Below are 57671 nucleotides of genomic sequence, written 5' to 3'. Positions count from 1 at the left end.
GTCTTTTCCGTTTACTGCGTCGCCATAGTCGTTGGCGAAGTTGGAAAGTACCTGTAATATAATGGTAGTCAATACGCTCAGTGCTGCAACAGCCCAGCTAAAATTACCAGTAGAGGCGGCCAAAAAGCAACCCATTAAAATGCATGACAGTGCGAGGGGCAATGTGCGGGGGCGTGCCGCTTCAATCCAGGGATTCATTACTTACTAAATTCTAGGTAAATATTCAGGCTAGCGATTTTTGCTCAGCCCAATCAATAATTTTCTCTGCCAGTTCCAATCCTCCTTTTGAAACTGCAGCGCTAAGATTTCCATCATAACTCATTGACAGATGTAACGTGTCGTAAGCTGCTAGAAAATAAGACAATATTTTTTTGTCAGTTCCGGAGAGTTCCTTTTGATACCACTCAACACTTTTTCGGGTCTTTTTCTTTTTATCTCCCAAAACGCTGTCCAATGCGACCAGCACTCCGGCATAAGCAGTGTGCCCAGCCATTTTTACGTATTTCCTGTCCTTGTAAACGCCATTCTCTTTGACGGCCTTTTCTCTCAGAATTTCTTTGGCGTTGGAGAGGTACCGTTTGGCTTCCGTAATGTCTTTCATGTAAGTGATGTGTATGTAGTGCTGAAATATTTCAGGCTGCAAATTGTTGCAGCCTGAAAGTAAGAATTTATTTCCTCAGATTCCTACTGATTTTAGGAATTCAGGATCAGTTGGTAATATTTTGGAAGCGAAGAAATTGGTTAGTTCTCCTTTTTCATTCACAACGTATTTGCAGAAATTCCAGGTTGGTACTTTGTCATTCCAGCCGTTCAGATCTTTGCTCGAAAGCCATTTGTAAATTGGCGCCTGATCGTCTCCCAATACAGAAACTTTTTCAAACATCGGGAAAGTCACGCCGTAAGTAGCAGAGCAGAATGTCGCGATTTCTTCGTTGGTACCTGGCTCCTGGCCATTGAAATTGTTAGCAGGAAAGCCCAAAACGACTACTTTGTCTCCATGCTCTTTATTGAATTTCTCCCAGTCGGCATACTGTTTTGTGTATCCGCATTTGGAAGCAACATTGAGGATAACCACTTTTTTGCCTTTGTACATACTCAGGTCAATGGTTTTGTTACCCACCAGTGATTTCACTTTAAAATCATAAAGAGATTGTTTTGCAACAGGAGCGTCGGATGGTCGTTCTGCCATCTCGGTTTTATCGGCGAATAAACCGCCAATCAAGGTTGAAATCATAATAAAGATTGTTTTCAAGAAGCTCATAAAAGTTTTGGTTATTGGTTAAGTACGCATTTATATATAAAACGATTTCAATACGCTATTCATATTCCTACATCCGCTCAGGAACTTCTATGCCTAATAACCCCAAAGCCTTGTGAATTGTTTCCGAAACTACCTTAGATAATGCAACTCTGAATTTGACAGCTTCCGGGTTTGGATCTGAGAAGATCGAAACCTCTGCATAAAACTGGTTATATACCTTCGCCAGTTCAAATGCATACAGTGATATAATACTGGGGGCGAACTCATTAGCCGCTGCAACTACCTTCACCGGGAACTGTGACAATGCAAATACCAGCTCACGTTCTGCCTGATGCATAGCATAGGTTTCTGCCGGAATGGTTGCAATAATTCCTGCCTGTTCAGCCTTGCGCATGATCGAGCGGATACGGGCGTAGGTGTACTGGATAAATGGTCCTGTGTGTCCCTGAAAATCAATGGATTCTTCTGGGTTGAAGAGCATTCTTTTCTTAGGGTCCACTTTGAGCAGGAAGTATTTTAATGCACCCAAAGCCAGCTGGTTATATAATTGTTTGGCTTCGTCACTGTTAAAATCGTCGATTTTGCCTAATTCCTGGGTACGGTCAGACGCTGTCTGGATCATTTGTGCTACCAGATCATCGGCGTCAACGACCGTTCCTTCGCGGGATTTCATTTTACCTGATGGCAAATCCACCATGCCATAGCTGATATGATAGCATCCTTCGGCATAAGGTCTTCCCAAACGTTTCAAAATCGCGAAAAGAACTTTGAAATGGTAATCCTGCTCATTGCCTACCACCCATAAATAGCGATCATTGTTAAAATCACCATTCTTTAATTCTGTCGTTCCAAGATCCTGTGTAATGTATACGGAAGTACCATCGCCACGCAATACAAGTTTTTCATCAAGCCCCTCTTCGGTCAGATCGATCCAGACTGAATTGTCGGCTTTTTTATAAAACACATTGTTTTGAATACCTTCTTCAATGATGTCTTTTCCCAGCAAATAGGTATTGGATTCATAATATGTCTTGTCAAAACTCACACCGATTTTGTTGTATGTCTGGCTGAAACCTTCATAAACCCAGTTGTTCATTTTTTGCCAAAGTGCAACGGTTTCAGCATCGCCATTTTCCCAAAGCAGCAATAATTTCTGTGCTTCCAGAATCCACGGGGCCTTTTTGCCAGCCTCTTCTTCCGACATTCCTTCCTCTACCAGTGTACGGATCTGTTTTTTATATTCTACGTCAAACAGAACATAATATTTACCTGCCAAATGATCACCTTTAATTCCGCTTGATTCTGGCGTTTCATCATTGCCCAGCTCACGGTAGGCAAGCATGGATTTGCAAATGTGGATACCACGGTCATTTACAAGGCAGGTTTTAACCACATCATAGCCACTTGCCTTCAATATCCGGGACAATGCGTCGCCCAGGAAGTTGTTACGCAAGTGTCCCAAATGCAAAGGTTTATTGGTATTAGGAGAAGAAAATTCCACCATGACGGATTGCCCGTTGGAAGGAATAGTCCCGAAAGTTTCGTCTGTGAATACATTGGTAAACAGTTCCAGCCAGGTTTTATCTTTCAGGCTTATGTTCAGAAAGCCTTGCACCACATTGAACCTGTCTACAATAGCAGAGCCATCAATGAGCTCATTACCGATGGTCTGACCGATCTCTGCCGGGGCTTTGCGGGTGGTTTTTGTTAAAGGAAAAGTAACGAATGTGTAAAATCCTTCAAATTCTTTTTTGGTCGGTTGTAAAATGATTTCCCCGGCAGCAATATCGAAATGCTTTTGGATCGCTTTTTGGATATCTTCTTTTAGTATGGCTTCAATCGTCATGAAAATTGGGGTAAACAGGAAGCGTATTCTCAAAAATCAAGATACATCTCCGCAAGTTTTTATTTAAGTGAAATTATTTCTAATATTAATAGTAATGTTATCCTTTTTGATGCAAAATTAGGGTAAATATTGAAGAGAGTTACACCCCTGAAGGAAGAAGTTATGAATATCCGTTTTCTCCATTGTCTCCGGATTTATTTGGCCGTGTCATTAAGCCTGATTCCCCTGTTCAGTGCTGTGGCCCAGTTGCAGCAATCCGACCGGCTGGAAATTCCGACAAGCTCTTCCGCTACCGAGCAATTTGAGGTTTTTAGCCTGGGAGAGCAGGGAATTCTTTCCGTGATCAGAGGTAATGAGTATTCGACTAACCGGAACGAAACGTGGCAGTTTGTGAAGTACGATACAACATTGAAGGCGGTATGGCGGACTGGGTATAAACTGGATTTTCGGTACATACCCGTAATGGCTTATAAGGGGGAGACCAACGGCTACTGGCTTTTTGCGGAGCCCGATACGGATCGTTTTTTGTTTCTTCAGTTAAATTACAGTGATGGTTCTATCGATACATTCAAGGGTAGCTTGTTGTCGGGTGTGGATGTGCAGCAGTTTAAAGTGATTGGCAGTAAAGCGTTGGTTTCGGGTTATTACCGGTCACGCCCCGTCGTGATCGTGCATTCATTTTTTGATCACACAACCCGCGTTTTACCCGGATTATTTGAAAAAAACACAGAGCTGAATAATGTTGACATTAATGAGATTGATGGATACATTAATGTGATCACTTATGCCTATAGGAAGAAAAATTGTGTTTTTGAAATAAAAACTTATAACTACGACGGAAAACTACTGAAAAAGACCTCATTAAGCGATCCAAGAAACAGTTTCATTTCCGGCCAGATCATTCCGCTTAATCCCGATGATTCGTACCTGATCGGTAACTATTCCGTCGGCTGTACGCAATACTCGCAGGGGCTGTATGTAACACATATAGATCATGATACGCCACGGGAACCGCAGTTTATTGAGTTTTCTGAGTTACAGAATTTTTTTAATTATATGAAACCGAAACGTCGTGAGCGAATGCTTGAGAAGATCGGAAAGCGGAAAAGCCTGGGTAAGGAAAATCGCTTTAGATATCGCTTGCTGGTACATGAGCTGATCCAGACCGAAAAAGAGATCGTGCTGGTTGCCGAGGTTTATTATCCTAATCAAAGGTCATCCAGCCCGATCATCGCCGGAGGAATGTCGCGGCCGTATGTGTCCAGGTCGCTGGAAGGTTATCGCTACACGCACGCTATCGTTTGCGGGTTCGATCGTAGCGGCAAATTTATCTGGGACAATTGCATTACCATCAAAGATCTGACCAGCTTCGACTTGCAGGAAATGGTGCAGATAACGCCCGTGGACGATTATTTCGTACTTGCTTACCCACAGGAAGGGGAGATTCACACGGAAGTGATCAGCAGGGACAAAGTAGTAGTAGAAAGCGAAAAGTTTAAGATCAATGCCAAATCCGAAAAGGATAAGGTGCTTAATAATGAAGATGGCTATCTTTCTCCCTGGTACGGCCAGTATTTTCTTGCATATGGCATGCAGCGCATCGGTAGTTCCTCCATTGTCCAGGGACGGGAAGTTTTTTATATCAACAAGCTGACTTACAAAACTGAGGACATTGGCAAGGTCGATACCAAAGAGGAGGCATCACGTCCCCGGTAACATTAGTCGACCATCCAGATATGGTCGGCGTCGAATCCCTGTTCCTTCCATTCTACCTGCACGCGCTGGCTTTCGACAGTGCTTACATTCATTCCCACATAATTGGGATCTATCGGTAGCTCGCGGTTGTACCGGCGGTCGATGAGAACCATTAATTCAACGGCCTTAGGCCTTCCGAATGCAGTCATGGCATCCAGCGCGGCGCGTACCATCCTGCCGCTCGCCAGCACGTCGTCAATAAGTATCACTTTCTTTCCTTCGATCAGAAAAGGAACATTTGTTTTATTGGGCAAAAGAGGGGATTCGCGTCTTCTGAAATCGTCCCTGTAAAAAGTAGCATCCAGGTAACCCAGGGGAATATCCTTGCCGGTGCGTTCGCGAAGCTCGGCGATAATGCGTTCGGCAAAATAAATTCCTCTTGGCTGCAGGCCCATCACCACTGAGTTGGAAAAGTCCTGGTGATTCTCAATGAGTTGCTGGCACAACCGGCTGGTCATGATTTCGAGTAACGGGCTGCTAAGTATTAATCGTTTTTGGGGTATCATGTAATTTCCCTGAATTTTAGCCTAAATTAAGTGCTCAAAGATGAAATCAAAAACTTTTACCAAATGAAATATCTGATTGCCGGATTGGGAAATATTGGTCCGGAATACGCATTTACCAGGCATAACGTCGGATTTATGGTCCTCGACAGGCTAGCGGCAGAGCACGACTTTAAATTTTCCTTTGAAAAGCTCGCATTTGTAGCCGAGTGGAAGTATAAGGGACGACAAATTTATTTTATCAAACCGACGACATTCATGAACCTGAGCGGGAAAGCCATCAAGTATTACATGGATCAATATAAAGTTACGACGGAGAATACATTGGTGGTCGTGGACGAGCTGCAATTACCATATGGAACGCTGAGAATCAAGCCGAAAGGAAGTCACGGCGGACATAACGGTCTCAAAAATATTGAAGAACTTCTGGCTACGTCCGATTATCCCAGATTACGCTTTGGAATAGGGAATAATTTTCCCCGCGGCAGGCAAGTAGATTATGTTCTAAAAGCATTTTCCAATGATGAAATGGCGGAACTGCCGATATTTTTGGACAAGGCCGGGGATATGGTACTTTCGTTTTGTACTTTGGGGATACAATCGACAATGAATAATTATAACCAATGATTGTACTTTTTAAAGAAAATATAAATATTTCAAGATGATGTTTTGTTTGGAGTTTATAGCAGAAGTCGGAATATTAGGGAGGCTATTTTACAAGTATTAATATAAAGTAATAAATAATAGGCTCATTTTGTTATTTTATTCCAAATAAAATTTTGTCTATGGTTTTTTAAACAATTTGTAATTTCAAAACTAATGCGGACATTTGTATCACCGCTAGCGGAAATAAAAATTGAATAAAACCATGAAAACAAACGGAAATAGTTTTATATTTGCATTTATATATGGAATTCTAGTTCTCGCTCTGCCTCAGGCAACTATGGCGAAAGGCTCGGGAGATGAACAGAAAGATAATATTGCAGTAATTTCCAACGAATCCGAAATTGAATTTACTTCGTATATAGGTCAGGTATTTCCTGATTTTGTTAAGCAGGAAAATTGGAGTATTATTAATAATATTGTTACTTTATATAATCAGACACCATCTAAGGTTCGCGTCGCAAGTGCAGAGGATATCAATAAATTCAATGCAGCAGTTACGGAACTAGGAAGTAAACTGGAAACGATTAACAGCCCGGAGGCGCTTGAATGGAAAAGTAACCTCCTTGAAACTGCCCGAGTTGTTCGTTTTGTAAGAAATTTTGATTTAAATACGCTTTCAGTTGATCAAAATGAGATAAATACGGTGAAAGTGCCGAATTCATTTGTTAACTTTTAAGTTATAAAGATATTAAAGAAAAGAAAAGGTTAAGGGTTTAGGAATAGTCAGCATAAAGCCGTCTCCATGAGATGGCTTTATCTTTTTATAGGCTCCGCCCACACATCAACCCTTCTGTTTGATTTTTTGAGGGCCTCTGTCTGGTTCATTCTGCTAGGCTGCGCTGGACCATATCCTGCACCTTCAATCCTGTTTTCAGGAATTCCTTTGCCCGTTAGATAAGTCTTTACAGTTTCCACACGTTTTCTGGATAAATCGAGATTTTTCTCAAAATCACCGGTATTGTCCGTGTGCCCTTTCAAGATGATTTTAAGGTCTTCCCGTTTCTGGAAATAGGCGACAATTGAGTCCAGGCCTGACAATGCAGCATCTTCAAGAACTTCATTGCTTTGTGTGAAATACAACGTCGATAATGGAGTTGTATGGCTTTCGGGAGACAAGCTAATGAGGGATTTTACTTCTTCAAAACGATTGGTTGTTCTTATTGAAACGCTTTTGGACTGAAAGCCGTTGGCCTGTGCAGAAATCCTGTAAGATTCGTATGGTGTCAGTTCGAAATTGTAAATACCGTCAATGGTTTTCGTTTGGGCGACCAGGGAATCGTTATTGGATTTCCGGACCATTACTTCCGCATCATTCACTGGTTTCAGGTTCCGGCCGTCGTAAACCCTGCCGGTTACCGTCGCCATATTGCTCTTTCTTTTTACAGGCTTTTCTGGTTCAGTAACCTCTTTTTCCGGCGCCTTTTCAGCTTTGGCAACCGGTTCTTTGAATGCCTTACTAATGGTTTGGTAACTTCTGCGGATAAATACTGGCGTCATGACGCGATCATACACCCTGATCAGGGCGATGGAGCCAGCACTCGATTCATGATTGGCGATCAGGTCGTCCTGGAAGAAATTCAGTACCTGGTCATTGTCGAGCATGCCTTCGGTCCCCGGATCTTTGAATTCTACCTTGGATAATCCATTGATGTACATTTTAATAACCTTGGTGTCGAAGTCACGGGAGTAGACGTAGTGTACGTACTGGTTGGCTTTTACCGGTGCCTTTTCACCTATGGCGTAGTCGTAAAAATTGAGTTTTCCATCATAAATGTAGCTTCCATAGTCGCTTTTACGATTTTTGAAATCCAAAACCCGTTTCCAGCTGTCCAGCTCATCGAGTTTGAAGTAAATTTCAATGGTAAAAGATTTATTGAGAAAACCCTTGGCCTCTGTGTTATTGAATTGGAGACCGCTGTTCTTTTGGAACACGTAAATGCTTCTGCTAAGATCTTCGCTACCAGGGATTTTTTCTTTAATGTACTGGCCAGGCTCGCCGAGTTGCTTCAGAGACGGGCCGCCGCTCTCTATCGGGGTCAGGCCGTTGTTGAAATCATATGTCCATTGACTGCTTTGGGAAAAGGAAGGAATATGCAAAGCAAATAGAAGAACCGCGAGAAGCCATGTTGTACTTTTTTTACAAATCATGCCCAAAAATATGAAAAGTGGAGGCGGAAGCCGAAATGCATCGCGTATTTTTGAACCATAATTCTTTTGAAATGTGAAAAATATCGGCATTGGTATTCTCTTTTCCATTCTTTGGTCTTCTGCTTCGGTAGCAACCAAGTTTGGTGTTCAATCAGCTGCTCCTTTAATACTGGCAAACGTTCGATTCTTTATTGCGGGTATACTGTTGCTGTCTTTTTCTTACCTGTTTGGCAAGGGGGAGGCTTATCGGTTACCCAATCAAAAAGAATGGAGACAGCTTGCTCTTTTTGGTTTTCTTAATACAACGCTTTATTTGGGCCTCTACGTGTGCGCCATGAAATATACTGCCGCGGGTATTGGAAGCCTGGCGGTTTCCACCAATCCGCTGATCATCGTGCTGCTTTCATCGTGGTGGCTGAAAAGGCGGCCAAAATCGGAGGAATGGCTGGGAATAGTGCTTGGGATGACGGGAGTTGGCCTGGCTACTTATCCGTTGCTTGCAGACAGTGTTACAACATTTGGCGGTATTTCTCTTTTGTTAATCAGCATGGTAGCTGTTTCAGCTGCCAGTGTCTACTATGCCACCGTTTCGTGGCGACTTCCCAACCTGCTAATTAATGGTTGGCAGGTGTTTCTCGGGGGGGTATTTTTACTACCTGTTACGATCATGTTCAGCGATTTTTCGACGACCCGCTGGGATGGCGTGTTCTGGGGATCAGTGCTTTGGCTGATTCTCGCCGTGTCCATCGCAGGGTTGATATGCTGGTTTTATCTACTCAGGATTGACACCGTTCGGGCTTCATTGTGGCTCTTTTTATGCCCGCTTTTCGGGTTTTTCTTTGCGTGGTGGCTCATGTCGGAGCCTGTCACAGTTTATACCGTAGCAGGGACCGTGCTGGTTATAGCAGGTTTGTACGCAGGCCAGCGAACGAGGCTTGCTAGTGTAAAATCATAACAGGTTTCTTAAGGATCAGTCGATCAGTATTTCTCCTTTCAGGTACAATTTGGCCTGGCCACCGATGAAAACACGGTCGCCGCTGAGCTCACATTTAAGGTACCCACCTCTTCTGGAGAGTTGCTTGGCAGTTAATTTTGTTTTGTCGAGCTTCTCAGCCCAGTAAGGGATCAGGGTAGTGTGGGCAGAGCCTGTTACCGGATCTTCGTCAATGCCTGACTGTGGCGCAAAAAAGCGGGATACGAAGTCAACATCGTCTCCTGCTGCCGTAACGATAATTCCGCGGGCGGGAATGGTACTCAATACGATAATGTCAAATTCCAGGTCACGGACCGCAGTTTCTGATTCGAGAACAACCAAATAATCTGTTTTACCTTTATAAACCTCCAAGAGATCGGTGCCTGTGAGGCTTTCCATGAGTGCCGGCGGTGGTACTGCAATGTGGTAAAGGTCAACAGGGAAGTTCAATGTCAGCCAGTCCTCCTTGCAGTCGACAATGAGTTCGCCGCTCCTTGATTCAAAAAGGATCGTCTGCCCTTCATATTTTTCGATATTGAAGATCACATAAGCTGCGGCCAGGGTCGCATGCCCGCAAAGATCTACTTCAACCGTAGGGGTAAACCAGCGTATATGAAAGCCGGATTCTGTTGGAACGTAAAATGCAGTCTCTGCCAGGTTATTCTCAGCAGCAATATTCAGCATCGTTTCATCCGGTAACCATTCGGCCAAAGGAACGATTGCCGCAGGGTTTCCGCCAAACAGTTTATCAGTAAAAGCGTCAATTTGATATATCGATAGTTTCATGTAGGATCTAATGGGGTTGGTTACACCAAGGTATTAAAAATATTCTCTATTAAAAGAAGTTGCCTGTGGAAATTTTTAATATAATTTATTGGAATGATCTAAAAATTATGGCGATTATTTTTCGGGAAATTACCTCTTTTTGTTTTTCATGCGAAGGTACACACCATTTGTCCATCCGAAGCCTTCTTGGATTTCATACTCTCCACCTCCGGCTATCAGATTGGTGTCTGAAACATTATATTTTTCAAGCATTTTGCCGGAATGTTTGAATTCCTTATCTACTAATGCCAGCCATTCAGCGGATAATTGATTAGCGGTAAGGTGGAAATTATAATTTCTCAACCCTTTGTATACGATCCATTGCAAAGGCGCCCAGCCATTGGGCGAGTCCCATTGTTGCCCTGTCCGGACGGTGGTTGTCAGCAATCCTCCTGATTTCATAAAATTTAAACGGAGATACCGCCGGACATAGTGTGAATGTAATTTCGGGGCTAGTTTGAAAAAAAGCGGAAAAGCGCCTGCCAGTGTAACGGCTTTGGTAAAATCCCGCTTTTCAAAGTCATAATCCATATAATAGTTTTTTGACTCGTCCCAAAAATAAGTCTGTATCGCCTCACACCTTGCATTTGCTTTCTCATTGTAGAGGTCCGCACATACTTGATTTTCTTTGAGCAGATAGGCTTCCGCTAATGTTTGTTCAAGATGGTACATCAGACAATTCAGGTCAATGGGGATAATATCAGTCGTATGGATCGACGCAAAATCAGACTCTTCGGCAAACCAGCGGCTGCTAAAATCCCAACCCGACTCTGCGGCAGCCCGGATATGCCGGAATAAGGCGTCCGGCGCAACTTCATATTTTTCGAAAGCTTCGTCGGCAAGTTCAATATCCTCCCGGTATGACTCAGGTCGTGGCGTGCAGCGGTCGTCCCAGTAGCGGTTCAGCCGTACGCCGTCAGGCAAATGTACCAGTCGCCGGTGTGCGCAAAATGGTTCAGCGGCGTGACCGCCATCATCCATCCAATAATCATATTCTTTCTGCATTTGCGGAAGAAACCGGGTCAGCACTTTTTTACCTTCCATTTCACTGTATAGCCTCACCATGAGTGAAAAGAAAGGCGGCTGGGAGCGACTCAGATAGTAAGTACGGTTCGCTGTCGGTACGTAACCAAAACTGTCTATCAGATAAGCGAAGTTATTGATCATGTTTTCGATCAAATCCACCCGGCCTGACTCTTTTAACCCCAGCATCGTGAAATAGCTGTCCCAGTAATAAATCTCCCTGAAACGCCCGCCCGGTACTACATAGGAAAAGGGAAGTGGTATCAGCGAGCCACCACGTTCCTGGTTTTCGGGGTAGCGTGTCAGTAATGACCACAACGTTCCAATGTGTTCGGAAGTAGAAACGTTGGTGTCAGGCCTGAAACCAGATGCTATATGTACTGGCATCCTGAAATATTGCTGAACAAACAATGCGAGATCAAAATCAGGATTATCTTTTTCCTGATGATATCTCTCAATGATCAGAACCGGGTCTTCCAGGGGTATGGCGTCCGCGAATGTTTTGGAATCGACAAATATGTGGCTGTTCTGCACATCCTTAAATAACGTACCGTATAACTCCTCGGGAGAGATATGGGGTGACGCATAAGTGAAAGAGGGGGCAACATATCCGTACAAAACAACGCCTATTTTAAGGTTTACATTAATTTAAATGCTACTTCACTTCGGTGAATTTCAGTTTTGGGAGTTTCATAGCATTCTCTATCAGCATAATTTCAATGCCAAGGATGCCTGCCTCCGCTTTTAGGTCTATTTTATCAATGTCATCTGTGGGTTTGTGGTAATCATCGTGCCCACCTGTGTGAAAGAAAAGGACAGGTATTTGTTTGGCATAGAAAGAACCGTGGTCTGAGCCGCCGCTGCCGGCCTTGTCTGTAAAAAATTTGGTGTCGCTCTTTACATCTTTGAATATGACAGGCCATTCTTGGCTCGTTCCAAAACCGCCGATGCCCACGCCGCGATTGGCGTCATATCGTCCGATCATATCCATATTACCCATAAAATTGATCTTTTCCAAAGGCAATGTCGGATTGTTGACAAAGTACCGTGACCCTACGAGCCCGAGTTCTTCTGCCCCAAATGCAATGAAGAGAAAGTTGTAAGCTTCTTTTACGCTATTAGTTGAAAAATACCTCGCGAGTTCCAGCAGCCCGGCCACGCCCGAAGCATTGTCGTCGGCACCGTTGTGAATCTGCCCTTCTGGCTTTTCAGCTTTGGAACTGCCTTGGCTACCCGTTCCAAGGTGATCAAAGTGCGCGCCGATCACAATGGTATATTCAGCTCCGTTGTCCAGGAAGCCAATCACATTGTTGGCCTTACGAACACTGTCCGGTACAACAATCCGTCTGATTTTAGCAGTAAATGGTTGATAAAACCCTTCCGTACCTTTGGGTTGCAAATGGTACTTTTTAAATTCCCTGGCAACGTATCGGGCCGCTTTCTCATTCTCTTTGCTACCCGTTCCGCGGCCTTTCATTTTGTCGGAAGCCAGCTTGCTGATATGTGCATGAATCCTTTCAGGAGATGGGTTAATACTTTGGGGAAATGAGGTTATGGACAGCGTCAGTAAAAAAACAGAACAAATAAGGCTTTTCATTGAAATAGTAATCGTTAAACGGCAAAGATAAAGCCGCCGGGTGGGCGACGAAATAGAATTTCAGCATTTATTTGCATTTTCAGGCATCCAGGCTTAATATTGCAGCATCAAGTCAATTGCTTCACTTACCTGACAATTGATTTTATAAAGAAGAGGCGAGAGAATGGGCTCAATGAACCTCTGGCAACCTGCTACCGATTTGGAGAAAGGTGCTAATTCCCACCTAAGTTATTAGGAGATATAAACTCAATTCGTGTCAACTTACTGTTAGAAATTTCCGTAAGCCGGATGGCTTTTATCTCGCAATTTTTTTAGCATTAAAAATCTGTGCTCTGGCACTATGCAAGCGGAACAAAAAACATTTAAATACCCGTACGCTTATTCCCTGGAAATGGGTGGCGAACTTTCAGGCTTCGAGCTGTCATACACTACTTATGGAGAAAGAAACGCAGACGATAGCAACATCGTGTGGATCTGTCACGCGCTGACAGGCAGCTCCAATGCCGCCGACTGGTGGGACGGACTGGTAGGGGATGACAAGTATTTCAATCCTGCCAAATACTTCATTATTTGTGTCAATGTACTCGGCTCCGCTTATGGCTCCACCGGGCCGCTTTCTATCAATGCCAAAACGCAAAAACCTTATTACCGCGATTTTCCGGTCGTAACTGTGCGCGATGTGGTCGGTACCATGGAGCTTTTGCGACAGGAGCTGGCCATCAAAAAAATAAAAATATGTATCGGCGGGTCGCTCGGAGGTCAGCAGGCACTCGAATGGGCTGTGGAAGTGCCCGATCTTTGTGAAGAACTGATCGTGATCGCTTCCAACGCATTGCATTCGCCTTGGGGAATTGCTTTTAATGAGTCTCAGCGGATGGCGATCGAAGCTGACCCTACATTTAAGGATGATCATGCGGATGCGGGTAGCATGGGCATGCGTGCCGCGCGGTCCATTGCATTGCTTTCGTACCGCAACTACGACACTTATAATTTTACCCAGGCCCGTGATAATCCTGATCAGATCGATGATTTCAGAGCTTCTTCGTATCAGCAGTATCAGGGAGATAAATTTGTAAAGCGTTTCAATGCGTACTCCTATTGGGTTTTGTCCAAAATCATGGATTCGCACAATGTTGGACGTAACCGCGGCGGAATCGTACATGCCCTCGGCCTGGTGAAAGCCAAAACATTGGTGCTAGGTATCAAATCCGACCTCCTTTTTCCGCTCTCCGAGCAGCAGTTTGTGGCACGCCACATTCCCGACGCAGTTTTTCAGGAAATTGATTCGCTATACGGTCACGATGGCTTTTTGATTGAGTATAAGCAGCTTACACAGGTGATTCGTGCGTGGCAAGAGACCAATGGTCAACTTCAAATGGCCAAAATCGGCTGATGGTTTCAAAATCTTAACCAAAATAAAACCCGGTCTGATCTGTTCAGGCCGGGTTTTATTTTGATTTCAAATATCATTTTACTTACTAATGCTCAGCAGCAGCTCAGGCTCATTGGTGGTAATGTAATCCACATTCCTTTCGAGGAACCATTTCATTGTCGGTTCGTCATTGACCGTCCATACGTTGGTAGTAAGTTTTTTCTCACGCATGGCCGGAATGTACTCTTCCTTGCGTTTGAACACATTGAAATGATAATCGATACCATCCAATCCTGCTGCGCCAATTTCGTCCGGTGTTTTATCTCCGTTCAAATACTCCACATGGGCTTTTGGAGCGAGCTGTTTCACTTTCAGGCATACATCAAAATCAAATGCAATGTAGTCTGTGATTTTCTCCACTTTTAGCTTTTTGACCATTTCTACACATTTCGTAGCCAAAGCCAGGGATCTTTCTTTGCTGACAGAAGAAGTCTTAATTTCCAGTATCAGTCGTGTTTTTTTCTGTTTTGAACCTGCTTTGAGGTAGGCTTCCAATGTTGGCAGCGCCTCGCCGTTATCAAGTTTGATCAGCGAAAGCTCCTGAGCAGTAGACTTTTCAATGTGCGTACCCTTGATGGAATGATCATGCAGTACAAACAAAACCGAATCCGCCGACATATGCACATCAAATTCGCTTCCGTAGCAACCCAGCCTGATCGCATGTTCCAGCGCACCGATTGAATTTTCGGTCGCCCCGGTATTTTTCCATGCGCCTCTGTGTGCAATTACCTTGTTTTTATTTTGTGACATACCTTCAAAAGTGGTCAGGCTAAGGAGTCCCACAGCAATCGATAAAATGATTTTTTTCATTGTATAAAATTTAAACTTCCCCTCAAAAAGATGATTTTCCTTCTGATTTACCCCATTTGGGCTTTTGGATCAAAGGCGAAAATTACGGCGAGTTGGGTTATGCACTGTTAGGTCAATGTTAAGTTTGGTTTCAGGGAGCATGTCTTGTCAATGTCAGAACCACCTGTTTCGAAGTAGGCGTGTTGCTTTTATCGGCAACACTGTTGATGGGCACCAGTACATTCGTTTCGGGGAAATAGGTTGCAGCGCAAGTTTCAGGGATCGGGTATTCCACCACTATAAACTTGCGCGCAACGCGTGCGACCCCGTCAAAATGATTATGCAAATCCACCAGGTCACCGTTTTTCAGGTTCCTTTTTGTAATGTCTTTTTCGTTCATCAATATCACCCGCCGCTCATTGTAAATACCGCGGTACCGGTCGTTGAGGCCATAAATGGTGGTATTGAACTGGTCGTGGCTGCGGATGGTCATCATCATTAATTCATCTTCCGCCAGCTGCGCAATTTGCAAAGGAGCGACATTAAATCTCGCTTTTTGAATGTCATTGTCAAAGGTTCCTTCGCGGTTGCAATTGGGCAGATAAAATCCTCCCTGCTGTCTAACACGCTCATTATATCGATCAAAACCCGGAATAGTACGCTCAATGTCAGCCCTGATCACATCATAATCTTCACTATAAAGCTCCCAGTTAATCTGACTACGACGCCCTAATGTCGCGCTCGCCAGCCGGCACACGATCTCGGGCTCGCTGAGCAAATGTTCCGAAACTGGCGGCAGCACACCTTTGGAAAGTTGCACGACACCCATCGAGTTTTCACAGGAAACAAACCGGTTTTCACCATCCCGCATATCCATATCGCTCCTGCCCAGGCAGGGCAATATCATGGCTTCTTCACCGTGAACGAGATGGCTACGGTTTAGTTTTGTCGAAACGTGCACGGTCAATTTGCATTTGGACAGCGCCTCTGCGGTAAAATGCGTGTCGGGCGTCGCGGAAAGAAAATTTCCACCCATCGCTATGAACACTTTTGCCTTCCCTTCATGCATGGCTTTAATGCACTCCACGACGTCGTACCCATGTTTTTTGGGAGGACTGAAATGGAAGTTTCGCTCGATCGCATGGAGGAATTTTTCAGAAGGCCTTTCAAAAATACCCATCGTACGGTCGCCCTGCACATTACTATGGCCTCTGACAGGGCAGGTACCGGCCCCTGGTTTGCCAATGCTACCCTTCAATAACAGCAGATTGACCACTTCTTTGATGGTATCTACCGCATTTTTATGCTGCGTAAGACCCATTGCCCAGCAGGCAATAATTTTGCTTTTCCGTGCCAGTACCCTCGCAGTTTCCTGTATCAATGGCAGCGGAACACCGCAGGTTTTGGCTAGTTCCTCGTCATTAAAAGTCTTGATATGCTCAATAAAAGCAGTATAACCTTCTGTATTTTTTTGAATAAAATACTGATCGAAAACATTGCCCGGATTATGCTCTTCTTCCCGTACCAAAAGCAATGCAATGGCTTTCAGTAGCGCCATATCACCATTGATTTTGACCTGCAGGAAGATATCGGTGAGTGCAGGATTGATCCCCAAAACGCCGGTAACCAGCTGAGGATTATTAAAACCCATCAGCCCGGTTTCAGGTAGCGGGTTAATGGAGATAATGGTAGCTCCGTTGGCCTTGGCTTTTTGCAGCGCTGTCAGCATTCTCGGGTGATTGGTACCCGGATTTTGCCCCAATATCATAATAACTTCGGCCTCGTAAAAGTCATTCAACGTCACCGAGCCTTTGCCGATCCCCAGCGATTCGCCCAAGGCAACGCCGCTGCTTTCATGGCACATATTACTGCAATCCGGCAGATTATTCGTACCAAATTCTCTTACAAAAAGCTGATAAAGAAAAGCAGCCTCATTACTGGTGCGTCCCGAGGTGTAGAAAACAGCTTCATCGGGTGACGCTAACCGGTTCAGTTCTACGCCAATTTTCGCAAATGCTGCATTCCAGGAAATTGGTTGATAATGGGTGCCGCCAGCCGGTAAAAACATGGGTTGAGCCACACGACCTTTGCCACCTATTTCATAATCAGACAATTTGGCCAATTCGAGCACAGAATGCTGAGAGAAAAATTCTGTCGTCAGTTTTTTGGTAGTAGCTTCCTCCGCGACTGCGCGCGCGCCATTTTCACAATATTCGGCGATGCCTGAACGCTCATCGTCCGGGTCGGGCCAGGCACAGCTGGGGCAGTCGAAACCGCCTTTTTTGTTCAAATGAAAAAGCGCCTTCATGCCACGCTGCAAACCAGCTTCTTCAACGATTTTCTCGAAGCTGGAAACGACTGCCGGAATGCCCGCAGCTACCTTTTTGATCTTGCCTTTTTTGAGACCGGTAAGTTTCTCGGGATTTTCCGAGCCGGGGACCGGAAGAGGATGGTCAGCCATAGCTAGCAGGTTTTGGACGGGTTTTCATAATTGTCGGACTGGTCTTCGGCGACATTATCCAGACACTTAAAATCTTTTTCAACCAACAGATACAACGATTCCTGTTCGTCAAGCGGGACATTGGCGTCAATGCCTACAACATTGTTTGCGGCCCAGTCCTTCGTGAATGTTGCGGGTACAAATACAGTTATCATTCCGTTTGCAAACTCAGCTGACAATGTTTCGCTGGCTGGGTCCTGCTTTACGGCATAATAAAAATGAGAAGTGCCAAATGCCGTTGCTTCTTTCACATAACCGATTGTACCAAGCTGTTCCACGTCGGTCTTGGACAATCTGAACCTGACCGAGTTACGCTGAATTCGTATTTTCATATTACTCAACACGGCCGAAGCCGGTATAAACATTAAACCTGTCATTTTTTAAAAAGCCAATTAGCGTAATGCCGCTTTCTTCTGCAAGCTGCACCGCCAGGCTGGAAGGGGCGCCAATCGCGGCCACCACTCTGATACCTGCCATCGATGCTTTTTGAACGAGTTCAAAACTGGCCCGGCCGCTTAGCAACAGCATATTTTGGGACAATGGCAGCTCATCATTTAGAAATGCCGCTCCGATCAGTTTGTCCAATGCATTATGCCTACCCACATCTTCCCGGAGCATCACAAAGTTGCCGTCTAGCTCAAAAAGCGAGGAAGCGTGAAGACCGCCGGTACTTTCGAAAATATTTTGCTGGCCAGCGATCTTTTCACTCAATGTAAACAGTACCTCTTTTGTCAGTCGGATCTCATCAAATTGGCTCTGATAAACCGACACTGTTTTAATGGCGTCGATACTGGCTTTCCCGCAGACACCGCAGCTGGATGTTGTATAAAAATTCCGTTCAAGCGCATTCAATGTCGGTGTGAATGTGTCGGATAGGGTCACTACCACATTGTTTTCTACGAGAGCGGCGCTTTTCACAGACTCAACCTGTTCGCACCCGGTAATGATGCCCTCCGTAAACAAAAAACCAACAGCCAGCTCGTGATCGTGGCCAGGCGTCCGCATGGTTACGGAAATGCTTTTAATGATCTTTTTGCTTGATTGATAATAAGATAGCTGAATTTCAAGTGGTTCTTCCACAGCCAGATGATCCTCCCAATCCGTCGCCCCGTCTTTTCCTATCCTTCTGATCTTTTGATATGCTATCGCGGTCGTTTCCATTTCACTTGTTGTTTTCATTGGCCAAAATCGCCTTGACCCTTTCGAATTCTTCGGGCGTGTCTACGCTTGTGACAACCCTTTCGGGCTTTGGTAAATATTTTTCCGCACCATATTTTTTCAAAAAATGCTGCAGGGAAAATTCATTCCGGTTAAAATGCTCCTTTAATAGCGGTCCTGCATCTTTGGAATACCACGCTAGCAAAGGCTCATATTTGTTATCCTGATTATAAAAGGCAGCGGCGCGGGAATCTCTTGTAGTTTTTGCCAAAAATAACTTCAGTTCGTCTTTGCTGAGGAACGGATAGTCGCATCCAGCCACCAGAAAATCATGTTCCGGGAATGTGTCAAATGCTGTCAGTATACCCGAAATAGGCCCGTGGCCAGAGTATTGAGCGAGATCAGGCATTTTTTCATTCGAAGTTTCCAATGAAACAAATTGTTCCTGGTTGCACGAAATGATCACTTTTTTACAAAACAATGAAAGCTGATCGTACAGATGATCGTGCTGGGGCTTGTCGTAATAAACAAGCGTGCTTTTATCGGTACCCATGCGGGCACTGTTGCCTCCACAAATCACAAGTCCGTACATGTCCATTGTTTTTAGGTTTATGCCCGCCCGTTTTCTACTATAAACCAAATATGCGTAACTTCCTTTTATGGAACAGGGGGATGTCAAAATTTTAAAAAAGAAACCTATTTATCCGGTCAGCTCGGAGTTGCGGAAATACCTGCGTTTTTACCAGCGGGATGCGCGACTTCCGGTAGGTTATCATGATCTGCTCAATTTCTACGAGTCTTTTCCGGTGATTGACAAAAACGGGAAGGATACGCTTTGGGAAAGCCCGCTATACCCGCCCCATGAAATAGATCGGCTGCATTCCGGCCTGAAAAAAGCCTATGCAATGTTGAAAGCATCAGGTAACCTTCGGATCGTTGAGCACAAATATATTGACCGTATTGACTACTGCAAGTTTGGAAATTCCAATCCATTCCGGATCAAGATAGTGAACCGGCTCAATGATATTTATGATTATTTCTATGTCAAAAAGGCTGATGCTTCACGAATTTATGGCCTGGAACTGGAAGAAATTTTTTCCCCGAACCAGGTCAATTACCTGGTGGATGGAGAAACACTCATTGAGGAACATATAGCAGGGATACCGGGCGACGAATTCGCGAGATCGCGTTTGCGCCACACTGATTACAATCCGATCCGTATTGCAAAAGAGTTTGTTAAATTCAATGAGCGGTGCATGATCACATTACTCGGCGATATGCGGTCGTACAATTTCGTCATGCAGATCACACCTGATTTTGATGATTTTCAATTTCGGCTCAGAGCCATTGATTTTGATCAGCAGTTCTATGAAGGCAACATAAAAGTGTATATGCCACAATTTTTCAAGGAAAATAGGCCGTACGTAGAGCTGGCCATGGAGTACCTGACGGACAAAACGGTGTTGCAATATCAGCAGGAAGAGCAGTCGTCTATTATGTACCAGGCAAGAAGTGAAAGGTACCGTTTAAAAGAGTTGAGAGATGTTTCTATCAAGGATAAAATTTCAACTGTTGACAACATTCACCAGCTGCGCGAAGGGCTTTTCAAACATTACGCCGATCCGCATTACCATAAATGTGAGAGCATGACAGACATTATTGAGCTTAATATCAAGAATGTGATCAGGCAGGTGAATGCTTAGCGTTGTTGTACTTTAAGGTGATAGTGGCGATAATTAACTACCTTTGCGGAACCTGACGGTCAATGTTTGCTGTTCAGGATTTTCAACTTAAATAAAATCGGAAGGCATTCAACCTTCGCTGATTACCGCAATGAGTAAACACGGACGCATTTTAGTCGCCATGAGTGGCGGCATCGACAGCTCGCTCGCAGCTGTTATGTTACACGAACAAGGTTACGAGGTCATCGGAATGACCATGAAAACCTGGGATTACGCCAGCAGCGGCGGTACCAAAAAAGAAACCGGCTGCTGTTCACTCGATTCCATCAATGACGCCCGCAATATTGCCGTCGAACTAGGCTTCCCACATTACATTCTGGATATTCGTGCAGAGTTTGGCGATTACGTAATCGATCACTTTACAGGCGAATACCTCGAAGGCCGCACGCCAAATCCTTGCGTTTTGTGCAATACGCACATTAAATGGGACGCGCTGTTAAAACGTGCTGACCGCCTGGATTGCGAATTCATCGCGACCGGACATTACGCCAATATGCAGTTTAGCAACGGCCGCCATTATGTTTCCAAAGGCATTGACAGCTGGAAAGATCAAAGTTATGTGCTTTGGGGCGTTTCTCAGGAAAGCCTGGCCCGTACCAAGCTGCCTTTGGGTTACCTGCACAAATCCGAAATCCGTGATATGGCGCGTCAAAGAGGCTTTATCGATCTTGTAAACAAATCGGAAAGCTATGAAATATGCTTTGTGCCTGATAATGACTACCGTGGATTCCTTAAAAGACGTATTCCAGGGCTGGAAGCAGAGGTAGCAGGCGGGAATTTCGTTTTTGAAGATGGTACCATTGTTGGCAAACACGAGGGATACCCATTTTATACAGTAGGTCAGCGTAAAGGTTTGGGAATTGCTTTGGGCAAACCCGCTTTTGTAACTGAGATCAGAAAAGAAACGAATGAAGTAGTTCTCGGAGACTTGCCGGACTTGTTCCGCGATGGAATGCACGTCGGCAAATTGAACCTGCAAAAATATGCATCACTGGAAAAACCCCTCGAAACGGTAACGAAAGTACGTTACAAACACGATGGGACGCCAGCATTGATCGAACAAACCGAGCCGGATAGAATAGTAGCCAAATTCCACGACGGCGTCAATGGTATCGCACCGGGACAGGCTGCTGTGTTTTATGAAGGAGATGATGTAGTCGGCGGCGGCTGGATTATGAAAAGCTTCCGCCAGTAGTCATAAGACATTACGCTAAGCTTGTAATTCAACGCTAGGCATTGTTAACCTAACTCAATAGTTCCTCTGTATTGTTTCATTAACAACTGAACTTACAGATGGATTTGAATCTCTTGCGCCGAATAGCCAAGGAACGTTTAAGGGAGGATTTGGTTGCGAAAGGTGTCGGTATATACCGTAAGGAGCTTGGAGCAGAGATTAGGTTTAGCATGGTTGGCGTTAAGGAATGCATTAACCAGCCATTCTGCCTATATGTCGACAAGATCAATTTACTCATTGATGGGCTGGAAGAGGCATTGGCCAATGCCTTGCATCTTGGTTTTACAGATTATCAGACGCATCCAAAATCCCACGTCTTGGGGTATCATTATTTCGAAACGAAAATAGGCGGGGAAACCGCCTATTTTAATATTCAGGTAACTGTCCAAAAACAGTATTTCCTCTATTCGATTACTGAAAAACTGCATTGGGAGACCCCCAAATAAAAAAACACCCGACGTGCTTAGAGGAGTTGCAATCCAATGCCGGTTCAGGTGTTATGCAAATATAAACAATTTCTTTAATAAAAATCCTTAATATCAGATTTTTAATCGCTGCCTAACAGCCTCATAAAGTACGATCGAGCTCGCTACGGACACATTGAGGGATTCAACCTGACCACTCAGCGGAATTTTCGCACCGCTATCAGCCAGGTGAATGAATTCCTGTGAAATCCCATCTTCTTCCGAGCCCATGATGATCACCGTGGGAATTGAAAAGTCTATCTCGTAAAGTGATTTCTCTGTTTTTTCTGTACAAGCGATGATTTGTAGACCGCTGTTTCGTAGATAAAGCAATGTCTCGTACAAGTTTGGCTCACGGCAAACAGGCAGGAAGTTCAATGCACCTGAAGAAGTCTTCATAGCATCCGCATTGATCTGGGCCCCACCTTTGGTAGGAACGATCAATGCTTGAACGCCTGCACATTCTGCCGTCCTGGCGATGGCTCCAAAGTTGCGTACATCGGTAATCCTGTCCAGAAGCAGCAATAATGGCGTTTTTCCTTCTTCAAATACCTGCGTAAGCACGTTGTGCAATGGCATGTATTGAATAGGTGACACAAATGCAATCACTCCCTGGTGGTTCTTGCGAGTTACCCGGTTCAGTTTTTCAACCGGTACCCGCTGGAAAGGAATGTCAAGTTCTTTGGCCAGTTTTTCAATTTCTGAAAGACCAAACTCTCTCTGAATGAATAGTCGTTCTATTTCTTTGCCCGAACGCATTGTTTCGAGTACAGACTGCGTACCAAAAACCATGTCGGCCTGGGACTGTCTTGGGGCGGGTTTTCTTACCGTATACTTCCGTTTCTCCATGCTTCTACTACTGGATACCAAATCGGCTGGTATTCGGCATAGCGAACCAGTTCATAATGATCATCCACAAATTGATTGTTTCTTCGATTAAAAGTAAAATTTACATTCTGCGCATTACCTCGCTGATCGTAGGTCCAAACCTCGCGATCTTTGCTGCGCTGCACTTTGTCCGGAGGGCCTAACACGATATATATCATGCCCTTATCCGTTTTCCAACCTTCTTTATAGGTTGTAAAAAGTTGATTGGCTTCTTCTACGCGGCTATAAAATGAACGGATCGACTGCTGGGCCAAAGGCGCATTGCCATTCATCAGCGTGAGCCAGTATTTGTCCAATGCCTTTTTATAGTCCTCTGCCTTTTTAATTTCGTTGATCTCGTTATTAGTACTCATGTAAAGCAGCGGGCCCAGCAAAAGCTGTGGTCGCGTCACTTTTGGAAAGCGCTCATTTACAACCAGTATGCCCAATCCTTCCGACTGAGTAGTATCAGCGAATACATTATAAAGTCCTTCTTTGTCAAAATGAAGCGGCTCGTTGGTGTTAATTGTGAATGAGCTATCCACTTCCAGGGACTTGCTGATCGTTTTTGGCGCAACGTTCATGGGTGAACCTGCTGCCTCAAAATCATGGTTGTAATAAAATACATGAAGCTGATCACTTCCTTCGCCAACTTTTCTCAGGGTGAACGCTTCGTTGGCATTCACATAATGACGCTGCAAAGGCTGTGCACTTGTAGCGGTGTAAAGCCCGTATGTCTGGCTTACTGAAAGTTTTTTGAATTTGATTGTGAGGTCATTCAATACTTTTTTCAATGTCCCAGTCTGACTGATTTCACTTAAAAGAACCCCGTAGTCTTTGTTGGGGCTTTTAATGTCGTATGCGATGACGATCTTATCCCCAACCCTTGACACATTGGATGAATCGAGTTTGACATTTCCGTAACCAAGCCTGTCCCTCGTTCCGTAGTCTGAATAAATGACGTAGTTCAGGTTGTAGATTTTGGTGAATTCGGCAACCGATATCGGGTTTTTACCTTTGAAAGCATCCACATAAAGGTAAACTTTCGTTTGGGTAGTGTCCTTTAACAAATACTTGCTTTGAATGGCAATCAGTGAAAGTTCCTCGTTAATCGGTGCAGATTGCTGCTCCGATGGCCTTACCTGCGCTTCCGGCAGTTGCTTCATTGACTTATTGGAAGACGCGCAGCCTGCGATCACCAACACCGATAAAATATAGACGTAAAAGCTTAAAGTAGTTCTCATGTACATGTTTTCATCATTTGTCAAATAACGAACGAACGGGCAAAATTACCCAATAAAACGGTAAGAAAATTTTTATTCTGATTTCTTACTGTTCCGGTTGGCGGTTTTGATCTGTTCTTCAATGGAATCCCACTGATCGTCAGTTACTTCTTTCAGGAAATTGAACTGCCCGGCCGCCAGTACTTCGCCTCCGTCCAGTGTAATCACTTCGCCGGTCATGTACGCCGAAAAATCTGACATTAAGTAGGCCGCTAGGTTAGCCAGTTCCTGATGATCACCCACCCGCTCCAACGGGATTCGGCTCTCAAAAGAGAACTTTTTGGATAGTTCTTCCGGAAAAAGCCGCTCCCATGCCCCTTTGGTAGGGAATGGCCCTGGAGCAATGGCATTGAGGCGTATGCCATGGTCTGCCCACTCAAAAGCGAGCGATTTTGTCATGGCCAGCACGCCCGCTTTGGCCATAGCGGAAGGTACTACCCAGCCAGAGCCCGTCCACGCATAGGTGGTGGAGATGTTGAGAACCGTACCTTTGATATTGTTTTCAATCCAGTATTTGCCAACAGCCAGCGTAAAATAGTAAGTTCCGCGGAGCACAATGTCCACCACCACATCCACAGCTTTGTAGGATAGTCTTTCGGTAGGGCTTATGAAATTTCCCGCCGAATTGTTCACCAGGCCATCTATACGTCCGAATTTTTCAATGGTACCAGCGATGACATTTTCGATTTGCTCCGGTTTTCTTACGTCACATGCCACGCATAGCACATTTCCGCCAACAGTCACTTCGAGTTCGCGGGCGGTCGCTTCCAACACTTCGAGGCGGCGGCTGCACAGGACGATATTGGCCCCTAGTTTAAGAAAATAAGCTGCCATAGATTTTCCTAATCCCGTACCGCCTCCTGTTACAATGATCGTTTTATTATTCAGAGCCCCGTCGCGGAGCATTCCTTCCGTATAAGTCATCAGATTTGAATATTAAGGATGTGGTTAAAGGTAAAGTTTTATCTAAAAATGTTATATTTTGACAATAAAATAAAAAAAGGAAACATGGGCCAGGTTAAGGAAATCATGAACCAGTTGGCAGCGCTGGGAAGCGAGCAAACCTTGAAAACTTTTCGGAATCATGGTGGTCAGGAACCCATGTATGGCGTTAAGATCGGGGATATGAAGCCAATTTTGAAAAAGCACAAAAACAACCACCAGTTAGCGCTCGAACTGTACAAAACCGGTAATTCGGATGCGATGTACCTGGCGGGATTGATGACAAAGCCTTCATTGCTTACTCCGGAAGTGCTGGACGAATGGATTGAAGGTGCATCCTGGCATATGATCAGTGAATATACTGTCGCCTGGAATGCTGCTGAAAGTAATTACGGATTTGAAATGGCCCGTAAATGGATTGAATCAGACAAGGAGTTGGTTGCGGATGCTGGCTGGTCCACGCTGGGCTGCCTGATGGCATTGACGCCGGATGAAAATATTGATGAAAAGGAAATTGACCGGCTGCTGGACAGGGTTGAAAGAGAGATCCACGTAGCACCAAACCGGGTGAGATACGTAATGAACGGATTTGTGATCGCAGTAGGATCCTATTACAAGCCACTTGCCGACAAAGCTATGACCGTCGGAATCGGGATTGGTAAGGTGAAAGTGAACCTCGGTGATACCGCATGCAAAGTCCCTTACGCTCCCGACTTCATTAAAAAAGTATGGGATATGGGCAGGCTGGGGACAAAAAGAAAAGAAGTAAGATGCTGATATTATTGCTGCGCAAGTAAGTAAAGTACCGCCATTCGCACCGCTACACCATTCTCGACCTGGTTCAGGATAATGGAATGGCTGGAATCTGCAGCATCCGAAGAAAGCTCCACGCCACGATTGATAGGGCCGGGGTGCATCAGCACAATTTCCTTGTTCAGGTCGTCCAGCATGGCTTTGTTGATTCCGTAATAAAGCGAATATTCTCTCAGCGAAGGAAAATATTTGATCTGCTGGCGTTCCAGCTGTATCCGTAGCACATTGGCTACATCACACCATTCGAGTGCCTCTTTTACATTGTGGCCGATTTTGACACCCAGCTCTCCTAAATGCTTGGGGATTAGTGTAGAAGGTCCGCAAACCATCACCTCTGCACCTAGTTTTTGAAGACAAAAAATATTGGAAAGAGCAACCCTTGAATGGGTAATATCTCCGATAATTGCAATTTTCTTTCCGGTAAGATCTCCCAGTTTCTCGCGCATTGAAAACGCATCCAGCAGTGCCTGGGTAGGGTGCTCATGCGTTCCATCTCCCGCATTGACAACATTCGCCGGAATTCTGGTGGACAAGTAATGTGGTGCTCCTGGGCTGCTATGACGCATTACGATCATGTCCACCTTCATGGCCAGGATATTATTGACCGTATCCAGCAAGGTTTCTCCCTTTTTGACCGAGCTCCCGGAGGCAGAAAAGTTAACTACGTCAGCGGAAAGCCTTTTTTCAGCTAGTTCAAAAGAAAGTCGTGTCCGTGTGGAGTTTTCGAAAAAGACGTTGGCAATGGTAATGTCTCTCAGAGAGGGCACCTTTTTGATGGGCCGGTTGATGATTTCCTTGAACTGGGTGGCAGTATCTAATATGGTTTGAATGTCATTCTCGTTCAGGTTTTTAATTCCAAGTAAGTGCCGGACCGAAAGTTTTGTCATTGCTGATGTTCAAGAAAGTTTTGCAAAGATAATAAGGAAGCGGTCAACGAGAAAATGCAATTGCGATTTAAAAACGAATCACTTGTTTATAAAGCCCTAAAAAAATTGAGAATCAGGTAGAAACCAATTTTTAGTTTCTGCGTCTAAACAAAAAACCTCTTCTTGAAGAGATTCGAAAAAATTAGAAAACGGAATTGAACGCCTGAATAGCGATTGTAGTATAGTTTAATATAAAAAAGAAATTTATTTGTAACATGTTGAATGATAGTATTATTCTCTTTATTAATTTTGTTATAGACAGTATCGTCAACTCCGGTATTACTAATACATTACTCTCCTCTAATACGTTAACATTCAAGCCTTTAAATTTCAGGACCACTAATTTGATATTTACTCTCAATCCGACCATCGTCGAGAGGGTTAGATATGTATTGCCTTCGTCTTCATTTTTCACTTTTTATTTTTACACTCTATGCGCATGAAAATTTTTACCATTTTAATGTTTTGTTTGACTTCAAGCACACTTTTTGGCCAGCTAAGTATCAGTTTTCCTCCCGCGAGGATGGTTTATCAAAGAAACCAGGCAGGTAGTGCCACCGTTTTTATCACCGGAACTTACATTTCTGCCGTGGATAAGATTGAGGCACGCCTGAACACCCGGACAGGGGAGCCCGGTACCGCAGTCGATTGGACGGAAATCGTAGGTAGTGCCAGCGGAAACGTTTTTTCCGGTTCTCTGACGGCGGTCGGAGGTCGATATGACCTGGAAGTAAGGGGCAAAAAAAATGGCTCGCAGGTAGGAAGCTCTGTTACGGTTGAAAAGGTGGGTGTAGGGGAAGTGTTCCTCATTGTGGGACATTCCAATGCAGCTGCTGCCGGCCAGGACGGAGATATGGTGGGTGCCAGCAGCGATATGGTCAATTCGATTAATCCAAATGCGGATCTGCCGCTTTACAACGAGTACCTGATGAATGGTACGGCCGACTATCTGGCCCCTTTACAACCCACGCAATTGTGCCAGACCTGCGGTATTGGCCCCATGGTGCAGTATCCCTGGCTGTGGTCCAGGCTGGGTGATCTACTTGTGAGCCCTTCGGCACTGAATGTCCCGGTATTGTTTTATAGTGCGGCTTTCGGGGGTAGCAACATTGACCAGACTTACAAATCAGCCTATAACATTCCTTTTGACCATGGTTTTATAGAATACAGTATCCGGATGCCCTATGCCAATATCCGGAATGCGATGAATGCGTATGTCCCGAGAACAGGGCTGAGGGCGATTTTGTCCATGCATGGGGTGAATGATGGAGGATTGACCGCGGAAGAATTTAGGTTCAGGAGTGAACGGGTGATAACAAAGACACGCGACGAATCCGGGTACTCAGATCTTGCGTGGCTAATTGCTACTTCATGCTACAATAACGGGGTAAATGCTGTCATTACTTCTGCGCAGGAAACGCTGATTAGTACAATACCCAATGTGTTCAGAGGTGCAAACCTGAATAGCATTGGTAATGCCGGGAGATATGACGGCCTGCACTTTAATGTAACCGGGCAAACCATGGCGGCTTCGTTGTGGAGAGATGCGATTACAAATCCATCAGTTAATATTATTCAAAATGCGAAATCGTTTATGGCGCAAGCTCCGCCGCTTCCCGGCCCACCTTTGCCCGTGACTCTGGCGAGTTTTAACGGTAAGAGGAATGGCAACGGACAAAACGAGCTGAGATGGGTAACATCGTCTGAAGAAAACAATGATTATTTCGAAATTCAGAGAAGTGATGATGCTATCAAGTTTGAGGCGGTGGGAAACGTCAAAGGGATTGGCGATAGCAAAGAGAACAACACCTACACATTTTCTGATGAAGCTCCGGCAAAACTGGTAACGTATTATAAGTTGAAACAAGTGGACTATGATGGAAAATCGACCATGTCGAGGATCATTGCGGTTCGGAATGAAAGTGAGGAATTCAATGAATTTGTTTTCCCAAACCCGGCACAGCATCAAATTCAGGTAGCAACGGACAATGGAGCAGTCGTAGAAGCAATCACTTTGTTTGATCTGAAAGGTAAGGCGGTCATGCAAAATACGAAATCGAACCTAATGGATATTTCGGGCCTGCGCCAGGGAGATTATTTTATTCAGGTGAAAATGAGTTCAGGCCAGTCTGTCAGGAAGAAAATAGTCAAGCTGTAATGAATGGGAGCTGGCTATTTTCTTCCGACGATCCGAGGCTTCGTGCATGAAAGAATTATTTTACTCTTTCATGAATTTCAAATTGACAAATGTTCCGTCTTTTGTTTTGATTTGAATGATATACAGGCCCGAACCCAGGTTTTCGACGGGAATAGCCAGCTCATTGCAACCTGCTGCCTTGCCATTTTTGCGTGCCTGACCAGTCGCATCGGTAATAATGTAAGATGTCACGTCGCAGGGCTGCGCGAGTGCCACCCTAAGCATGCTTTTTACGGGATTAGGATAAAGCATTGGCTCCTTCGACGCCTGACGCATTACTGATACCATGTGGGAGTAAGTATAGGTTTGGTCATGGTCTACCTGTTTGAGGCGATAATAACTTCTGCCTCCCAGCGGTTGCTCATCCATAACCCAGTACTGGTTGGATTGATGGCTGGTACCATTTCCTGCAACCGACTTGATCAGACTCCAATTTTTGCCATCCGCAGACCGCTCCACGTCAAAGTGATCATTGTTCACCTCATCGCTCGTTTCCCAGGTCACATTCACCTGGTCCTCCATTGCTTTGGCATCGAACCGTACCAGCGAAACTGGTAGCGGGTTGGTACAGGATTGTATCGAAATCTCGTCCAAGCGCAATTCATCGCGGGCACCGGAGATCGTAGCATCTGTACAGTAATATCGCCACAACAGCTGCACGTAGGGCTGGTTCAGGGCTGCTGCGGGGAGTTGTACCCAATCGATCACCTGTGAATGCCCTGCCGTAGCTGACCGTAAATATTGAACAGGCTGGCTACTGGCATTGAGCACATCCGTAAAGGCACCCGTTTCTGAAAGTCGATATTGTAACCTTATCGCATAAGGACGGAAATTGGGGGTGACCGTGCCACCAGTCCATTTTACGCTAACCTGCGTTTTTCCTGTTGTGTTAAGGGCCAGGATAGCACCTCCGAGTTTCATTCCCGGATATCCCACGTTTCCAGCAGCATTGCCAGTGTTAATAAATGAAATACCATCGGCGCCAAGGCCATTGATCCTCGTTTTGCTCGTGAAGTTGTAAACACCGCTGGTGAAGCCCACGACCGCTGATGCCAGTTCGGGATCGTCATTTGCCATGTAAACAAAACCCATATTCGGAGGAAAGGTGCCTGAGGCGGCGTCTGACGCCCATGAATTGAAATTGTATACACAAGCGCTGGCATCCAGAGGCGCAGGAACCTGCACAGGTGCGACATCCGTAGCAAAAACAGCCCTGTAGTTTGAGCCTGATGAAGGAATAAAATCGATGGTAGGGGTGGTCAGCACGGCACTTGTTGTGATATTTTCCCACTGCAAAAATTTAAATCCGGGTTTTGGAATGGCTGTGAGCGATATCGACACGTTTTTGAAGTAAGTGCCACTCCAGGGATAGGGATTAGCAGCTAGCCCCGGCGTTGTTGGCAAAATATCAATGGTGTTCACCTTCACATATCCGTGTGCCGTATTGGAAACATTCACAGTAATTACCCGGGTGCCATCGACGAGGTTAAATCGATTCTGAATGTGACCGCGTGCAACACTGGGGCGATTGGTCGCAAAATTGACCATGAGATTAATATTCGCCTCCCAGGTGGCAAAGCTCGAAGGCCGGTTCCAGCGCTTGATGTTCTCGGGGATCTCGTTAATGATGGCGCTTTTACAAACCGCTATCTGATCCAGCAAGCGCTGAGGTTGAAAGTAAGAGTTGATCAGATCGGCATACCGGTTGATGAGTTTATTGCGGAATGTTGTATTCGGCAACAAGTATTGCAAAAGGAAATCAGGTGCGCCCAATGCTTTTCCGAACTGATCGGCCGCCAGGTCTTCAAAGCTCAGATCAACATCGAACAACGCCCACCTCCACCGTCCATCTTTTCCGGCCCCGGCGGCTGGATTGTAAGGTACCTTATGCCGCCAATAGGTGACGTTCCCATAGGGCCAGTCCCAGTTGGCACAATATAATTCCAGTACACAATAATCAATGAAATTGTCCATATCCATGCGTGCAAGGGCATAGTTATAGTTCGTACCATCCGCCATATCATGGGTCTTAATGTAATTGGACAGGTCGGCATAATGGCCGGTGTTACCTGAAATATCCGGGTCTGCAAAGAATTCGATGTTGTCGGGTTCCAGGGCGTAGTGACTGGCGTAGTAGTACTCGTCGAGTCGTTCCCTTACATTATGAATGCCCCAGTACTCACCGTTCAGATAGGTGACGGCTGGTCGGTAATCTTGTAGTTCAATGTTGAGACCTTTACCGATCTGATGAATGTATGCATCTTTGAAAAGTATCCTTTCGTAGTCATTCCCCGAATTTCTTAACAAAAGCCTTTTAAATGTATGGAAAGGCTGTGACGGGAATATGGGGTAGTCAATATTGCTCTGCGATGCATTTTCGCCCGTCGAATACAGCCTGAAACTTTTTTTGTCGTGGGTACGGGAGCCTGCACCATGAATGCGAAGCCCAAGTTCCTGATTGAGGACCGGCACGCCGTCTACCAGCATTTCCACATTGACGGGTATTTCATCGCCTCGGTAGTAATTGCCCACAGGCTGAGCAAAGGAACCGGCAGAAGGGTTATTATTTCGCCAATCGACAAAATCTTTTCCTGCAACACCAATTCCTTTCACATAGTCAAACATATTATCAGGACTTGTTTTGATCGAGAAAACAGGAAGGCTTGATTTCGGCAGTCCGTTGGCCGTAAACCAAAACGATCTGGATATGGTCTCGCTGGGTAACTTGCCGGGTTCATACACTTTCGCTCTCACCACCATTCCTTTGTACGCCGGTTTGACAGGCACAGAGGCGTAAGTCGGCGTAAAATCATTAGTGGTGGATATAGCGGCGAAAACATCCGGCTGAGTTGATTTGTCGACCACGGACACATTGACAGGCGTGACTTGTTTAATAGTCAGGTAATAATTCGTAAAAGTAGGTCCGGCGGATTGCCCGGGATCTTGCGGGTACACGTTCTTGAACTGGTAAGCGGTGCCGGGCGCTGTTATGTTGTTTTTATCGGGTTCGGAGCCGTCGGTGGTATAGAAAATTTCAGAGCCAGGCACGGTGGACGATATTGTCAATGTAAACGGATTTTGAAAAAAACCGCTGGTAGCACTCATGGTCGGCGGGGCAGAAATACCAGTAAACGAGTTGGCGGCAACATTGCTTGCGTTGGGCGAGGACGGCGAAAAATAGACGATCTCAGCACCTCCATTGGTTTTTCGGCCATAAGAAATGTCTACCCTCTGTTTTGGAAAAGTGATCTGATCGACAATGACTTCACCCGGTGTCATTAGGAAAAATTGCTCTCCGTCGCCACTCAGGTTAAAATTCAGGTGCCTGGGTAGGACTGTGGTGCCGCTAGCCCATAGAATCAGGAATGACCCCGGCGTCATCACATACTCACCGGTGCCAGAAGGCAGCTGAAATTTTTTCAGCTCACCAGGATCATCGGATACATAATAGCCACCCAGATCAACAGTTGAAACTCCTGCATTGTAAAGTTCTATCCAGTCCTCGTCCTCGCCATTCTGATCAGCATAAGCGTTGGAATTGGAAGCCATTAGCTCGTTAATGTAGACGGATTGTGCGTTGCATTCGAAGAAAACAAGCAATGCGACAAGGAAGATAGTGTTGTATAAATATCTCATGATAAGAGGGATAGTGTTCAGGGTAAAATTTATATTTAATATTTAGTAAATACTAATTTTATAAGTATTTTTTTGACGAATGTTACTAGTTAACTACTTATTTTTCAATTATTTACGAAAAGTAGATGCCTTCGAAGTGTTATAAGTATATCGAAGTTTATTTAGTTATATTTTTCGTAGTATTTATTGTTGGCTTAATGCGAAATATTAAGCAGTGGAATGCGTTTTACAGAATTCTTAATGTAGAAGCAGGGTAATGCAGCAGGGCGCATTTATCTTTGATGCTTTGTAGTCACATCATAAAGCATCCCGACAGGCACCAGCACAATGAACAAGTCAGTATTAATCACCTATTTGAAAGCACTTTTGGAAGAACGTATGCAGGTTGCCTGGAATGCAATGGAAGCAGCCCAGGAGTCTGCAAATGACCAGGGGAAAAGCTCAATGGGAGACAAATACGAAACATCGCGGTCGATGGGACAGCTGGATCGTAACATGCATGCACGCCAGTATGAGCAGGTAAGGCTGGAAAGATTGATACTGGAGCGGATTAGTCAGAGTGAGGTCAGTAGTCGCAGTGCAGTGGGATCGCTGCTGGAAACTACTGCCGGCTGGTTTTTTATTGCAGTGAGCCTGGGTACTATAAAAATAGAAAATGAGACCGTTTTGGCAGTCTCATCTTCTTCGCCCGTCGGCGCCTCGCTACTGGGTAAGGAGGTGGGCGGTAAATTTGAATTTATGAAAAAACAGCATGCTATACTGGCCCTGCACTGAGGGATCAGCCCATGTTATGGTATACACGCTGAACGTCGTCGTCGTCTTCTATTTTCTCGATCAGCTTCTCTACCTCGGCAACTTCTTCGTCACTGAGTGACTTGGTATCATTGGGGATACGTTCAAAATCAGCCTCAACGATCTCATAACCATTATCTTCGAGGTAATGCTGCAATGCGCCAAATGCTGAAAATTCGCCGTAAATATTGATCAGGTTGGTTTCTTCATCGAGGAAAACTTCCTCACCACCCACATCGATCAATTCGAATTCCAGTTCTTCCAGGTCCTTGCCGCCATTGTTTTTTATTTTGAAGATACATTTTCTGTCAAAAATGAAATCCAGCATACCCATCGTTCCTAAGCTGCCACCAAGCTTATTGAAATAGCTTCTGACGTTGGCAACGGTCCTGGTGGGATTATCGGTGGTACTTTCAACCAAAATGGCAACACCGTGTGGGCCGTAACCCTCGTATACCATTTCCTTATAGTCGTCCTGATCTTTCGAAGTAGCTCTTTTTATTGCACGTTCAACAGTTTCCTTGGGCATATTGGCTGCTCGTGCGTTCTGAAGAAGTACCCTGAGCCTCGCATTTGTGTTGGGATCGGCAGTTCCGCCTTTTACAGCCAGGACAATATCTTTTCCAATCCTGGTGAAGGTTTTGGCCATTTTGTCCCAACGTTTAAACATTCTTGCCTTTCTATACTCATATGCTCTTCCCATGCTTGTAATGTATTAGTAGTTAATTTTTTTACTTTAATTGTCCTGCAGTCCGTAATTATGATGCAAATTTATAAAAGACGGCTAATATCAGGTAAAATATTCCATACAAGAACGAAAGGCTAAATGAATTTAAAATTAGAATGGCGTTTCAAAACGTTTGAGGAGCTTTCCAAAGAAGAATTATATGCATTGCTCAGGTTAAGATGTGAGGTTTTTGTGGTCGAACAGAATTGTAACTTTCTGGATCTGGACAACAAAGACCAAAAATGTCTCCACGTTTGCGGTTACCGTGGTGATACCATTATGGCGGTCGCACGGATTGTTCCGGCTGGTTTATCCTACGAGTATCCCTCGATCGGGAGGATCGCGGTTTCGGGAAAAGGAAGAGGGGAGGGCCTGGGCATTGAGCTTTTGAATGTATCCATTGAAAAACTGGAAGAACTGTATGGCAAAAGCATCATACGTATCGGTGCGCAGCTGTACCTGAAAAGATTTTATGAATCATTCTTTTTCGAGCAGTCAGGTGAGATGTATCTGGAAGACAATCTGGAACATATTGAGATGACGAGGCAGGTTCAGCCCTGAAATCTAGCCTACTACACTTTTTGGGGAATGAATTCCCGGATTTGCTGAATTTGGAAACAGTGAACGTTCATAAGTAACTGTACAGAATCAAAAATTAATGGATCATTCAGGAAAAATGTAGTACTTAATCTACGGTTCAATAAAAAAAGTTTGATATAAATTGTTCTCTAACACTTTGTTTAATAATTTGGCACAGAATTTTAGTTATTAGTATTCAGTCAAGCAAATTGTTGCTGAGGGACTGACGCCCTGTCAGACACCCCATAACATTTTTGACGAACACTGATAGAGGAGGGTTTACGTGGAATGGCCTACTGTAATGCGGTAGGCCATTTTTTTGTGCTATACAAATTGGTTAGCATATTTAAATCGTGTTCATTTGTAGTCTTTTGGAACACACCAACCCATTTCATGACCAAAGTTACCGAGTTCATTCGCCGGGCCGAAGGCAAAACATTGTTCTCCATTGAGATTATCCCACCTTTAAAGGGTCAGAATATCAACGAATTGCTGAATTCAATCGAACCTCTTATGGAATTCAAACCTCCGTTTGTGGATGTGACCTATCATAGAGAGGAGCTGATCGACAGGGTGGCCAGCGATGGGACGATTGAACGTATACCGATCCGTAAAAGACCTGGTACTGTCGGGATTTGCGCCAGGCTGATGGAGCGGTTTCATGTGGACGCGGTGCCGCATGTGATTTGTGGAGGGTTCACCAAAGACGAAACCGAAGATGTCCTGATCGATCTGTATTACCTCGGGATCGACAATGTGCTTGTGCTACGGGGCGATCCCGAAAAATCTGCCGGCATTTTCAAGCCGAAAGCTGGCGGACATACCTACGCCTCGGAACTGGTCACTCAGGTTGACAATATGAATAAAGGTATTTTGCTCAATGCCGAAACCGAAATGCACGCTACTGATTTTTGTATCGGTGTAGCAGGTTACCCTGAAAAACACTTCGATGCAACGAGCTTTGACACCGATTACGCGCATTTGAAAAGAAAAATAGAGCTGGGCGCCAATTATATAGTTACCCAGATGTTTTTCGATAACCAGAAATACTTTCAGTTTGTGGAAAGATGCCGCGCGGAAGGTATTACGGTTCCGGTCATTCCGGGTCTTAAACCACTATCTACGCGGAAGCAGTTATCAGTTCTGGCCGATATTTTTCATTTGGAATTCCCCAAGGAACTGGTAGATGAGGTTAATAAGTGTGCTTCCGACAAAGACGTCCGTCAGGTAGGCGTTGAATGGGGGATCCAGCAATGTAAGGAGCTGATGGCATACGGAGTACCCGTGCTTCATTTTTACACAATGGGCAAGTCCGATAATGTTTCGCAGATCGCCAGACAGGTTTTCTAAAAAATGAAAGCTGCGGTATCATTCATAACATACCGCAGTACCGTTGGCACTTACCATGAGCATCGTACTGCTTCCTCCGATCGTCTCAAGGTCTATATCCACTCCGATCACTGCATTGGCGCCCAGCCGTTGTGCCTGATCCATCATTTCACGGATCGCAATGCTCTTGGCCTCACGCAGGCCCTGCTCGTAAGATCCTGAGCGACCGCCTACTACGTCACGTATCCCCGCAAGGAAATCCTTGAAGAAATTGGCTCCGATAATGGCCTCGCCGTTTACTAATCCAATGTATTTGATGATTTTTTTACCCTCAATATTCGGTGTGGTAGTAACAAGCATACGTTTTCAGGTTTTTGGATGGAGTAAATTTCGGGGACAATTTAGCTTAATTCGATCAGGCAGGCTGTAAAATAATTGTTTAGCGGCAAAGTAACACCCGGTGACGGTAAATTTTCCTTATAACCCAGGTGATCTTATCAAAAAGGGCCAATAATCCTTAGCTTTGTTTTTTGACCAAAACAGAAGTAAAATCATTAGAATGGAACAATCAGTTGAAGTAGTAAATCATATCATTCGCAGCAGACGCAGTATTTTCCCACCCAGCTACATTGAAAAAGACATCCCAGAGGACATCCTGCTGACGATTCTTGAGAATGCAAATTACGCCCCAACCCATAAATTGACTGAGCCATGGCGTTTTGTGGTTTACAAAGGCGAAAGCCTGAACAAACTGGCTGGCTTTTTCACGGAACGATATCGCACAGTAACGCCTCCGGAATCGTTTTCCCAGGCAAGATATGACGCAGCAGGTGAAAAAGTCCTTAAATCCAATGTTGTAGTGCTGATTTGCGCAGAACTGCATCCCGACAAACTTCCGGAATGGGAAGAAACCGCTTCGGTGGCATGCGCAGTGCAGAATATGTGGCTTACAGCGACTGCCTATGGGATTGGTTCTTATTGGAGCAGCCCTGCGATTCTGGATCTCCTTGCCAAATTCGCAGGCATACCCGAAAACCAGAAGTGCCTTGGATTATATTTCATGGGTTATCACGATGCGCCGGAAGCACCTGCCCGCCGCACGCCCATTGAAAACAAAGTGAGCTGGGCCTGATAATGAAAAAAACAAAAATTACCCTGCGCGCTCAATCTGTCACCAAAGCTTTTGGCAACAATCCTGTACTTTCCGACATTGATTTACAGCTCAATGCAGGTGAGTGGCTGGGGGTTTTAGGAGAAAGCGGGTCGGGTAAGAGTACCTTGCTTCGCATTCTGGGAAGATTCCTGGATGCGGAGCAAGGTAAAATTTATTTCAAGGAAGAAGAATTGAAGCCAGTAAGCGGCGAGCTGATCCCCGGTCACGAGTCTATTAAACTCATTCATCAGGAATTTGAGCTTTTTCCAAATCAAACCGTTGAAGAGAATATTGCTTACTCGCTCCGGTTTTACGAAACGGTATACCGCAAAGAAAAAGTAGCCGAACTGATGACTACTGCCGGATTGGATTATGTAAGAAATCAGAAGGCGAAGCTGCTGTCGGGTGGTGAAAAACAACGTACCGCCATTGCCAAAGCCCTGGCCGAGCAGCCGGATGTACTCCTGCTCGACGAACCTTTTGCACATTTGGATAACCACAACCGGCGTGTACTGGGCAACGCAATTGAAACCATGCGAAACCAGCAGAAAATGAGCTGCATTTTTGTAACACATGAAGCAGCTGATGCCCTGGCCTGGTCGGACCGGATTGCCGTATTGCGTAATGGTAAAATAATTCAAACGGGAACACCACAGGAAGTATATAATCAGCCTGTTGATAGCTACGTAGCCGAGCTGACAGGCGACATCAACTGGCTTTCCGGGAAGGATGGAAGCAAAGATTTCTTTATCAGGCCCGAAAAGATCAAGCCTACCAAGCATCCCGAGAAAAGTAAATGGCAGGGCAAGGTAGAAGCCATACGGTTTCATGGTAATCATTGGGAAATCCGGTGTATAAATGGAGATGACAGGCTGGCTTTTTATCGGAACCGGCTGGATCTTGAAATTGGCCAGCAGGTTTTTCTTACTTACGCTGCCAAAGATCTGAGAAGTATATAAATTGGCTCAGAGGCTAAACCAGAACGAAATCTTTACCGCAAACGGCGTAACATTCGGATTGTCGAGGTAGGTGAGCCGGTGTATAAAATCAATGCGACCCGCTTTGAAAATATTATCCACTCCATAGCCCAGTTCAATATAAGGCCTGTCTTTCAGGCGATTGAATGTCTGGATTTCATTCCCTGATTCGTCCGTGGTCTTGGTCAATGCGATGTTCGCATCGCTGACGCTTCCGTAAAATAACTTGCCGGTAGCTAACATTCTTAATTTCAGCTTGCGGATGGCAGGTATACGGTTAAGTATAAATCCTTCAAAATTGTGCTCCAAACGCAGGGCAATGTAGCGGTCGCTGATGAACTCGAAATAGCGCATGAGATTGTAAGCATTGTCTACATAAAACAACGATTCGTTACCAAGCGGCGTGTACAGCAGCGGGTAAGGTAGCGTGGAAGGGATATATCCGAAGGTAACGTTATAGTAAGTGCGTCCGATCACGCCTGCGCGGAAGCTCTGTTTGACATTAAAGGAAAACTTGTGGTAGTGGAAATCGCCGCCCAGAAAGTTTTTAAGACCCAGCGTATAGCGCAATGTAAATGCAGGCGAATTGGCGTTACCCATACTGATACGTTCATTATCATTTTGCAGAAAAGTCTCTTTGTTGGCCAGGCGGGTTTCCAGGTTTATTTCCGTGATATCGAACGAACTTCGGACAGGGGACTCGGCACCACGGGAAGGTTCAGTTCGGTAATTAAATGGAAACAATGGTCTGAAATCGCGGTGCCTGAACTGAACGCTTCCGGTTAAACCTTTCACCAGCTCCCGTTTGAAGTAACCCGAAATGTCTTCCTGCCAGTAGGGTCTGCGAAACGCGCCAAACCTTGAAAAAGCGCCGAAAATAGTATTTGGCCCAATGGTTTCTGCTGATACGCCAAGCCTTTCCAGGTCTTTGGAATACGAAACGCCTGCCATCGTCCAAGGTTTTCGGTCAATGATGTAATCCATTCCCGCACCGTATTTAAAGTCGTGATCGCGGGTACCATATGCTCCGTAGCCGCTGAAAATCCATTTACGGCTGAAACCCGGATCAGTCTTAAAACCGAGACGGAACCTGTGACCTTCGATCGCATTATTGGCATATAAAAACAGATATGGCCCGATATCGATGTTCCATTTATCTATTTTCTTGTAGCCATTCACAAAAATGTTAAGGATTTCCGTGTAGGTTTTCACAACCGGCAAGACCTTCAACGAATCGACCAGCTGGAATGACAGTATTTCGGTTGCGCTCAAAGCTTCGGGGCGGCTTTTGACCCAGAAAGTGGAATCATGGTCCTTATAGTCTTCTTTCAGCTCAATGGCAGTATCGTAAAATTTGGGGTTCCGGGGACTATTTAGCTTATATTTTGAATTGGCAGAATAGAATTTCAAAAGCATTCCGGCAGTCTGCTTCGTCGGCTCGTCTACGTCGATCAATACCCTGGTTTTGGACGGTACCCACGTTTTTTCATCTTCAAAAACCTCGTACGACTGCTGGATCTTTATTTTTTCAATAAAGTTGATGTTTGCTCTTTTGCCGACGCTGGCGTCCATTTGGGTTAATGCAAATGTAGTACCATCGACCCAGAATGAGCCTGTAAAAGCAAGGTCTTGTTCCTGACGCGGCTCGAAATCAATGTGATAATCGTAGTTTGTGCCATTATAAAGGCTGTCGGAAAGGTAGTATTCGTAGTAAAGTTTCCAGCTGTCCGCAATCGGCGATACGAAGTCTTTGTCAAGGACATTGAGCCAGTTTCCATAAAAATTGTATTGCTGAAATGAGGAACCAATGACCTGCGAAACCAGGCTGCCGTCGGTAAGCCCCACACCGGAAACTTTGGTTTTGTTGATAACCTCCTTTTTCTTCTTCGGATTTTTCCTGTAATAAACGTCGGAAACAGATTCAGAGATAAAAATGGGGATGATCGTCTCGCCGTTTTCGCCTTTCACCGCATCATACTGATCGACAATATGGGTCATTTTTTTGACCGATTTCCGGTTCCTGAACTTCTCGGAAAGGTTGTCGATATCGATCTGGATCTTGTTGTAGCTCACATATTCATATGCATCCAGGTCGTCTGCATTGTTTCTTTTCTTGTTGGCGACAATTTTTCTGAGGACCGCATATGCCGGATTTTCCCCTGCAAATATTTTGACCTCCCTCAGCTGTAGTGTCCCTGGTAGTAGTTGAATATCAATGGTTTGGTCAGGCAGATTTGGGGCTATTGCCTTGCTTTTGCTTTCGTAGCCGACGTAGGTCACCAATATCGAGTCAGCCGGTGGGGGATATGTAAGCTGATATAGGCCGTCGAAATTAGTGGTGGTGCCTGCTAAGGTTCCTTTTACACCAATATTGGCAAATGGTATGGGATCGCCGGTACTTGCGTCGGTGATTTTTCCTTTAATGGTGTAAGTAGTCTGTGAAAAAGTCTTGAACGAACTGATTACTGCAATAAACAAGAAGGAAAACAGGATATAGCTTCTCATTTTTTCCGAATCTCATTGTTTGAAGTAACATCCGCTGGCGGACGAAGGATGTGAACATCCAGTACAGCTTTGGGCCTTGCCAGGTACTCGCGTACCAATGTTCGCAGGGAGTAGCCGTCCGGGACATCTTGCGCTGCAAATGAAATGGCATTTATGCCTTCATTATGAGCAATGTACAGCGCTCTTGCATTGTGGAAGTTCTGGGAGATAATGGTAAAGTTGTCCTGGTTGAAAACCTGTTTGCAGCGGACAATAGAGTCAAAAGTCCGGAAGCCGGCGTAATCCAGCGTCATGACATTTTCCGGTATTCCCAAATTCAACAAGGCGCGCTGCATGTCCAGTGGTTCATTATAGTATTGGGAATCGTTATTGCCGCTTAATATAATATATTTTATTTTACCTTCCTTGAAAAGTCTCGCCGTAGCTTCCATTCGGTACTTAAAAAAAAGGTTTTCTTTTCCTTTTTCTGAATTCCGACTCGTGCCCAAAACCAGGGCTACGTCATTGGAAGGGAGATTATCGATAGAAAAATAGCTGTATTGACGGGTACAGTAAACAACCCAGAAGTTACAAAGCAAGATGAAAACCATGCAGGCAAATAATAAGGCTAATATGATTTTTATCAGTTTTTTCACCCGTGTCCTTGATGTGGCCTATCGATGCTTTCAACTTCTGGTCATATTCCGGTCCGGCGTACATTCTGATCTTCGGTTTTTAGACTGTACGCACATCACGGCGCTATTTGTTGCTAAGTGAATAGGTATTCCTGAGAAATACTTATTCAAACAACCCAAGCTGGCTTTTGGAATCAGGGCCTTTTTTCGGATCTTTTTTGGACTTTGCCTCCGTTTTAGGTTCCTCGTCATCCGATTCCTCTTTCTCAATGTGCTCTTCTTCCGGACTCTCTTCTGTTTCCTCAGTTAAGTTAACAGTATTTTCCGGTAATGTGTCCCCGGAAACGTCTTCCAAATTTTCCTCCGGTTCACCGACATTCTCCTCGCCAGCGTCTTCTTCCACAGGAATGGCGATTACTTCCTCCACAGGGTCAGGCAAAGAAGGTAGCCACCGTACTTCCTTGAATTTATCATTAGGCAGTTTATTCCCGATCGCCCGCCAGCCGCGTATATCGACCATTTCCTCAACCAGGATTTCGTCGCTGCTTTGTTCTTTCTGGGCTGTTTTTGGATAAACAATTTCAAGACGAGGACGCTTATCGGTGCTTGCCAGTATCAGTTTACTGTTTTTAGAATCGCTGATGAAGAGGAATTTCTTGTCCAGCGATGATGTCTCTATATTAAATCGTTTGATAAAGTGCTGTTTTTGAGCGCCGTCGAAGTACAGCGCCGTTATCGGAAGCTTGGTCTCAAACTTCTTCACTAACAGGACTTCATTTGGGACATAATGGTTGGTAAGGTCAAAGTTGGTCAGCTCGTAAGTACCTTCTTTGTAAATCACCAGAATGTTGTCCGAAGGCCCGAAGTTGCCTAGGTATTCACCTCTTTCATCACGGTTCAAACGGCCAATGATCGGATCAAACCACATATCGACGCCACCCAGCGTCGAGCGGCCTGCCTGTTTCAGGGTTATTTTTCTAACCGGGTATTTGGTCAGAATGTTACCCATTGCACTCCGGTTTTTGATCAGCAGTTCAGCAAAGTTGAAGTCAAACTGCTTTACTTTCGCCTTGCTCTGCGACGTCAGGCTGACTGTAATAATCTCAGCCTCACCGTTTTCGTTTGGCGTGAAATAGGTGATTTTGGATTTCGGCGTCCCCTGAGTCAGGTCGTACTCGCGGTCGCGGGTAACAGCTGTGATCTGGCAGCGTTTAATATAAGACACGCCCGTTTTTCCGTCTACGTAGACCAGGTTGTAAACTTTGCGTTCATCGTTTTTGACAAAAACCGCGCAGTATATAATATCTTTACCGACGAAAACTTTGTCCTGAACCTTGGTTACCAGACATTTACCGTCGGATCTGAAAATGATGATGTCGTCAATGTCCGAGCAGTCCATGACATACTCATCCTTTTTGAGGCCATAACCGACAAAACCTTCGGCGCGGTTTACATATAGTTTCTGGTTATTGGCAGCAACGATATTAGCCGAAATCTGGTTGAATGCCCTGATCTCTGTTCTTCTCGAACGGCCTTTGCCATATTTTTTCAAAAGGTCTTTGAAGTAGTCAATCGCAAAACGGGTGATATTAGCAAGGTTATCTTCCGTTTCGGCCAGTTCCTCCTGCCATTTGCGCATCAGCTCATCCGCCTTGTAGCCGTCATATTTGGAAATACGCTTGATACGGATCTCCGTCAGCTCAACAATGTCGTCATCGGTGATTTCTCGGTAAAACTGAGGCTTGTAAGGTTCCAGACCTTTGTCAATGGTGCGGATTACTGCTTCAAATGTTTCACATTCTTCGATATCGCGGTAAATGCGGTTTTCAATGAATATCTTCTCCAAAGAACCGTAAAGGATCTTTTCCAGAAGTCCCAGTCTCTTGATTTCCAGCTCGCGATGGAGTAAATGGACAGTTTGCTGGGTATTGTATTTTAATATTTCGGTAACACCAACAAAGTGAGGCTTGTCAGCGATGATGATACAAGCATTCGGCGATATGGACACCTCACATTCTGTGAATGCATACAATGCGTCCATCGTAATGTCCGGTGAAACACCAGGCGCCAGGTGTACCTGTATTTCCACTTCTGCGGCGGTGTTATCCACCACCTTCTTGATTTTGATCTTGCCTCCGTCGCTGGCCTTAATAATCGAATCGATAAGGGAGGTGGTGGTGGTACCAAAGGGAATGTCCCGGATCACCAGCATTTTCTTGTCTTCCTCCTCAATTCTGGCGCGTACCCTTACTTTACCTCCTCGCTGGCCGTCGTTGTAGTTGGACACGTCGATCTGTCCGCCGGTCAGGAAGTCGGGAAAAATGGTGATGTCCTTTCCTTGCAGTAATGCGATGGAAGCATCTATCAGCTCGCAAAAATTATGCGGAAGGATTTTGGTAGAAAGTCCCACCGCAATCCCCTCGACCCCGAGCGACAATAGCAGCGGGAATTTGACAGGCAGCGTTACCGGCTCACGCTTGCGTCCGTCGTAGGAGAGCTGCCATTCGGTAGTGTCGTCATTAAAAACAATATCTTTGGAAAAGCGAGAGAGCCGGACCTCAATGTAACGTGCGGCCGCGGCTCCGTCACCCGTACGGATATCTCCCCAGTTGCCCTGGGTATCGAAAAGGAGCTCTTTTTGTCCAATGTTGACAATAGCGTCGTAGATAGAAGCGTCTCCGTGCGGGTGGTACTGCATGGAAGAACCTACGACATTGGCAACTTTGTTGAAACGGCCGTCGTCCATTTCGTTCAGTGCATGCATAATGCGCCTTTGCACTGGTTTGAGGCCGTCTTCAATGGCTGGAACTGCTCGTTCCAGAATTACATAGGAAGCATAATCAAGAAACCAACTTTCATATAAACCCGAAATGGGCAGTTTATCGTGCAATCCGCTATCTTCTACGTCAGGCGTAGCTCCGTTTTCGTCCATAAATGAAGGAGGAACCAGGTTTTAAGTATTCAGTAAATTTTGTAAGGTATCAATGCTCACCGGTTTTCGTTGAAGGACCGAGAGGTTCTTTGAAGAACCAGTCAGGACGAAGCTAACCGGAAGATTTATTTGAATTACCTGCTAATATAGCAAATAAAGCTATAATTTTCAGTTTTTAGAATCGGGGTCCAATGCATTCAGCACGGATAGCAGTTCACTGATCATCATGGCCGTAGCGCCCCATATTTTGTATCCCTGCACCATATAATGCGGGGCATGTACCTGTTCGCCACGCACTTGAATGTCACTGGATCCAATGATATTCACATCCGAAATTTCTTCCAGCCGGATTTCGAAAATGTCTTCAACCTCTCGCGGATCAGGGTAAAAGTCGGGGCGATAGGGCATGGTAGCGATGACTGGCAAAACGTAGAAATTGCTTGCCGGAATAAATAGCTCGGTCAATATTCCGAGGATTTTTACATCATTCAGCCGTAAGCCAATTTCTTCTTGCGCCTCTCTCAAAGCGGTCCGTATGAGGTCTTCGTCGCTCGGTTCGTAGCGGCCACCAGGGAATGCCACTTGTCCGGAATGTACGCCGTCGTAGGCCGGGCGCAATATCAGCGGAAAATAGATTTCGTTTTTGTGGGGATAAAACAAAATGAGCACGGCGCTTTTACGAGTACGTGCATTGGGCTTGAAAGTCAGGCGCAGTTTGCTCGAAGCCTGCATAGTCCGGTGCGCTGACTCACCGGGAAGCGGGTATTTCAGTTTTTGTGTTAATTGTGAAGCAAATAAGGAAAAGGATTCCAGTGCGGCCATATTGGCAAATTATTGATAAGCATTGTTCAACTGGTACTGACCTCGGGGTAATCGATCAGATTTTCGCGTAATGTAGTTCTCTATTGAAGTCGAAAAAGCTTTCCAGGCTGAGATCTTCATCAATTTCTTCCCAATGAATACTGCTGCCTGTTGGGCCAATTTCATAGTTCTCTCTTTGTTTAGCAGAGGCATTATGAAGTCTGGTGAACCATTTTAACGGGTTGCCGATAGTATGGCCACTATCAGTAACAATGTATATATTGCTTTCGTCGAACCAAATTTTCTCTATTTTCATAGCGCTCTGTTGTTACTCACTACCATCTCCATGAAACTCTTGCCATTTTGTTATGATCAAATCTCTGTTCTTCTCGACTAGTGCTTCTGCAAGTACCAGATCTTTTGTTTTATTACCGGATTTACGCAAATATAAGAAGAAGCTGAACAGTTCTAGTCGTTAGCTGGCTCGGCACAGCCGGACCAGCTGCTCTGCGCAGCGCTCGCCGTCCATTGCGGCTGACATGATGCCGCCTGCATAGCCAGCACCTTCGCCACACGGGAATAAGCCCTTTACTTCGGGGTGTTCGCAGCTGTCACGTTCTCTCGGTATCCGAATGGGGGATGAAGTCCGGCTTTCAACCCCGATCAGCTGGGCGTCGCGCGACATATATCCTCTCATTTTTTGGCCAAAATCATTTAATGCATCCCGCAAAGGGAAAGCAATGTTGGGTGGCAAAACCTCGTACAGATCAACAGATTGCAAACCAGGCTGGTAGGAAGTGTCACGCAGCTGAGTTGAAATTTTACCTTTTACAAAATCTGTTGCCAATTGTGCCGGGGCCGTTTGGGTAGCTCCGGCCAGTTTACAGGCAGCTTGCTCAATTTCCTTTTGCAATTGCAGCCCCGCCATTGGTCCCAGTTCTTTATATGGAACAAGGTCTTCTTCTTCAATGGAAACCACAATTCCAGAGTTAGCATAAGGAGAATCGCGCCGGGAGGGTGACATTCCATTTACTACTACCTCTCCGTTTTCGGTAGCCGCTGGCACAATGAAGCCGCCCGGACACATGCAAAACGAAAACACACCCCGCTGAACTCCTTTATAACGGGTTTGTGTAACCAAACTATACGACGCAGCAGGAAGATAGGGGCCGCGGTCTGTTTCGCAATGGTACTGAATCTTGTCAATGGTATTTTGAGGATGTTCGATCCGCACACCCATTGCAAACGACTTACTCTCGATCAGGATATTTTTGGCATGCAGCAATTCGTAAATGTCCCGTGCTGAATGTCCGGTTGCCAGTATGACGCCGATTCCAATGTGTTCTTTGCTATCGTTTGTAACAACTCCTTTTATTTTATTCTGGTTAATGATCAGATCGGTAACCTTGGTATCAAAATGAATTTCGCCTCCTGCTTTTAGGATGCTTTCTCTCATTTCGGATACCACGACGGGGAGTTTATTGGTACCAATGTGAGGGTGCGTGTCAATCAATATCTGTTCATTGGCCCCGTGCCCCACAAAAATTTCCAGAATGCGCCGGATATCCCCGCGTTTGTTGGAACGTGTGTACAATTTCCCATCGGAATAAGTCCCCGCGCCACCTTCTCCAAAACAGTAATTGGATTCAGGATTGACAATATGTTCTTTGTTAATGGCCGCAAGATCCCGTCTTCTGGTCCGCACATCCTTACCTCTTTCAAAAAGGATTGGCTTGATTCCCAGTTCGATAAGTCTGAGCGCCGCGAACATTCCGGCAGGGCCGCAACCTACGATCAACGCCTGCGGGCGATTAGTTACATCCTGATAATGTAGTTCAAACTGCGTCAGCGCGGGTGGGAGTTCATTGACGTAAACTTCTGCCTGTACATTGATCTTGACCTGACGGCTGCGGGCATCAATGGACTGGCGCGTTTTGCGGATAATGGGATTGTCACCTTCGCGAAGCCGAAGTTTCTTAATGATAAACTGACGAAAATTTTCGTCATCCAGCGCGATTTCCGGCGCTAGAACAAGTTGAAGTGTCTGCTGCATTGGAAAGGGATTTAGCCTTTAATGCTGCAAAGGTAAAGAGAAACGAGACTTTCCAAGTCTTCAAGACTTAGAAAGTCTGGATGCGCCAGCCACGGGTATTATTTAAATGTCGTCATCTTTAGTGACTAACAATGACCAGATCCTAAAACGAACTCTTATGTCACAAAGCCGCCGTCAATTTTTGAATACTGCCGCAGTTGCTGCCGGTGCAGCCGTACTTACCGACTCAGCCTGGGCCGAAAATCAGGCGGCACTTTTCCCGGTTTCATGCAACCAATATTCCTGGATCACTTTTTATGCCCGTGAAGGTCGCGACTGGGCAGCCGATCAGGATGTTTCATTGACTGAATTTGCTTCGACCGGCATCAAAGCTTACGAGCCTGCATTTAATCATGCCGAGGAAGTCACAAAGTTGTTGCCACTATTGAAAAAACATCAGCTGGTCATGCCATCTGTTTATGTGAATACCTCTTTGCATCAGGCTGATGAAGCTTCGAAATCATTGGAATCGGTACTGGCCATTGCGGATGCATTAAAACCGGCTGGTACCAAAATCATTGTTACTAATCCTAATCCTATTAAATGGGGAAGCGGGGAAAATAAATCAGATATTGAACTGGCCGAGCAGGCTAAAAACCTGGACAAGCTGGGGGCAGAGTTGAAAAAACGGGGTATGTCGCTGGCGTACCACACCCATGACGTGGAGCTGCGGGCCGCTGCGCGGGAATTTCACCATATGCTGCTGGCAACTAATCCTTCGAATGTTTCACTTTGTCTGGATGTACATTGGGTTTATCGTGGTTCTGGAAATTCACAGGTTGCTTTATTTGATATTGTCAAATTGTACGGCAAACGCATTATCGAGCTACATTTAAGGCAGTCGAAAGCGGGAATTTGGCAGGAAACTTTCGGAGAAGGGGATATCGATTATCCAAGACTCGCCCAGATGCTGAATGATTTGAATGTAAAACCACATTTAGTATTGGAACAATGTCTTGAAAAAACATCTCCCAAAACTATGAATGGTGTCGAGGCACACAAAATTGATATGGTTTATGTGAAGAAGGTTTTTGGGGTTTAGTATATTCAACCTGATGGAAGCAAGGCTAAACCTTATCAGGTGAAGCAGGTGAGAGGCATTATTTTGAAATACAAACTTGTAAGTTATGAATAGCAAATACGAGTTAATCATGTATTGGAGCGAAGAGGACAGTACATTCGTGGTCGAAGTACCGGAACTGCCTGGCTGTATGGCGGATGGTCCTACACAAAATGAGGCTTTGTTGAACGTACAAGTTGTAATCGATCAATGGATTGAAACAGCCAAAGCATTGGGAAGAGAAATTCCCAAACCCAAAGGGAAATTGATGTACGCCTGATCGACTTGTGTCAATTTTGACCGCCGATACATTACACACACTAAATCAAAAGAATGGCACCTCTTAAATTCGATTGGGACGGTGGTAACCTAATGAAATCTGTTGACAAACATCTGATCGAGAATGTAGAGGCTGAAAGTATGTTTGACGATCCGAAAAAGTTGGTCATCATGAGTCAAAGATCCCGGGAAATTCGTTACTTATGCATAGCGAAAAGTAACAGGAACAGATTGTTATCATCTTATTTTATTATCAGAAATGGAAAAGTTAGGATCATCGGAACGCGGGTTGCAAGGAAAAGTGAAAAGCAAGATTACGAAGATGCAAACGACTAGATACGTTGTTCCTTCCATACCTGATGATGTGAAATTGAATGATTTTGTAAGAGGAGTACCAGTGGATCTTGAAACTGCACTGCGTTTATCGGAAAAGAAAATGAAGAAATAAGGAATTCATTTTCTGCATTCGAATATCATGCTCACTACCGACTTCTTCAATATCAATGACCTACTGACCGCTGAGCAGCGGCTCATCGCCAGTACTATCAAGGAATTCTCCGACAAGGAAATAAAACCCATTATCGAAGACTATGCCCAAAAGGCTGAATTTCCACTGCATCTGATCAGGAAATTTGGCGAGCTGGGCGTGTTTGGTCCGACTATACCGCTGGACTATGGCGGTGGCGGATTGGATTACATTAGTTATGGGCTCATGTGTCAGGAAATTGAACGAGGCGATTCGGGTATGCGGTCTACGGTTTCGGTGCAGAGCTCCCTGGTTATGTGGCCGATATTTCAGTTCGGTACTGAGGAGCAAAAACGTAAATATCTTCCGGGACTTGCTACCGGTGAACTGCTGGGATGCTTTGGGTTAACAGAACCTGATCATGGCTCGAATCCCGGCGGCATGAAAACTACCATTGCCAAAACAGCAGGTGGGTATATCCTGAACGGTTCTAAAATGTGGATCTCCAATGCTCCATTCGCAGACATTGCGGTCGTGTGGGCAAGAAATGACGATGGCAGGGTTCAGGGATTGATTGCGGAACGTGGGATGAAAGGTTTTTCAACGCCTGAAATACATGGCAAATGGTCACTGCGGGCAAGTGCTACCGGCGAACTGGTTTTTGATCAGGTATTCATTCCCGAAGCAAACCTGTTACCACTTGGCGTCGGTCTCAAAGCACCGTTGCAATGTTTGGATAAGGCGCGCTATGGCATTGCCTGGGGCGCTATTGGCGCCGCAATGGACTGCTATGAAACTGCGGTCAAGTACGCGGGAGAGCGGATTCAATTCGATAAACCGATCGCCGCTTTTCAGCTCACACAACGGAAACTGGCGGAAATGCTCACCGAAATTACCAAGGCACAGCTACTTGCGTGGAGACTGGGCGTGCTTATGAATGAAGGAAAAGCTAGTACCACTCAAATTTCAATGGCTAAGCGGAACAATGTCCAGACTGCATTAAATGTGGCGAGAGAATGCCGGCAGATCCTGGGTGCGATGGGCATTACCGGCGACTATCCCATTATGCGGCACATGATGAACCTGGAATCGGTTATCACCTACGAGGGGACGCATGATATTCATTTGCTGATTCTAGGCGCAGAAATTACAGGAATTCAGGCTTTTAAATGACTTCGGCGGTCGGCGGACCGGCGATCGGCAGTCGGCTTTCGGGCGCTGGATTTTGCAGGGATTTGTTTTGCAGATCTTTTGTGGTTTGCCGCGATCCGTCGGGTGACCAGCCGGGTGCTTTCATCAGGTACTTGAGTTTTGTAGCTAATGGTGCCGGTTGTCTGAAATCCTTTCCAATTTCCTCCCATTCGTGAAAAACCGTGTGTCTGAGACCGGACGTTTCAATTGGCTTGGTCAATCCGTACTGCGGTGGAACGGAGATCAATTCCTCCTGAAAAGTCCCGAAAATGCGGTCCCAGATGATCAGGCACATTCCCATGTTTTTGTCAAGATACTGCACATTACTGGCGTGATGCACGCGATGGTGCGATGGCGTGACCATAATGTATTCCAGCCAGCCAAGCTTGCCGATATATTCCGTATGCACGATGATGCCGTAAATCTGTGTCAGCGAGTACATAATGATGATATCGGCCGGATTGAAGCCGATCAATGTCAATGGAATGAAATACACGAAACGGTACAATGGCTGAAAGACCGACGACCTGAAACCGGTGGTCAGGTTGAAATGCTCGGAAGAATGGTGCGTCACATGCACTGCCCAGAAAAGCCTGCAATGATGATCCACGTAATGCAATGTGTAAAATGCAAGGTCTTCCAGCAGAAATAGAAGCAGCCAGTAGGTATAAGGATTTTCAATTGGGGAGATAATCGAGAAATGGTAGAACCAGATGAGTATGCCGACGTAAACTGCACGGAACAAAAGGTCAATACCGCCATTGACAAGCATTAAAAGCGCATTGGTGAGGCTGTCACGGAAAGAGTAGGATGTCCGCGTTTCCGCATCACTATGAGTTCGGTACGTCAAAAAGATTTCCAGGCCGATCAGGAACAGATAAAACGGTGTGGACAGCTTTAAAAGTAGATCCTCAAAGTCATAAGTACCGGGCATAGTAGTCTTTTCAAATGAGTTACAAAGATAAGTGAGATGAGAAACGTAAACTTAGTTGCACTAATTTCTAAGAAATTTTTAATTCAACCTCATTGGGAAAAATTGATTCTCATTGTTAACAGACATTTAACTGATCCGTAACCCCCATGCACTTATAAAATTCACACAACCGGTTTCAGATAATACTAGTTGATCATTCTGCGTAATGCTTTTCTCAATTCTTCATTTTTAAACTTTTTCTGAAGAATCACCGGAGCTGCAATGCGTTCACGGCAATCAAAAAGCGAACATCTTTCACAGGTCTGGTTCACATCCCGGGAAGGTAGCTGCGGATCTTGCAAAAAAGCGAGCTTTTCACGGGTCTGGTCGTCGAGGTAAATGCCCATGGAAACGCTCACATTGAGATTCGGGGTAGGCGACATGGGTTGTGCAAAACTGATGACGAGGTATTGGTCTTGTGTATCAATGTAGGTCGATTTTTGCGCTTTACAAAGTATCCGGGGCTGTTCTTTGTGTTGGATGATCTCTGCAAGGTCGTTGAGTACCGTGAGCGCGACCCACCTGCGGCAATAATGTTCATCCCTGACCGTGTGCGGATAATGCTTTCTCGAAATGTGCATTTCCTTGGTCATATCGAAAAGGTTCTGTCCGACGAAATTATTAAACCGCGAAAAAAAGATCTGGTTAATCCCGAAATAGCGCGGCAGAATGTTGCTGAGCCGGTAGCAGAATGATTCCGGGGTAGTATTAAAGTTGTGTATCAGGTCGATCAATTTCTCAGGCTGCCAGGTTTTTTGGGCAAAAAAATCAGCGATCGCCGGTACCAGCAAGCTTCTTTTAATGATAATAGCGCTGGCAAAGTAAGAAGCTTTGAAGTTGTTCAATAGCTGCTCAAACGACTCAGCCTCCACCAATGCAGTGGTATGCAGCCTGTTTTTCAGGTTCAGATAAAGATAGCCGATCTCCCGGCCGTAAATAAATGCCCGCTGTACGGAGGACAGGTGCATATTGATCAGTAACCGGCTTCCCGAACTATTGGTAATCGTTAAGGAACGTACGCTTGAAAATTCGGGATTAAGCCTTTCATTAATGTTCTCAATCACATAATTATAGCGGGTCCTCAGTATTTCGGCGAGATAAGTTTCATCCAGTAACCGCTCGGGCGCGACCTGATTTTCAGTCAGAAAACGTTCGGCTTCTGTTTCAATGTCCTCAAAATAATTGTCGTGCATTTCCTGGTAAGTACGGAGTGCAGAGAAATAGAATTTCTCGATCGACATATTATAGTTACGGGCAATTTCAATGAGCGTCCCCACAAACGCGCTGATCTTCATAGGCGCGTCGGAAAGGATCTCCAAAAGGTTTGCGGGGTCTATTCCAAAAAGTTCGAGTGGTAGTTCGGTCAGGATATTGGAGCTCAGCAGGTCGGAAATGGGTTCCAGTCTTTTACTGAGTTTTAATGACACGAGCGTGTCATAATCTACGTCCATAGCGGCCGCCAGTGCAAGGATTTTGTCGGATTTGGGGTACTTTTTTCCTTTTTCTATTTCATTAATATAGGAAATGGACAACCCTGATTTCTGGGAAAGTTCACTAAGCGACATTCCTTTATCAAGCCTGAGTTGTTTCAGTTTTAAACCAAAAACCAACCTTACATTATCTGTATTTATTGCCACTTTGCTATTCGATGGGAGCCTGATGCGAGGATTTGCGTACAGGCAATTTAGTTAAAGAAACACAAAAGTAGAAATCGCCACCATATTCACAGGCAAGACCGAAAACAAAAAGCGGAACCGCTCACTAGCAGGTCCCGCCTTTGAAATGATTCTGTCGATGAAAGGTCAGAAAATCGCGAAACCCAATGTTGCCTGGAAGAGATTTCCTTTCTTTCCGAATTGGTGGGCAGTGGTTGCATTATCAAAATTGATTTTTGCAATTTCCGTAAAATTACCCTCGTACCGCACATCCACACTCAGCCTTCCAAAGTCGACGCCAACACCAGCCTGATAGCCATATGCCAGGCGATTTTTGAATTCTGCATTTGAATTTTCACCGGCAATTTCGTCGAATGAATCACCTAATTTGCCGTTGTTAGATAGTCTTAGTGAAGCAACCGGGCCTACATTTATCCTGAAAAAACGCGCAACACGTACACCGAAAAGTACCGGTACGTCCAGATTGGAGAAGCGTACATCTACTTTTCCGTCTGAATTCTGCACCCCGTCCTCATATACATTGAATTTCCCCCCTTTTTGAGAAAGCAGCAATTCAGGCTGAATGTAGAACGTTTTCCCAAATCTGAAAAACACACCTCCCACAAAACCCAGCGATCGGTTGTCGTTATCTTTAAAATTGAAAGCATTGCCACTGTGCACGATAGACAGGTCATTGCTGCCATTGATGTTCGATAAATTGGCACCCGCCTTGACGCCAAAGCGAAAAGCAGGATCATATTGAGCCGTCGCCGCATGCGTAATCAGTAACGCACAAACCGCAATCATAATGTTTTTCATAGCAATCAGAATTAAAATGAATTTGTAATGATATTGCCATTGCTATTCAAAAGCCATGCCGTGTTCAAAGGATAGTGATAACGGTTTAAATGGGCATTTGTTTCTACAAAATACCGGTTTTAAAAAACGTAAATAGGTAATGTGGAGTTGAATAACCTTTATGCAATCAAAAAAAGCTATTTTTGCGGTCGATTTACAAAAATGAAGGGCCGGAACACATAAAACCGGGGTTACGAACAAAAGATATGAGTGAATATAGTCATCGGGAAATAGAAAAAAAGTGGCAGGATTACTGGCAGAGCAGCGGTACTTTCCAGGTATCCAACCAATCCGCTTTGCCGAAGTATTATGTGTTGGATATGTTTCCGTATCCTTCGGGAGCAGGGCTGCATGTTGGCCATCCGCTGGGATACATTGCCTCGGATATTTATTCCCGTTATAAAAGATTAAAGGGATTCAATGTGTTGCATCCAATGGGATTCGACAGCTTTGGCTTGCCTGCCGAGCAGTACGCGATCCAGACTGGCCAGCACCCTGCTATTACTACCGAGCAAAACATTACCCGCTACATTGAACAGTTAAAAAACCTGGGCCTCAGCTACGACTGGAACCGGGAAGTGCGGACGTCGGATCCTGGATATTACAAATGGACGCAATGGATTTTTGCAGAATTGTTCAACAGCTGGTACAACAACGATACGGACAAAGCTGAATCCATCGATACGCTGACGGACAAATTCAGTAAAGAAGGAAATCAAAAAATCAATGCTCCCCGCGACGAGGATACCCCGGTTTTTTCGGCCGAGGAATGGAATGCGTGGTCGGAAGAGGAGCAATATAAATTGACATTGAAATACCGGCTGACCTACGTTGCTGATGCGACCGTCAACTGGTGCCCGGGCCTTGGCTCTGTGCTTTCCAATGATGAAGTGAAGGACGGTGTTTCTGAACGCGGCGGCTTTCCTGTTATTCAAAAACTGATGCGACAGTGGATGATGCGCATTAATGCCTATGCACAACGTTTGCTGGACGGGTTGGATACTGTGGAATGGACCGACTCATTGAAGGAGCAGCAACGCAACTGGATCGGAAGATCGGTCGGTGCGCTGGTGAAATTCGCCATTGACGGACAAGAAGGAAATATTGAAGTTTTTACCACCCGCGTGGACACGATTTACGGGGTTACATTTATGGTAATTGCGCCCGAGCATGAGCTTGTGGACGTCATTACCACGCCTGAACAACGTGCCGATATCGATGCATACATTGCGATGACGCAGAAAAAATCGGAGCGTGACCGGATGTCGGATGTGAAAACGGTTTCGGGAGCATTTACGGGTGCATTTGCTATTAATCCATTTAATGGCGAGAAAGTACCTGTTTACATTGCTGACTACGTTTTGGCGGGTTACGGAACAGGAGCTGTGATGGCTGTGCCATCAGGTGATCAACGTGACTGGAACTTCGCAAAGCATTTTGACTTGCCTATCATACCGATCCTGGATTCTCAAAAAGAAACTGAAACCCAGGCGGACGCTACCAAGGAAGGACATTATATCAATTCGGGAATGATCAATGGTTTGACATTCCACGAGGCTAATAAGGTGCTGATCCAATGGTTGGAAGAAAAAGGTATTGGTAAAGGAAAGATCAATTACCGGTTGCGTGACGCGGTTTTCAGCCGCCAGCGTTATTGGGGTGAGCCGGTTCCGGTTTATTATAAAAATGACAGCACCGGACAGCCATTGCCTTATTTGTTAGAGGAAAGTGAGTTGCCGCTGAATTTGCCTGAGGTTGATAAATATTTGCCTACTGAAAACGGAGAGCCGCCGTTAGGACGGGCTCAGGATTGGGCGCACGGCTCAGGGAATGGTTACGAGCTGAGCACTATGCCGGGCTGGGCTGGTAGCAGCTGGTACTGGTACCGCTATATGGACCCTAAAAATGAGGGTGAGTTTGCTTCGAAGGAAGCGATCGAATACTGGCGCGATGTGGATTTGTACATCGGCGGCACCGAACACGCGACAGGACATTTACTTTACAGTCGTTTTTGGAACAAGTTTTTGAAGGACAGAGGCTTTGTTCCCGAGGAAGAGCCTTTCAAGAAACTGATCAACCAGGGAATGATCCAGGGGCGCAGCAATTTTGTGTACCGGGTAAAAGGAGACGATTATAGCAAACCTGTCTTCGTAAGCGCAGGTTTGCGGTCGCAGTATGAAGTGTCGGCATTGCACGTTGACGTTAACATTGTGGAGAACGATGTGCTGGATGTTGCCAAGTTCAAAGCAACGCGACCGGACATTGCAGGTGAAAATGCAGAATTTATCCTGGAAGACGGGAAGTATATATGCGGCGTGGAAGTGGAAAAAATGTCCAAATCCAAGTTTAATGTAGTGAACCCAGACGATATCGTTGAACGTTACGGTGCGGATACATTGCGGTTGTACGAAATGTTCTTAGGCCCATTGGATCAGGCAAAGCCATGGAATACCAATGGAATCGACGGTACTTATCGCTTTATCAGGAAGCTGTGGCGGTTGTTTTACAATGACGCCGGGCAATGGATGGTGAAGGATGTTGCTGCAAAGCCGGAGGAGCTGAAAATACTGCATAAGACGATCAAGAAGATTGAGGAAGACATTGAACACTTCTCATTCAACACGGCTGTAAGTGCTTTCATGGTTTGTGTCAATGAACTGGGAAGTTTGAAATGCCAGAGCAGGGCGGTTTTGCAGGAGCTGATCATATTGCTTTCACCTTATGCGCCTCATATTTCGGAAGAACTTTGGGATGCATTGGGTAATGAAAAAGGAATGGTTTCCAAAGCTGATTTCCCGAAATGGGAGCAACAATATGTGGTGGACGCAGTCTTTGAATATCCGATCCAGATCAATGGAAAAGTAAGGGCTTCGTTGTCATTTGCATTGGATACACCTGCTTCGGAAATTGAAAAAGAAGTGCTCGCGAATGAAACCGTTCAGCGATGGATGGAAGGTAACCCGGCCAGGAAGGTGATCGTGGTTCCGAAACGTATAGTTAACGTGGTTATATAGACCATTTTAGCGACAGGACATAAAAAAGGAGACATTGCAGGTCAGCGCAATGTCTCCTTTTTTGCAATTAAGCAGTTACTTGATGGTAATCTCGCGCTCGGTTTGTTTTTCGGTCAGTTCAAATGCTTTGGTAATTTTTTCACCGTTGCTTGAAATCTCCAATGTGTAACTTCCAAGCGGTAGGTCGCTTACATCCATTGCTTTTCTGAACTTATCGATTTTTTTGCCGACTACTTCGCGGTATATCACGTTTCCTTTAATGTCCGACAGTAAAATGACGGTATTGGCATTGGTATACTTGTCGACGCTGACGTGAATACGGCCTGTTTTTGAAACAAAAATCCCGGTAGCGAAACCGTTTACTTTTTTAGACTCTTTGTCGTCTGCAAAAGTATTGAAGGCGAAAGATGCAGTAAGAACTGCTGTTAATGCGATTGCTTTTATGAAAGTTTTCATGGCTGTATGTTTTTTAAAGGTTGGCAGTTGTTGTTCTGATTGAACATGACAAATATATATGCTATACTAGGTACTATGTTATACAAAGTACATGAATGGCAAAATTTTGGAATGAATGGTTTAATACTGGGAGCGGCTATGTTATGGCCGGAAAAATTAAGGAAAATGTTGTAAATGTCCTTTCGATGGGCAATTCTGGCGAATTCAATTACATCGTTTTCGACGAATATGCCAACGCGGTAGTCACCGATACGAATCCGGTAGGCGTTGGAAAAGCCTTTTAATTTTTTGATTTGACTTACTTCTGAGAGAGAATCCGCGTCTTCCAAGGATTGGATGAGGGTAATTAATGCAAGTTTGACAGAAGGTTTTTTGAGATCATCCAAATCTTTGGAGAATTTTCTCAGAAACTCAACCTTCAATGACTTTCCAACTTTTGCATAATTTCCTGGCGGGATACCTTTTGGCTACGGTCGGTGTCACGCATTAACACCGCTAGCCCCATATCTTCCAGCTCTTCTTCTGAAAGAACCTTAGAATTAATATTCATTTTCGCCAACAAGTCTGAAAGAAGTCTTAGTTCTTCCTTATTCTTAGGGTTAATGAGAATGGATTGCATATTTTTTTTAATGTAAATT

Annotated in this window: 53 protein-coding genes, 1 pseudogene and 1 riboswitch (1 of these 55 cut by a window edge); of the genes and pseudogenes, 21 read left to right on the top strand and 33 right to left on the bottom strand. The window is 45.1% G+C overall.

What is annotated here, in order from left to right:
- The 4 genes from ON006_RS17720 to argS all read right to left on the bottom strand — a co-directional run.
- Positions 1 to 198 carry the start of a 1,4-dihydroxy-2-naphthoate polyprenyltransferase gene (locus ON006_RS17720; protein WP_244820708.1) on the bottom strand. Its footprint begins 696 nt before the window's first position, so only the first 198 of its 894 coding nucleotides appear in the window; it begins with the start codon at positions 196 to 198; the stop codon falls past the left edge of the window.
- A gap of 25 nt (positions 199 to 223) precedes the next feature.
- Positions 224 to 601 (bottom strand): DUF5618 family protein, encoded by a 378-nt coding sequence (locus ON006_RS17715; RefSeq protein ID WP_244820707.1) that lies wholly within the window; start codon positions 599 to 601, stop codon positions 224 to 226.
- Positions 602 to 676: 75 nt separating this feature from the next.
- Positions 677 to 1234, bottom strand: coding sequence for a glutathione peroxidase (locus tag ON006_RS17710; RefSeq protein ID WP_244820706.1), 558 nt, complete (start codon positions 1232 to 1234; stop codon positions 677 to 679).
- 94 nt (positions 1235 to 1328) lie between these two features.
- The gene (gene argS / locus ON006_RS17705; RefSeq protein WP_244820705.1) at positions 1329 to 3107 is read right to left on the bottom strand and encodes an arginine--tRNA ligase; all 1779 of its coding nucleotides are present in this window, start codon (positions 3105 to 3107) and stop codon (positions 1329 to 1331) included.
- Between the two features lie 162 nt (positions 3108 to 3269).
- Here argS and ON006_RS17700 point away from each other — a divergent pair, with 162 nt between their 5' ends.
- On the top strand, positions 3270 to 4823 hold the full coding sequence (locus ON006_RS17700; RefSeq protein ID WP_244820704.1) for a hypothetical protein: 1554 nt from the start codon (positions 3270 to 3272) through the stop codon (positions 4821 to 4823).
- 2 nt (positions 4824 to 4825) lie between these two features.
- Here ON006_RS17700 and pyrR read toward each other — a convergent pair whose 3' ends face one another.
- Positions 4826 to 5368, bottom strand: coding sequence for a bifunctional pyr operon transcriptional regulator/uracil phosphoribosyltransferase PyrR (gene pyrR / locus ON006_RS17695; protein WP_255772898.1), 543 nt, complete (start codon positions 5366 to 5368; stop codon positions 4826 to 4828).
- Positions 5369 to 5431: 63 nt separating this feature from the next.
- Here pyrR and pth point away from each other — a divergent pair, with 63 nt between their 5' ends.
- Positions 5432 to 5992, top strand: coding sequence for an aminoacyl-tRNA hydrolase (gene pth, locus ON006_RS17690; protein WP_244820703.1), 561 nt, complete (start codon positions 5432 to 5434; stop codon positions 5990 to 5992).
- Positions 5993 to 6233: 241 nt separating this feature from the next.
- Complete coding sequence (locus tag ON006_RS17685; protein WP_244820702.1) at positions 6234 to 6707, top strand: hypothetical protein; 474 nt, start codon at positions 6234 to 6236, stop codon at positions 6705 to 6707.
- A 77-nt stretch (positions 6708 to 6784) separates the two neighbouring features.
- Here ON006_RS17685 and ON006_RS17680 read toward each other — a convergent pair whose 3' ends face one another.
- On the bottom strand, positions 6785 to 8179 hold the full coding sequence (locus ON006_RS17680; RefSeq protein ID WP_244820701.1) for an OmpA family protein: 1395 nt from the start codon (positions 8177 to 8179) through the stop codon (positions 6785 to 6787).
- Positions 8180 to 8252: 73 nt separating this feature from the next.
- On the opposite strand from ON006_RS17680, the gene ON006_RS17675 reads away from it, so the two are divergent.
- Positions 8253 to 9134: a DMT family transporter gene (locus ON006_RS17675; protein ID WP_244820700.1), complete on the top strand. Its 882-nt coding sequence runs from the start codon at positions 8253 to 8255 to the stop codon at positions 9132 to 9134.
- Positions 9135 to 9149: 15 nt separating this feature from the next.
- Here ON006_RS17675 and ON006_RS17670 read toward each other — a convergent pair whose 3' ends face one another.
- From ON006_RS17670 to ON006_RS17660, 3 genes are all read right to left on the bottom strand, one after another.
- Positions 9150 to 9938 carry a PhzF family protein gene (locus ON006_RS17670; RefSeq protein ID WP_244820699.1) on the bottom strand — a complete coding sequence of 263 codons (789 nt, stop codon included), beginning with the start codon at positions 9936 to 9938 and terminating at the stop codon, positions 9150 to 9152.
- Between the two features lie 129 nt (positions 9939 to 10067).
- Positions 10068 to 11618, bottom strand: coding sequence for an alpha,alpha-trehalase TreA (gene treA, locus ON006_RS17665; RefSeq protein WP_244820698.1), 1551 nt, complete (start codon positions 11616 to 11618; stop codon positions 10068 to 10070).
- A 37-nt stretch (positions 11619 to 11655) separates the two neighbouring features.
- Positions 11656 to 12597: a M20/M25/M40 family metallo-hydrolase gene (locus ON006_RS17660; RefSeq protein ID WP_244820697.1), complete on the bottom strand. Its 942-nt coding sequence runs from the start codon at positions 12595 to 12597 to the stop codon at positions 11656 to 11658.
- Between the two features lie 139 nt (positions 12598 to 12736).
- Positions 12737 to 12844: riboswitch (SAM riboswitch) on the top strand.
- A gap of 93 nt (positions 12845 to 12937) precedes the next feature.
- Here ON006_RS17660 and ON006_RS17655 point away from each other — a divergent pair.
- Positions 12938 to 13990 (top strand): homoserine O-acetyltransferase family protein, encoded by a 1053-nt coding sequence (locus ON006_RS17655; RefSeq protein ID WP_244820696.1) that lies wholly within the window; start codon positions 12938 to 12940, stop codon positions 13988 to 13990.
- Positions 13991 to 14068: 78 nt separating this feature from the next.
- On the opposite strand, the gene ON006_RS17650 is transcribed toward ON006_RS17655, so the two are convergent.
- The 5 genes from ON006_RS17650 to mobA all read right to left on the bottom strand — a co-directional run bounded on the left by ON006_RS17650 (position 14069) and on the right by mobA (position 19074).
- Complete coding sequence (locus tag ON006_RS17650) at positions 14069 to 14839, bottom strand: glycerophosphodiester phosphodiesterase (protein ID WP_244820695.1); 771 nt, start codon at positions 14837 to 14839, stop codon at positions 14069 to 14071.
- A gap of 130 nt (positions 14840 to 14969) precedes the next feature.
- Complete coding sequence (locus ON006_RS17645; protein WP_244820694.1) at positions 14970 to 17279, bottom strand: FdhF/YdeP family oxidoreductase; 2310 nt, start codon at positions 17277 to 17279, stop codon at positions 14970 to 14972.
- 2 nt (positions 17280 to 17281) lie between these two features.
- A complete protein-coding gene (locus ON006_RS17640; protein ID WP_244820693.1) occupies positions 17282 to 17650 on the bottom strand; it encodes a DUF7009 family protein in 369 nt (122 codons plus the stop codon).
- Between the two features lies 1 nt (position 17651).
- Positions 17652 to 18497, bottom strand: a complete 846-nt coding sequence (gene fdhD / locus ON006_RS17635) for a formate dehydrogenase accessory sulfurtransferase FdhD (RefSeq protein ID WP_244820692.1) — start codon at positions 18495 to 18497, stop codon at positions 17652 to 17654.
- Positions 18481 to 19074, bottom strand: coding sequence for a molybdenum cofactor guanylyltransferase (mobA, locus tag ON006_RS17630; RefSeq protein ID WP_244820691.1), 594 nt, complete (start codon positions 19072 to 19074; stop codon positions 18481 to 18483). Before mobA ends, fdhD begins: the two co-directional genes overlap by 17 nt.
- A gap of 61 nt (positions 19075 to 19135) precedes the next feature.
- Between mobA and ON006_RS17625 the strand changes: the two genes are divergently transcribed.
- From ON006_RS17625 to ON006_RS17615, 3 genes are all read left to right on the top strand, one after another.
- Entirely contained in the window at positions 19136 to 20179 is a 1044-nt protein-coding gene (locus tag ON006_RS17625) for a hypothetical protein (protein WP_244820690.1), read from the top strand.
- A gap of 130 nt (positions 20180 to 20309) precedes the next feature.
- Complete coding sequence (gene mnmA, locus ON006_RS17620; RefSeq protein WP_244820689.1) at positions 20310 to 21413, top strand: tRNA 2-thiouridine(34) synthase MnmA; 1104 nt, start codon at positions 20310 to 20312, stop codon at positions 21411 to 21413.
- A 98-nt stretch (positions 21414 to 21511) separates the two neighbouring features.
- A complete protein-coding gene (locus ON006_RS17615; protein WP_244820688.1) occupies positions 21512 to 21898 on the top strand; it encodes an LPD3 domain-containing protein in 387 nt (128 codons plus the stop codon).
- A gap of 93 nt (positions 21899 to 21991) precedes the next feature.
- On the opposite strand, the gene rlmB is transcribed toward ON006_RS17615, so the two are convergent.
- From rlmB to ON006_RS17600, 3 genes are all read right to left on the bottom strand, one after another.
- Entirely contained in the window at positions 21992 to 22765 is a 774-nt protein-coding gene (gene rlmB, locus ON006_RS17610) for a 23S rRNA (guanosine(2251)-2'-O)-methyltransferase RlmB (RefSeq protein WP_244820687.1), read from the bottom strand.
- On the bottom strand, positions 22741 to 23949 hold the full coding sequence (locus ON006_RS17605; protein ID WP_310590201.1) for a GWxTD domain-containing protein: 1209 nt from the start codon (positions 23947 to 23949) through the stop codon (positions 22741 to 22743). Before ON006_RS17605 ends, rlmB begins: the two co-directional genes overlap by 25 nt.
- Positions 23950 to 24099: 150 nt before the next feature.
- Positions 24100 to 24990: an SDR family oxidoreductase gene (locus ON006_RS17600; RefSeq protein ID WP_244820685.1), complete on the bottom strand. Its 891-nt coding sequence runs from the start codon at positions 24988 to 24990 to the stop codon at positions 24100 to 24102.
- 48 nt (positions 24991 to 25038) lie between these two features.
- On the opposite strand from ON006_RS17600, the gene ON006_RS17595 reads away from it, so the two are divergent.
- Positions 25039 to 25785, top strand: a complete 747-nt coding sequence (locus ON006_RS17595) for a DNA alkylation repair protein (RefSeq protein WP_244820684.1) — start codon at positions 25039 to 25041, stop codon at positions 25783 to 25785.
- 2 nt (positions 25786 to 25787) lie between these two features.
- Here the strand turns inward: ON006_RS17595 and ON006_RS17590 are convergent, their stop codons facing one another.
- Complete coding sequence (locus ON006_RS17590; RefSeq protein ID WP_244820683.1) at positions 25788 to 26708, bottom strand: aspartate carbamoyltransferase catalytic subunit; 921 nt, start codon at positions 26706 to 26708, stop codon at positions 25788 to 25790.
- 478 nt (positions 26709 to 27186) lie between these two features.
- Here ON006_RS17590 and ON006_RS17585 point away from each other — a divergent pair, with 478 nt between their 5' ends.
- Entirely contained in the window at positions 27187 to 28905 is a 1719-nt protein-coding gene (locus ON006_RS17585; protein ID WP_244820682.1) for a T9SS type A sorting domain-containing protein, read from the top strand.
- 60 nt (positions 28906 to 28965) lie between these two features.
- Here the strand turns inward: ON006_RS17585 and ON006_RS17580 are convergent, their stop codons facing one another.
- Entirely contained in the window at positions 28966 to 32580 is a 3615-nt protein-coding gene (locus ON006_RS17580; RefSeq protein WP_244820681.1) for a CotH kinase family protein, read from the bottom strand.
- A gap of 327 nt (positions 32581 to 32907) precedes the next feature.
- Here ON006_RS17580 and ON006_RS17575 point away from each other — a divergent pair, with 327 nt between their 5' ends.
- A complete protein-coding gene (locus tag ON006_RS17575; protein ID WP_244820680.1) occupies positions 32908 to 33354 on the top strand; it encodes a transcription elongation factor in 447 nt (148 codons plus the stop codon).
- A 4-nt stretch (positions 33355 to 33358) separates the two neighbouring features.
- Here the strand turns inward: ON006_RS17575 and ON006_RS17570 are convergent, their stop codons facing one another.
- The gene (locus ON006_RS17570) at positions 33359 to 34075 is read right to left on the bottom strand and encodes a YebC/PmpR family DNA-binding transcriptional regulator (RefSeq protein ID WP_244820679.1); all 717 of its coding nucleotides are present in this window, start codon (positions 34073 to 34075) and stop codon (positions 33359 to 33361) included.
- Positions 34076 to 34198: 123 nt separating this feature from the next.
- Here ON006_RS17570 and ON006_RS17565 point away from each other — a divergent pair, with 123 nt between their 5' ends.
- Positions 34199 to 34660, top strand: coding sequence for a GNAT family N-acetyltransferase (locus tag ON006_RS17565; protein ID WP_244820678.1), 462 nt, complete (start codon positions 34199 to 34201; stop codon positions 34658 to 34660).
- 411 nt (positions 34661 to 35071) lie between these two features.
- A complete protein-coding gene (metF, locus tag ON006_RS17560) occupies positions 35072 to 36028 on the top strand; it encodes a methylenetetrahydrofolate reductase [NAD(P)H] (protein WP_244820677.1) in 957 nt (318 codons plus the stop codon).
- Positions 36029 to 36049: 21 nt separating this feature from the next.
- Here the strand turns inward: metF and ON006_RS17555 are convergent.
- Positions 36050 to 36367 (bottom strand): annotated as a pseudogene (locus tag ON006_RS17555) (heavy metal-binding domain-containing protein); the annotation flags it as partial.
- A gap of 199 nt (positions 36368 to 36566) precedes the next feature.
- Here ON006_RS17555 and ON006_RS17550 point away from each other — a divergent pair.
- Both ON006_RS17550 and ON006_RS17545 read left to right on the top strand, forming a co-directional pair.
- On the top strand, positions 36567 to 37139 hold the full coding sequence (locus tag ON006_RS17550) for a nitroreductase family protein (protein WP_244820675.1): 573 nt from the start codon (positions 36567 to 36569) through the stop codon (positions 37137 to 37139).
- Positions 37140 to 37141: 2 nt separating this feature from the next.
- Positions 37142 to 38119 (top strand): ABC transporter ATP-binding protein, encoded by a 978-nt coding sequence (locus tag ON006_RS17545; RefSeq protein WP_244820674.1) that lies wholly within the window; start codon positions 37142 to 37144, stop codon positions 38117 to 38119.
- 6 nt (positions 38120 to 38125) lie between these two features.
- Here the strand turns inward: ON006_RS17545 and ON006_RS17540 are convergent, their stop codons facing one another.
- From ON006_RS17540 to ON006_RS17515, 6 genes are all read right to left on the bottom strand, one after another.
- Entirely contained in the window at positions 38126 to 40642 is a 2517-nt protein-coding gene (locus tag ON006_RS17540; protein WP_244820673.1) for a DUF5686 and carboxypeptidase-like regulatory domain-containing protein, read from the bottom strand.
- A complete protein-coding gene (locus ON006_RS17535; RefSeq protein WP_310590198.1) occupies positions 40639 to 41232 on the bottom strand; it encodes a SanA/YdcF family protein in 594 nt (197 codons plus the stop codon). The genes ON006_RS17540 and ON006_RS17535 overlap by 4 nt, the downstream gene beginning before the upstream one ends.
- 187 nt (positions 41233 to 41419) lie before the next feature.
- Positions 41420 to 44188 carry a DNA gyrase/topoisomerase IV subunit A gene (locus ON006_RS17530; protein ID WP_244820671.1) on the bottom strand — a complete coding sequence of 923 codons (2769 nt, stop codon included), beginning with the start codon at positions 44186 to 44188 and terminating at the stop codon, positions 41420 to 41422.
- A gap of 168 nt (positions 44189 to 44356) precedes the next feature.
- Complete coding sequence (locus ON006_RS17525; RefSeq protein WP_244820670.1) at positions 44357 to 45010, bottom strand: NUDIX hydrolase; 654 nt, start codon at positions 45008 to 45010, stop codon at positions 44357 to 44359.
- 55 nt (positions 45011 to 45065) lie between these two features.
- Positions 45066 to 45305 (bottom strand): DUF2442 domain-containing protein, encoded by a 240-nt coding sequence (locus ON006_RS17520; protein ID WP_244820669.1) that lies wholly within the window; start codon positions 45303 to 45305, stop codon positions 45066 to 45068.
- A 159-nt stretch (positions 45306 to 45464) separates the two neighbouring features.
- A complete protein-coding gene (locus ON006_RS17515; RefSeq protein ID WP_244820668.1) occupies positions 45465 to 47042 on the bottom strand; it encodes an NAD(P)/FAD-dependent oxidoreductase in 1578 nt (525 codons plus the stop codon).
- A gap of 157 nt (positions 47043 to 47199) precedes the next feature.
- Here ON006_RS17515 and ON006_RS17510 point away from each other — a divergent pair, with 157 nt between their 5' ends.
- The 5 genes from ON006_RS17510 (at position 47200) to ON006_RS17490 (ending at position 50059) form a co-directional block, all read left to right on the top strand.
- Entirely contained in the window at positions 47200 to 48123 is a 924-nt protein-coding gene (locus ON006_RS17510; RefSeq protein WP_244820667.1) for a sugar phosphate isomerase/epimerase family protein, read from the top strand.
- An 85-nt stretch (positions 48124 to 48208) separates the two neighbouring features.
- On the top strand, positions 48209 to 48421 hold the full coding sequence (locus ON006_RS17505) for a type II toxin-antitoxin system HicB family antitoxin (protein ID WP_244820666.1): 213 nt from the start codon (positions 48209 to 48211) through the stop codon (positions 48419 to 48421).
- Positions 48422 to 48474: 53 nt separating this feature from the next.
- Positions 48475 to 48756, top strand: a complete 282-nt coding sequence (locus ON006_RS17500; protein ID WP_244820665.1) for a BrnT family toxin — start codon at positions 48475 to 48477, stop codon at positions 48754 to 48756.
- Entirely contained in the window at positions 48743 to 48868 is a 126-nt protein-coding gene (locus tag ON006_RS17495; RefSeq protein ID WP_255772897.1) for a hypothetical protein, read from the top strand. Before ON006_RS17500 ends, ON006_RS17495 begins: the two co-directional genes overlap by 14 nt.
- Before the next feature lie 27 nt (positions 48869 to 48895).
- On the top strand, positions 48896 to 50059 hold the full coding sequence (locus ON006_RS17490; RefSeq protein ID WP_244820664.1) for an acyl-CoA dehydrogenase family protein: 1164 nt from the start codon (positions 48896 to 48898) through the stop codon (positions 50057 to 50059).
- Here the strand turns inward: ON006_RS17490 and ON006_RS17485 are convergent.
- The 3 genes from ON006_RS17485 to ON006_RS17475 form a co-directional block, all read right to left on the bottom strand.
- Positions 50052 to 51011: a sterol desaturase family protein gene (locus ON006_RS17485; protein ID WP_244820663.1), complete on the bottom strand. Its 960-nt coding sequence runs from the start codon at positions 51009 to 51011 to the stop codon at positions 50052 to 50054. The genes ON006_RS17490 and ON006_RS17485 overlap by 8 nt on opposite strands.
- Positions 51012 to 51196: 185 nt before the next feature.
- Complete coding sequence (locus ON006_RS17480) at positions 51197 to 52687, bottom strand: helix-turn-helix domain-containing protein (RefSeq protein ID WP_244820662.1); 1491 nt, start codon at positions 52685 to 52687, stop codon at positions 51197 to 51199.
- Between the two features lie 165 nt (positions 52688 to 52852).
- Positions 52853 to 53524 (bottom strand): porin family protein, encoded by a 672-nt coding sequence (locus tag ON006_RS17475; protein WP_244820661.1) that lies wholly within the window; start codon positions 53522 to 53524, stop codon positions 52853 to 52855.
- A gap of 245 nt (positions 53525 to 53769) precedes the next feature.
- Between ON006_RS17475 and leuS the strand changes: the two genes are divergently transcribed.
- Positions 53770 to 56577 carry a leucine--tRNA ligase gene (leuS, locus tag ON006_RS17470; RefSeq protein WP_244820660.1) on the top strand — a complete coding sequence of 936 codons (2808 nt, stop codon included), beginning with the start codon at positions 53770 to 53772 and terminating at the stop codon, positions 56575 to 56577.
- Between the two features lie 75 nt (positions 56578 to 56652).
- Here the strand turns inward: leuS and ON006_RS17465 are convergent, their stop codons facing one another.
- The 3 genes from ON006_RS17465 to ON006_RS17455 are packed head-to-tail and all read right to left on the bottom strand — an operon-like array spanning position 56653 to position 57652.
- Positions 56653 to 57033, bottom strand: a complete 381-nt coding sequence (locus ON006_RS17465; RefSeq protein WP_244820659.1) for a T9SS type A sorting domain-containing protein — start codon at positions 57031 to 57033, stop codon at positions 56653 to 56655.
- Entirely contained in the window at positions 57030 to 57419 is a 390-nt protein-coding gene (locus tag ON006_RS17460; protein WP_244820658.1) for a type II toxin-antitoxin system RelE family toxin, read from the bottom strand. The genes ON006_RS17465 and ON006_RS17460 overlap by 4 nt, the downstream gene beginning before the upstream one ends.
- A gap of 32 nt (positions 57420 to 57451) precedes the next feature.
- Entirely contained in the window at positions 57452 to 57652 is a 201-nt protein-coding gene (locus tag ON006_RS17455; protein ID WP_244820657.1) for a hypothetical protein, read from the bottom strand.
- Positions 57653 to 57671: the final 19 nt, after the last annotated feature.

The organism is Dyadobacter pollutisoli (assembly GCF_026625565.1).
Taxonomy (GTDB): Bacteria; Bacteroidota; Bacteroidia; order Cytophagales; family Spirosomataceae; genus Dyadobacter; species Dyadobacter pollutisoli.
The sequence above is the reverse complement of the archived record's forward strand: the minus strand, read 5'-3'. Positions and strand labels throughout refer to the sequence as shown.

Coding starts and splice junctions, on each gene's coding strand:
- ON006_RS17715 (WP_244820707.1), bottom strand. CDS start 601: ATGAAAGACATTACGGAAGCCAAACGGTACCTCTCCAACGCCAAAGAA.
- ON006_RS17710 (WP_244820706.1), bottom strand. CDS start 1,234: ATGATTTCAACCTTGATTGGCGGTTTATTCGCCGATAAAACCGAGATG.
- argS (WP_244820705.1), bottom strand. CDS start 3,107: ATGACGATTGAAGCCATACTAAAAGAAGATATCCAAAAAGCGATCCAA.
- ON006_RS17700 (WP_244820704.1), top strand. CDS start 3,270: ATGAATATCCGTTTTCTCCATTGTCTCCGGATTTATTTGGCCGTGTCA.
- pyrR (WP_255772898.1), bottom strand. CDS start 5,368: ATGATACCCCAAAAACGATTAATACTTAGCAGCCCGTTACTCGAAATC.
- pth (WP_244820703.1), top strand. CDS start 5,432: ATGAAATATCTGATTGCCGGATTGGGAAATATTGGTCCGGAATACGCA.
- ON006_RS17685 (WP_244820702.1), top strand. CDS start 6,234: ATGAAAACAAACGGAAATAGTTTTATATTTGCATTTATATATGGAATT.
- ON006_RS17680 (WP_244820701.1), bottom strand. CDS start 8,179: ATGATTTGTAAAAAAAGTACAACATGGCTTCTCGCGGTTCTTCTATTT.
- ON006_RS17670 (WP_244820699.1), bottom strand. CDS start 9,938: ATGAAACTATCGATATATCAAATTGACGCTTTTACTGATAAACTGTTT.
- ON006_RS17660 (WP_244820697.1), bottom strand. CDS start 12,597: ATGAAAAGCCTTATTTGTTCTGTTTTTTTACTGACGCTGTCCATAACC.
- ON006_RS17655 (WP_244820696.1), top strand. CDS start 12,938: ATGCAAGCGGAACAAAAAACATTTAAATACCCGTACGCTTATTCCCTG.
- ON006_RS17650 (WP_244820695.1), bottom strand. CDS start 14,839: ATGAAAAAAATCATTTTATCGATTGCTGTGGGACTCCTTAGCCTGACC.
- ON006_RS17645 (WP_244820694.1), bottom strand. CDS start 17,279: ATGGCTGACCATCCTCTTCCGGTCCCCGGCTCGGAAAATCCCGAGAAA.
- ON006_RS17640 (WP_244820693.1), bottom strand. CDS start 17,650: ATGAAAATACGAATTCAGCGTAACTCGGTCAGGTTCAGATTGTCCAAG.
- fdhD (WP_244820692.1), bottom strand. CDS start 18,497: ATGAAAACAACAAGTGAAATGGAAACGACCGCGATAGCATATCAAAAG.
- mobA (WP_244820691.1), bottom strand. CDS start 19,074: ATGGACATGTACGGACTTGTGATTTGTGGAGGCAACAGTGCCCGCATG.
- ON006_RS17625 (WP_244820690.1), top strand. CDS start 19,136: ATGGAACAGGGGGATGTCAAAATTTTAAAAAAGAAACCTATTTATCCG.
- mnmA (WP_244820689.1), top strand. CDS start 20,310: ATGAGTAAACACGGACGCATTTTAGTCGCCATGAGTGGCGGCATCGAC.
- ON006_RS17615 (WP_244820688.1), top strand. CDS start 21,512: ATGGATTTGAATCTCTTGCGCCGAATAGCCAAGGAACGTTTAAGGGAG.
- rlmB (WP_244820687.1), bottom strand. CDS start 22,765: ATGGAGAAACGGAAGTATACGGTAAGAAAACCCGCCCCAAGACAGTCC.
- ON006_RS17605 (WP_310590201.1), bottom strand. CDS start 23,949: ATGAAGCAACTGCCGGAAGCGCAGGTAAGGCCATCGGAGCAGCAATCT.
- ON006_RS17600 (WP_244820685.1), bottom strand. CDS start 24,990: ATGACTTATACGGAAGGAATGCTCCGCGACGGGGCTCTGAATAATAAA.
- ON006_RS17595 (WP_244820684.1), top strand. CDS start 25,039: ATGTTATATTTTGACAATAAAATAAAAAAAGGAAACATGGGCCAGGTT.
- ON006_RS17590 (WP_244820683.1), bottom strand. CDS start 26,708: ATGACAAAACTTTCGGTCCGGCACTTACTTGGAATTAAAAACCTGAAC.
- ON006_RS17585 (WP_244820682.1), top strand. CDS start 27,187: ATGAAAATTTTTACCATTTTAATGTTTTGTTTGACTTCAAGCACACTT.
- ON006_RS17580 (WP_244820681.1), bottom strand. CDS start 32,580: ATGAGATATTTATACAACACTATCTTCCTTGTCGCATTGCTTGTTTTC.
- ON006_RS17575 (WP_244820680.1), top strand. CDS start 32,908: ATGAACAAGTCAGTATTAATCACCTATTTGAAAGCACTTTTGGAAGAA.
- ON006_RS17570 (WP_244820679.1), bottom strand. CDS start 34,075: ATGGGAAGAGCATATGAGTATAGAAAGGCAAGAATGTTTAAACGTTGG.
- ON006_RS17565 (WP_244820678.1), top strand. CDS start 34,199: ATGAATTTAAAATTAGAATGGCGTTTCAAAACGTTTGAGGAGCTTTCC.
- metF (WP_244820677.1), top strand. CDS start 35,072: ATGACCAAAGTTACCGAGTTCATTCGCCGGGCCGAAGGCAAAACATTG.
- ON006_RS17550 (WP_244820675.1), top strand. CDS start 36,567: ATGGAACAATCAGTTGAAGTAGTAAATCATATCATTCGCAGCAGACGC.
- ON006_RS17545 (WP_244820674.1), top strand. CDS start 37,142: ATGAAAAAAACAAAAATTACCCTGCGCGCTCAATCTGTCACCAAAGCT.
- ON006_RS17540 (WP_244820673.1), bottom strand. CDS start 40,642: ATGAGAAGCTATATCCTGTTTTCCTTCTTGTTTATTGCAGTAATCAGT.
- ON006_RS17535 (WP_310590198.1), bottom strand. CDS start 41,232: ATGGTTTTCATCTTGCTTTGTAACTTCTGGGTTGTTTACTGTACCCGT.
- ON006_RS17530 (WP_244820671.1), bottom strand. CDS start 44,188: ATGGACGAAAACGGAGCTACGCCTGACGTAGAAGATAGCGGATTGCAC.
- ON006_RS17525 (WP_244820670.1), bottom strand. CDS start 45,010: ATGGCCGCACTGGAATCCTTTTCCTTATTTGCTTCACAATTAACACAA.
- ON006_RS17520 (WP_244820669.1), bottom strand. CDS start 45,305: ATGAAAATAGAGAAAATTTGGTTCGACGAAAGCAATATATACATTGTT.
- ON006_RS17515 (WP_244820668.1), bottom strand. CDS start 47,042: ATGCAGCAGACACTTCAACTTGTTCTAGCGCCGGAAATCGCGCTGGAT.
- ON006_RS17510 (WP_244820667.1), top strand. CDS start 47,200: ATGTCACAAAGCCGCCGTCAATTTTTGAATACTGCCGCAGTTGCTGCC.
- ON006_RS17505 (WP_244820666.1), top strand. CDS start 48,209: ATGAATAGCAAATACGAGTTAATCATGTATTGGAGCGAAGAGGACAGT.
- ON006_RS17500 (WP_244820665.1), top strand. CDS start 48,475: ATGGCACCTCTTAAATTCGATTGGGACGGTGGTAACCTAATGAAATCT.
- ON006_RS17495 (WP_255772897.1), top strand. CDS start 48,743: ATGCAAACGACTAGATACGTTGTTCCTTCCATACCTGATGATGTGAAA.
- ON006_RS17490 (WP_244820664.1), top strand. CDS start 48,896: ATGCTCACTACCGACTTCTTCAATATCAATGACCTACTGACCGCTGAG.
- ON006_RS17485 (WP_244820663.1), bottom strand. CDS start 51,011: ATGCCCGGTACTTATGACTTTGAGGATCTACTTTTAAAGCTGTCCACA.
- ON006_RS17475 (WP_244820661.1), bottom strand. CDS start 53,524: ATGAAAAACATTATGATTGCGGTTTGTGCGTTACTGATTACGCATGCG.
- leuS (WP_244820660.1), top strand. CDS start 53,770: ATGAGTGAATATAGTCATCGGGAAATAGAAAAAAAGTGGCAGGATTAC.
- ON006_RS17465 (WP_244820659.1), bottom strand. CDS start 57,033: ATGAAAACTTTCATAAAAGCAATCGCATTAACAGCAGTTCTTACTGCA.
- ON006_RS17455 (WP_244820657.1), bottom strand. CDS start 57,652: ATGCAATCCATTCTCATTAACCCTAAGAATAAGGAAGAACTAAGACTT.